Origin of the sequence: Streptomyces iconiensis (assembly GCF_028657195.3) — a bacterium.
In the GTDB taxonomy this organism is placed as follows: Bacteria; Actinomycetota; Actinomycetes; order Streptomycetales; family Streptomycetaceae; genus Streptomyces; species Streptomyces iconiensis.
In genome coordinates this window covers 1-55,458 of the sequence record NZ_JANCPR020000014.1, presented here as the reverse complement: position 1 = coordinate 55,458, position 55,458 = coordinate 1, and the positions used below count along the sequence as shown (strand labels likewise).

The 55,458-nt window shown below is 72.0% G+C and carries 55 protein-coding genes and 1 pseudogene (1 of these 56 only partly in view); 36 read left to right on the top strand and 20 right to left on the bottom strand.

Annotated elements, in window-relative coordinates; all coding sequences use genetic code 11:
* The 12 genes from NMN56_RS16065 to NMN56_RS16010 all read left to right on the top strand — a co-directional run.
* Nucleotides 1-460 carry the final stretch of a VOC family protein gene (locus tag NMN56_RS16065; RefSeq protein ID WP_274039594.1) on the top strand. Its footprint begins 485 nt before the window's first position, so the window shows 460 of its 945 coding nt (coding positions 486-945); its start codon lies off the left edge, out of view; it ends in the stop codon at nucleotides 458-460.
* A 59-nt stretch (nucleotides 461-519) separates the two neighbouring features.
* Nucleotides 520-1,362, top strand: coding sequence for an aspartate dehydrogenase domain-containing protein (locus tag NMN56_RS16060; RefSeq protein ID WP_274039969.1), 843 nt, complete (start codon nucleotides 520-522; stop codon nucleotides 1,360-1,362).
* 86 nt (nucleotides 1,363-1,448) lie between these two features.
* Complete coding sequence (locus tag NMN56_RS16055; RefSeq protein WP_274039595.1) at nucleotides 1,449-2,255, top strand: alpha/beta fold hydrolase; 807 nt, start codon at nucleotides 1,449-1,451, stop codon at nucleotides 2,253-2,255.
* A 12-nt stretch (nucleotides 2,256-2,267) separates the two neighbouring features.
* Entirely contained in the window at nucleotides 2,268-2,789 is a 522-nt protein-coding gene (locus tag NMN56_RS16050; RefSeq protein WP_274039596.1) for a cupin domain-containing protein, read from the top strand.
* Nucleotides 2,782-3,537 carry an SDR family oxidoreductase gene (locus tag NMN56_RS16045; protein ID WP_274039597.1) on the top strand — a complete coding sequence of 252 codons (756 nt, stop codon included), beginning with the start codon at nucleotides 2,782-2,784 and terminating at the stop codon, nucleotides 3,535-3,537. The genes NMN56_RS16050 and NMN56_RS16045 overlap by 8 nt, the downstream gene beginning before the upstream one ends.
* Before the next feature lie 19 nt (nucleotides 3,538-3,556).
* The gene (locus NMN56_RS16040) at nucleotides 3,557-4,345 is read left to right on the top strand and encodes an SDR family oxidoreductase (RefSeq protein ID WP_274039598.1); all 789 of its coding nucleotides are present in this window, start codon (nucleotides 3,557-3,559) and stop codon (nucleotides 4,343-4,345) included.
* A 14-nt stretch (nucleotides 4,346-4,359) separates the two neighbouring features.
* Nucleotides 4,360-5,985 carry a thiamine pyrophosphate-binding protein gene (locus tag NMN56_RS16035; RefSeq protein WP_274039599.1) on the top strand — a complete coding sequence of 542 codons (1,626 nt, stop codon included), beginning with the start codon at nucleotides 4,360-4,362 and terminating at the stop codon, nucleotides 5,983-5,985.
* A gap of 33 nt (nucleotides 5,986-6,018) precedes the next feature.
* Nucleotides 6,019-6,954, top strand: coding sequence for a PDR/VanB family oxidoreductase (locus NMN56_RS16030; protein WP_274039600.1), 936 nt, complete (start codon nucleotides 6,019-6,021; stop codon nucleotides 6,952-6,954).
* Between the two features lie 128 nt (nucleotides 6,955-7,082).
* On the top strand, nucleotides 7,083-7,307 hold the full coding sequence (locus NMN56_RS16025) for a recombinase-like helix-turn-helix domain-containing protein (protein ID WP_274039601.1): 225 nt from the start codon (nucleotides 7,083-7,085) through the stop codon (nucleotides 7,305-7,307).
* Nucleotides 7,308-7,309: 2 nt separating this feature from the next.
* Nucleotides 7,310-8,362 (top strand): Rieske 2Fe-2S domain-containing protein, encoded by a 1,053-nt coding sequence (locus tag NMN56_RS16020; protein ID WP_274039602.1) that lies wholly within the window; start codon nucleotides 7,310-7,312, stop codon nucleotides 8,360-8,362.
* A 318-nt stretch (nucleotides 8,363-8,680) separates the two neighbouring features.
* Complete coding sequence (locus NMN56_RS16015) at nucleotides 8,681-10,021, top strand: erythromycin esterase family protein (RefSeq protein WP_274039603.1); 1,341 nt, start codon at nucleotides 8,681-8,683, stop codon at nucleotides 10,019-10,021.
* Nucleotides 10,022-10,291: 270 nt separating this feature from the next.
* Nucleotides 10,292-11,914, top strand: a complete 1,623-nt coding sequence (locus NMN56_RS16010; protein ID WP_274039604.1) for an SDR family oxidoreductase — start codon at nucleotides 10,292-10,294, stop codon at nucleotides 11,912-11,914.
* Between the two features lie 84 nt (nucleotides 11,915-11,998).
* Here the strand turns inward: NMN56_RS16010 and NMN56_RS16005 are convergent, their stop codons facing one another.
* Complete coding sequence (locus tag NMN56_RS16005) at nucleotides 11,999-12,826, bottom strand: NAD(P)H-binding protein (RefSeq protein WP_274039605.1); 828 nt, start codon at nucleotides 12,824-12,826, stop codon at nucleotides 11,999-12,001.
* 130 nt (nucleotides 12,827-12,956) lie between these two features.
* Here NMN56_RS16005 and NMN56_RS16000 point away from each other — a divergent pair, with 130 nt between their 5' ends.
* The 8 genes from NMN56_RS16000 (at nucleotide 12,957) to NMN56_RS15965 (ending at nucleotide 19,474) form a co-directional block, all read left to right on the top strand.
* Nucleotides 12,957-13,175, top strand: a complete 219-nt coding sequence (locus NMN56_RS16000; protein ID WP_274039606.1) for a hypothetical protein — start codon at nucleotides 12,957-12,959, stop codon at nucleotides 13,173-13,175.
* Between the two features lie 748 nt (nucleotides 13,176-13,923).
* Nucleotides 13,924-14,796 carry a GNAT family N-acetyltransferase gene (locus NMN56_RS15995; RefSeq protein WP_274039970.1) on the top strand — a complete coding sequence of 291 codons (873 nt, stop codon included), beginning with the start codon at nucleotides 13,924-13,926 and terminating at the stop codon, nucleotides 14,794-14,796.
* 147 nt (nucleotides 14,797-14,943) lie between these two features.
* A complete protein-coding gene (locus NMN56_RS15990) occupies nucleotides 14,944-15,300 on the top strand; it encodes a peptidase inhibitor family I36 protein (RefSeq protein WP_274039607.1) in 357 nt (118 codons plus the stop codon).
* 253 nt (nucleotides 15,301-15,553) lie between these two features.
* Entirely contained in the window at nucleotides 15,554-15,841 is a 288-nt protein-coding gene (locus NMN56_RS15985; protein ID WP_274039608.1) for a hypothetical protein, read from the top strand.
* Between the two features lie 107 nt (nucleotides 15,842-15,948).
* Nucleotides 15,949-16,806: a maleylpyruvate isomerase family mycothiol-dependent enzyme gene (locus NMN56_RS15980; protein ID WP_274039609.1), complete on the top strand. Its 858-nt coding sequence runs from the start codon at nucleotides 15,949-15,951 to the stop codon at nucleotides 16,804-16,806.
* 136 nt (nucleotides 16,807-16,942) lie between these two features.
* Nucleotides 16,943-17,146 carry a hypothetical protein gene (locus NMN56_RS15975; protein WP_274039610.1) on the top strand — a complete coding sequence of 68 codons (204 nt, stop codon included), beginning with the start codon at nucleotides 16,943-16,945 and terminating at the stop codon, nucleotides 17,144-17,146.
* A gap of 274 nt (nucleotides 17,147-17,420) precedes the next feature.
* Entirely contained in the window at nucleotides 17,421-18,770 is a 1,350-nt protein-coding gene (locus tag NMN56_RS15970) for a radical SAM protein (RefSeq protein WP_274039971.1), read from the top strand.
* Nucleotides 18,771-18,856: 86 nt separating this feature from the next.
* Complete coding sequence (locus NMN56_RS15965) at nucleotides 18,857-19,474, top strand: dihydrofolate reductase family protein (RefSeq protein ID WP_274039611.1); 618 nt, start codon at nucleotides 18,857-18,859, stop codon at nucleotides 19,472-19,474.
* 72 nt (nucleotides 19,475-19,546) lie between these two features.
* Here NMN56_RS15965 and NMN56_RS15960 read toward each other — a convergent pair whose 3' ends face one another.
* The gene (locus NMN56_RS15960) at nucleotides 19,547-20,062 is read right to left on the bottom strand and encodes a DinB family protein (RefSeq protein WP_274039612.1); all 516 of its coding nucleotides are present in this window, start codon (nucleotides 20,060-20,062) and stop codon (nucleotides 19,547-19,549) included.
* Between the two features lie 188 nt (nucleotides 20,063-20,250).
* On the opposite strand from NMN56_RS15960, the gene NMN56_RS15955 reads away from it, so the two are divergent.
* Entirely contained in the window at nucleotides 20,251-21,093 is an 843-nt protein-coding gene (locus NMN56_RS15955) for a GNAT family N-acetyltransferase (RefSeq protein ID WP_274039613.1), read from the top strand.
* 20 nt (nucleotides 21,094-21,113) lie between these two features.
* On the opposite strand, the pseudogene NMN56_RS15950 reads toward NMN56_RS15955, so the two are convergent.
* A pseudogene (locus NMN56_RS15950) lies at nucleotides 21,114-21,677 on the bottom strand (Uma2 family endonuclease); the annotation flags it as partial.
* Nucleotides 21,678-21,919: 242 nt separating this feature from the next.
* Here NMN56_RS15950 and NMN56_RS15945 point away from each other — a divergent pair.
* From NMN56_RS15945 to eda, 3 genes are all read left to right on the top strand, one after another.
* Nucleotides 21,920-23,521 carry an FAD-binding oxidoreductase gene (locus NMN56_RS15945; protein WP_274039614.1) on the top strand — a complete coding sequence of 534 codons (1,602 nt, stop codon included), beginning with the start codon at nucleotides 21,920-21,922 and terminating at the stop codon, nucleotides 23,519-23,521.
* Nucleotides 23,522-23,588: 67 nt separating this feature from the next.
* On the top strand, nucleotides 23,589-24,413 hold the full coding sequence (gene yaaA, locus NMN56_RS15940; protein WP_274039615.1) for a peroxide stress protein YaaA: 825 nt from the start codon (nucleotides 23,589-23,591) through the stop codon (nucleotides 24,411-24,413).
* Nucleotides 24,414-24,569: 156 nt separating this feature from the next.
* The gene (eda, locus tag NMN56_RS15935) at nucleotides 24,570-25,247 is read left to right on the top strand and encodes a bifunctional 4-hydroxy-2-oxoglutarate aldolase/2-dehydro-3-deoxy-phosphogluconate aldolase (protein WP_274039616.1); all 678 of its coding nucleotides are present in this window, start codon (nucleotides 24,570-24,572) and stop codon (nucleotides 25,245-25,247) included.
* 85 nt (nucleotides 25,248-25,332) lie between these two features.
* On the opposite strand, the gene NMN56_RS15930 is transcribed toward eda, so the two are convergent.
* The 4 genes from NMN56_RS15930 to NMN56_RS15915 all read right to left on the bottom strand — a co-directional run bounded on the left by NMN56_RS15930 (nucleotide 25,333) and on the right by NMN56_RS15915 (nucleotide 29,359).
* Entirely contained in the window at nucleotides 25,333-26,529 is a 1,197-nt protein-coding gene (locus NMN56_RS15930; RefSeq protein ID WP_274039617.1) for a bifunctional RNase H/acid phosphatase, read from the bottom strand.
* The gene (locus tag NMN56_RS15925) at nucleotides 26,526-27,269 is read right to left on the bottom strand and encodes a zinc ribbon domain-containing protein (RefSeq protein ID WP_274039972.1); all 744 of its coding nucleotides are present in this window, start codon (nucleotides 27,267-27,269) and stop codon (nucleotides 26,526-26,528) included. Before NMN56_RS15925 ends, NMN56_RS15930 begins: the two co-directional genes overlap by 4 nt.
* Entirely contained in the window at nucleotides 27,266-28,177 is a 912-nt protein-coding gene (locus NMN56_RS15920; protein WP_274039618.1) for a Nif3-like dinuclear metal center hexameric protein, read from the bottom strand. The genes NMN56_RS15925 and NMN56_RS15920 overlap by 4 nt, the downstream gene beginning before the upstream one ends.
* A gap of 135 nt (nucleotides 28,178-28,312) precedes the next feature.
* Entirely contained in the window at nucleotides 28,313-29,359 is a 1,047-nt protein-coding gene (locus tag NMN56_RS15915; RefSeq protein ID WP_274039619.1) for an ABC transporter substrate-binding protein, read from the bottom strand.
* Nucleotides 29,360-29,703: 344 nt separating this feature from the next.
* On the opposite strand from NMN56_RS15915, the gene NMN56_RS15910 reads away from it, so the two are divergent.
* Together NMN56_RS15910 and NMN56_RS15905 are read left to right on the top strand one after the other, a co-directional pair.
* Nucleotides 29,704-31,323 (top strand): hypothetical protein, encoded by a 1,620-nt coding sequence (locus NMN56_RS15910; protein WP_274039620.1) that lies wholly within the window; start codon nucleotides 29,704-29,706, stop codon nucleotides 31,321-31,323.
* A gap of 94 nt (nucleotides 31,324-31,417) precedes the next feature.
* A complete protein-coding gene (locus tag NMN56_RS15905) occupies nucleotides 31,418-31,618 on the top strand; it encodes a hypothetical protein (RefSeq protein WP_274039621.1) in 201 nt (66 codons plus the stop codon).
* 40 nt (nucleotides 31,619-31,658) lie between these two features.
* Here the strand turns inward: NMN56_RS15905 and NMN56_RS15900 are convergent, their stop codons facing one another.
* From NMN56_RS15900 to NMN56_RS15890, 3 genes are all read right to left on the bottom strand, one after another.
* Nucleotides 31,659-32,591: a 3-oxoacyl-ACP reductase gene (locus NMN56_RS15900; protein ID WP_274039622.1), complete on the bottom strand. Its 933-nt coding sequence runs from the start codon at nucleotides 32,589-32,591 to the stop codon at nucleotides 31,659-31,661.
* 96 nt (nucleotides 32,592-32,687) lie between these two features.
* Entirely contained in the window at nucleotides 32,688-33,764 is a 1,077-nt protein-coding gene (locus NMN56_RS15895; RefSeq protein WP_274039623.1) for a Zn-dependent alcohol dehydrogenase, read from the bottom strand.
* A 159-nt stretch (nucleotides 33,765-33,923) separates the two neighbouring features.
* Entirely contained in the window at nucleotides 33,924-34,781 is an 858-nt protein-coding gene (locus tag NMN56_RS15890) for a MaoC/PaaZ C-terminal domain-containing protein (protein WP_274039624.1), read from the bottom strand.
* Nucleotides 34,782-35,150: 369 nt separating this feature from the next.
* On the opposite strand from NMN56_RS15890, the gene NMN56_RS15885 reads away from it, so the two are divergent.
* The gene (locus NMN56_RS15885; protein ID WP_430542595.1) at nucleotides 35,151-36,536 is read left to right on the top strand and encodes a sensor histidine kinase; all 1,386 of its coding nucleotides are present in this window, start codon (nucleotides 35,151-35,153) and stop codon (nucleotides 36,534-36,536) included.
* Nucleotides 36,533-37,138: a response regulator gene (locus NMN56_RS15880; protein WP_274039625.1), complete on the top strand. Its 606-nt coding sequence runs from the start codon at nucleotides 36,533-36,535 to the stop codon at nucleotides 37,136-37,138. The genes NMN56_RS15885 and NMN56_RS15880 overlap by 4 nt, the downstream gene beginning before the upstream one ends.
* Nucleotides 37,139-37,231: 93 nt before the next feature.
* On the opposite strand, the gene NMN56_RS15875 is transcribed toward NMN56_RS15880, so the two are convergent.
* On the bottom strand, nucleotides 37,232-38,680 hold the full coding sequence (locus NMN56_RS15875) for an MFS transporter (RefSeq protein ID WP_430542594.1): 1,449 nt from the start codon (nucleotides 38,678-38,680) through the stop codon (nucleotides 37,232-37,234).
* Between the two features lie 229 nt (nucleotides 38,681-38,909).
* Here NMN56_RS15875 and NMN56_RS15870 point away from each other — a divergent pair, with 229 nt between their 5' ends.
* Nucleotides 38,910-39,650 carry an FG-GAP repeat domain-containing protein gene (locus NMN56_RS15870; RefSeq protein ID WP_274039627.1) on the top strand — a complete coding sequence of 247 codons (741 nt, stop codon included), beginning with the start codon at nucleotides 38,910-38,912 and terminating at the stop codon, nucleotides 39,648-39,650.
* Nucleotides 39,651-39,829: 179 nt separating this feature from the next.
* The gene (locus tag NMN56_RS15865) at nucleotides 39,830-41,038 is read left to right on the top strand and encodes an acyltransferase family protein (protein WP_274039628.1); all 1,209 of its coding nucleotides are present in this window, start codon (nucleotides 39,830-39,832) and stop codon (nucleotides 41,036-41,038) included.
* Between the two features lie 23 nt (nucleotides 41,039-41,061).
* Here the strand turns inward: NMN56_RS15865 and NMN56_RS15860 are convergent, their stop codons facing one another.
* From NMN56_RS15860 to NMN56_RS15850, 3 genes are all read right to left on the bottom strand, one after another.
* Entirely contained in the window at nucleotides 41,062-41,463 is a 402-nt protein-coding gene (locus NMN56_RS15860; protein ID WP_274039629.1) for a hypothetical protein, read from the bottom strand.
* Between the two features lie 168 nt (nucleotides 41,464-41,631).
* Nucleotides 41,632-41,850 (bottom strand): DUF397 domain-containing protein, encoded by a 219-nt coding sequence (locus tag NMN56_RS15855; RefSeq protein WP_274039630.1) that lies wholly within the window; start codon nucleotides 41,848-41,850, stop codon nucleotides 41,632-41,634.
* Nucleotides 41,847-42,701, bottom strand: a complete 855-nt coding sequence (locus NMN56_RS15850; RefSeq protein ID WP_274039631.1) for a helix-turn-helix domain-containing protein — start codon at nucleotides 42,699-42,701, stop codon at nucleotides 41,847-41,849. The genes NMN56_RS15855 and NMN56_RS15850 overlap by 4 nt, the downstream gene beginning before the upstream one ends.
* 205 nt (nucleotides 42,702-42,906) lie before the next feature.
* Here NMN56_RS15850 and NMN56_RS15845 point away from each other — a divergent pair, with 205 nt between their 5' ends.
* From NMN56_RS15845 to NMN56_RS15825, 5 genes are all read left to right on the top strand, one after another.
* Entirely contained in the window at nucleotides 42,907-43,416 is a 510-nt protein-coding gene (locus NMN56_RS15845) for an ATP-binding protein (RefSeq protein ID WP_274039632.1), read from the top strand.
* Between the two features lie 140 nt (nucleotides 43,417-43,556).
* Entirely contained in the window at nucleotides 43,557-43,802 is a 246-nt protein-coding gene (locus tag NMN56_RS15840) for a hypothetical protein (RefSeq protein ID WP_274039633.1), read from the top strand.
* Complete coding sequence (locus tag NMN56_RS15835; protein ID WP_274039634.1) at nucleotides 43,771-44,298, top strand: DUF6879 family protein; 528 nt, start codon at nucleotides 43,771-43,773, stop codon at nucleotides 44,296-44,298. The genes NMN56_RS15840 and NMN56_RS15835 overlap by 32 nt, the downstream gene beginning before the upstream one ends.
* Nucleotides 44,299-44,312: 14 nt before the next feature.
* The gene (locus tag NMN56_RS15830) at nucleotides 44,313-45,161 is read left to right on the top strand and encodes a helix-turn-helix domain-containing protein (RefSeq protein WP_274039635.1); all 849 of its coding nucleotides are present in this window, start codon (nucleotides 44,313-44,315) and stop codon (nucleotides 45,159-45,161) included.
* 133 nt (nucleotides 45,162-45,294) lie between these two features.
* The gene (locus tag NMN56_RS15825) at nucleotides 45,295-45,528 is read left to right on the top strand and encodes a hypothetical protein (protein WP_274039636.1); all 234 of its coding nucleotides are present in this window, start codon (nucleotides 45,295-45,297) and stop codon (nucleotides 45,526-45,528) included.
* Between the two features lie 70 nt (nucleotides 45,529-45,598).
* On the opposite strand, the gene NMN56_RS15820 is transcribed toward NMN56_RS15825, so the two are convergent.
* From NMN56_RS15820 to NMN56_RS15795, 6 genes are all read right to left on the bottom strand, one after another.
* Nucleotides 45,599-46,810: a lipid-transfer protein gene (locus NMN56_RS15820; protein ID WP_274039637.1), complete on the bottom strand. Its 1,212-nt coding sequence runs from the start codon at nucleotides 46,808-46,810 to the stop codon at nucleotides 45,599-45,601.
* Between the two features lie 131 nt (nucleotides 46,811-46,941).
* Nucleotides 46,942-49,221, bottom strand: coding sequence for an acyl-CoA dehydrogenase family protein (locus NMN56_RS15815; protein WP_274039638.1), 2,280 nt, complete (start codon nucleotides 49,219-49,221; stop codon nucleotides 46,942-46,944).
* Nucleotides 49,222-49,246: 25 nt separating this feature from the next.
* Nucleotides 49,247-50,548 (bottom strand): hypothetical protein, encoded by a 1,302-nt coding sequence (locus NMN56_RS15810; protein WP_274039639.1) that lies wholly within the window; start codon nucleotides 50,546-50,548, stop codon nucleotides 49,247-49,249.
* 122 nt (nucleotides 50,549-50,670) lie between these two features.
* The gene (locus NMN56_RS15805) at nucleotides 50,671-51,951 is read right to left on the bottom strand and encodes a hypothetical protein (protein ID WP_274039640.1); all 1,281 of its coding nucleotides are present in this window, start codon (nucleotides 51,949-51,951) and stop codon (nucleotides 50,671-50,673) included.
* A gap of 176 nt (nucleotides 51,952-52,127) precedes the next feature.
* Entirely contained in the window at nucleotides 52,128-53,273 is a 1,146-nt protein-coding gene (locus tag NMN56_RS15800) for a hypothetical protein (RefSeq protein ID WP_280842612.1), read from the bottom strand.
* Between the two features lie 203 nt (nucleotides 53,274-53,476).
* Complete coding sequence (locus NMN56_RS15795; protein WP_274039642.1) at nucleotides 53,477-54,604, bottom strand: hypothetical protein; 1,128 nt, start codon at nucleotides 54,602-54,604, stop codon at nucleotides 53,477-53,479.
* Between the two features lie 129 nt (nucleotides 54,605-54,733).
* On the opposite strand from NMN56_RS15795, the gene NMN56_RS15790 reads away from it, so the two are divergent.
* Nucleotides 54,734-55,369: a class I SAM-dependent methyltransferase gene (locus tag NMN56_RS15790; protein ID WP_274039643.1), complete on the top strand. Its 636-nt coding sequence runs from the start codon at nucleotides 54,734-54,736 to the stop codon at nucleotides 55,367-55,369.
* The last annotated feature ends 89 nt before the right edge of the window (nucleotides 55,370-55,458 follow it).

Below are 55,458 nucleotides of genomic sequence, written 5' to 3'. Positions count from 1 at the left end.
CCGCGAGGTGCTCGGGCTGCGCGTCTCCGACTGGTCCGAGCACCAGATGGCGTTCCTGCGCTGCAACGCCGACCACCACTGCATCGCCTTCAACCGCGCCGAGTGGACCTCCCTCAACCACGTGGCCTACGAGATGACGTCGGTCGACCACTTCATGCGGGGCCTCGGGCGGCTGCGCCACCACGGCGTGACCCCCGGGTGGGGCCCGGGCCGGCACGGGCCGGGCAACAACACCTTCTCCTACTTCACCGACCCCTCGGGACTGGTCTGCGAGTACACGTCCGAGGTCGCACAGATCGTGGAGGACGCCTGGATAGCCCGGGTCTGGCGGCGGGTTCCCGAGCTGTCCGACCTGTGGGGGACGGCCGGGCCGCCGTCGAAGGAGATCCGCTGCCACATGGCCGGTACGCCCGACCCGGGCCCGCTCGCCCCCCTCGACGCGAAGGAGGGGACCGCATGAGTGCCGTGAGCGATGTGCATCCCGCCGGCGATGTGAATGCCGCGAGCGGCGTGAGCGACATGAGCGCTGCCCGTGCCGCGAGCGGCGTGAACGCATCCGGCCCCGTGCCCCGCGTGCGGCGTGTGGGCATCGTCGGGTGGGGCGCCATCGGCCGGGTCGTCGGCACCGCGCTCGCCGGGGGAGAGGTCGGCGGGGCCGAGCTGGTGTGCGTCGTGGACAACCGTCCGCTGGGGGAAGCGGCGCCGGCGCGGCAGCTCTCCTTCGAAGAGGCGCTGGAGCACTGCGATCTGATCGTGGAGGCGGCGGGTCAGGGCGCTGTACGGGAGTGGGGCGAGCGCGTGCTGGCCTCCGGCACCGATCTGCTGATCGCCTCCACCGGCGCGCTGACGGACGACGAGCTGGCCAAGCGGCTCCTGGCCGCCGGCCCGGGACGCGTGTACTTCACCGGCGGTGCGCTGGGCGGCCTCGACCTGCTCCAGGCGGCGCGGTCGCTCGGCCCGCTGGACCAGGTGCTGCTGACCACGACCAAGCTGCCCGCGACGCTCGAACAGCCGTGGATGGGCGAGGAGTTGCTGGCCCGGATGCGGACGGCGACAGGTCCCGTCGAGGTGATGTCGGGCACCGCGCGCGACGTTCCGGCGAAGTTCCCGCGCTCCACGAACGTGGCCGCCTCCCTGGCCCTGGCGGTCGGCGACCCGGACGCCGTCCGGGTCAGGGTCGTGGCCGACCCCGCGGCACGCCACACCCGGCACGTGGTCGAGGCGTCGGGCCCCTACGGCACGTACCGCTTCGACGCCGCACACCTGCCCGACCCGGGCAACCCCGCGACCAGCCAGGTCGTGCCGTACGCGGTGCTGCGCGGAGTCGCGGCGCTCGCCGGGCGGACGGGGCACATCTTGTGAAGGAAACACAGCTTGTGAAGGGAACACAGCCTGTGAACGGGACACCTTCTGCGCGGGAAACACCTTCTGTGGAGGCACCACAGCCCGTGAGTTCCCGGCAGACGGCCGGCGAGGGCACGGGTGTCCATGTGACCGAGGCCGGGGACCAGGGGCCGCTGCTGCTGTGCCTGCACGGCATCGGTTCCTCGTCGGCGGCGTTCGCCCCGCAGCTGGCCGAACTCTCCGCCCATGTCAGGGTCGTGGCCTGGGACGCGCCCGGTTACGCGCGGTCCGCCGACCCCCAACACCCGCTCACCCTGGACGACTTCGCCGACGCAGCCGCCGCGCTCGTCCGCGCACGCGGCACGGCGGCGCACATCTTCGGCGTCTCCTGGGGCGGGGTGATCGCGCTGCGGCTCGCCACCCGCCATCCGGAACTGGTCGCCTCGCTCATCGTCGCCGACTCCAGCCCGGGTTCGGGCACCGATGAGGCGAAGGCCGCGGCCATGCGCGCCCGCGCCGAGGAGCTGGCCGAGCAGGGACCGCGCGCGTTCGCCGAGCAGCGCGGGCCCCGGCTGGTCTCACCTGGCGCACCGGACGACCTGGTACGGCGCGTCGTGGAGACCATGGCGGCCTCGGTACGGCTGCCGGGCTACCGGTACGCCGCCGAGTCCATGGCCCGCACCGATCTGCGCGCCGAACTCGCCGCCGTCACAGCGCCGACGCTGGTGCTCTGCGGCGACCAGGACACCGTCACCGGCGTCGAGGCGAGCCAGACCCTCGCCGGCGCCGTCCACAAGAGTGCCTACGTGATCGTCAAGGACGCCGGTCACCTGGCCCATCAGGAGCAGCCGGGGCACGTCAACGCCTGGGTGCTCTCGCATCTCCGTATCACCGCTGCCATTCCCGAGTAGGAGCTGTTCCGCATGCCTCTGACCACGACCGCTTACGACAACAACGGCGACCTGGCCGCCTACACCGACTCCCTGATCGCCAGCAAGGACTCCCGCGTCGCCGACTTCGACACGCTCTCCTTCCAGGAGAAGGCGGGACCGCAGTACCGCCGGGGCCAGATCCGGTACGTCGGCTCCGGCGCCACGGGCAACCACGAGGGGGACAGCCGCATCCTGCCCTCGGGCGGCTTCACCTTCTCCAACATGCTGCTGCCGCCCGGCGCCGAGGGCCCTGCCCACACCCATCACGATGTGGAGGAGGCGTTCTTCGTCCTGGAGGGCGAGGTCAGGGTGGGCATACACCGTGGCCCCGACGAGGCCGAGTACCGCACGCTCGGCTACCGGGACATGATCGTCGTCCCGGCCGGTGTGACCCGCTCGCTCAAGAACGAGGGCGAGACCGACGCCCTGTTCTGTGTCGTGATCGGCACGCAGAAGCCGCAGGTGCCGTCCTACCCCGAGTACTCACCCATGCACGGGGTCACGCGTGACTGACAGCCCGTCGGACGGCGCGCGCACCGTCGTCGTCACCGGTGCGGGCCGTGGCCTGGGGCTGGTCGCGGCCCGCCGCGCGGGCGCCGACGGCTTCCGGGTCGTCGTCGCCGAGCTGGAGCGCGAGCGGGGCGAGCACGCCGCCGCCGAACTGCGCGCCGAGGGCCTGGACGCGCGCTTCGTACGCTGCGACGTCTCCGACCCCGCCTCGGTCGAAGGGCTGGCAGCCGCCGTGCGCGAGTCCGGGCGGCTGTACGGGCTCGTCAACAACGCGGCGCTCGCCAACGGCGTGGGCGGCAAGGAGTTCTGGGACCTCGGCATCGCGGAGTGGGACCGGCTGATGGCGGTCAACGCGCGCGGTCCCTGGCTGGTTTCGAAGGCGCTGTATCCCCTGTTCGCCGGTCAGGGCCGGATCGTCAACGTCGCCTCGGACGCCGCGCTGTACGGCTCGCCCCGGCTCGCCCACTACGTCGCCTCCAAGGGCGCCGTCATCGCGCTGACCCGGGCGATGGCCCGCGAGCTGGGCGACCAGGGGATCACCGTGAACGCGGTGGCGCCCGGGCTCACCGAGTGCGAGGCGACCGAGACCGTGCCGGCCGAACGGCACGAGCTGTACCGCGCCCGGCGTGCGATCTCCCGCCCGCAGCGGCCCGACGACCTCACGGGGGTCCTCTCCTTCCTGCTGGGCGAGGAGTCCCGCTATCTGACCGGCCAGGTGATCGCCGTCAACGGCGGCTTCACCATGAACTGACGTACAGGAGAACCGAGTTATGGACCTGGGTCTCGCCAACCGCACCTTCGTGGTCACCGGTGGCAGCTCGGGCGTCGGCCTCGCCACGGTCGGCGCACTGCTCGACGAGGGCGCCCGCGTCGCGACCTGCGGCCGTGACGCCGACCGGCTGGCCACGGCGGCCGAGCGGCTGGGAGCCGGCAGGGACCGGCTGCTGACCTCGGTCTGCGACGTACGGGACGCCGAGGCGGTGCACGGCTTCGTGGGCCGCGCGGCGGAAGAGTTCGGCGGCATCGACGGACTCGTCAACAACGCGGGCAGCTCCCGTATGAAACGCCTGCACGAGTGCACGGCCGAGGACTGGCGTGACGAGCTGGAGCTGAAGTTCGCCGGGGTGCTCAACCCGCTCCATGCGGCCCGCGCCCACCTCGCCGCTTCCGGCGCCGCGAGCCTCGTCAACATCAACGCGGTACTCGCCAAGCAGCCGGAGACCCGGCTGATCACGACGAGCGCGGCGCGCGCGGGCGTGCTCAACCTCACCAAGTCCCTGTCGGCGGAACTGGCCGCCGACGGCATCCGGGTCAACTCGGTCTCCCTCGGCCTCATCGACACCGGCCAGTGGACCCGCCGCCACCAGGCGGCGGACTCCGGGATGCCCTACGAGGAGTGGCAGACCGAACTCGCCGCCTCGCGCGGCATCGCGCTGGGACGCCTCGGGCGGGCCGAAGAGGTCGCCTACGCGGTCCTCACGCTGCTCTCGCCCCGCGCCTCGTACATCACAGGAACCAGCATCGACGTCTGCGGCGGAGTCGGCCGCTCCATCCTCTGAGGAGACCACCCACCATGCGTGATACGACCGGAGGCGATCTCCTCGTCACCGTCCTGCGCGAGTACGGCATCGACACGGTGTTCGGCATCGTCAGTGTGCACAACCTGCCGCTCGTCGAGGCCGTGGACCGCGAGCTGCGCTTCGTTCCCGTGCGGCACGAGGCGTCGGCCGTGAGCGCGGCCGACGCCTACGGGCGGGCCCGCGGCGGCCTGGGTTGCGCGCTGACCTCGACGGGGACCGGCGCTGGCAACGCGGCCGGTTCGCTGATCGAGTCGCTCAGCGCGGGCAGTTCGGTTCTGCACGTCACCGGGCAGGTGGAGAGCGCGTTCCTGGGCAGCGGGCGTGGCTTCATCCACGAGACCAAGGACCAGCTCGGCATGCTGCGCGCCGTGTCGGTACACGCCGAGACCGTGCCGGACGCGGAGCGCGCCGGGCGGGTCCTCCGCGCGGCGGCCCGCGCCGCGCTCGCAGCGCCCGGCGGTCCCGCGAGCGTGGAGTGGCCGGTCGACCTGCAGTACGCGGCGCAGACCGACGAGCCCGAGGAACGGCACGCGCCGCCGGCCCCCTCCCCCACGGCGGGCGAACTGGTCGCCGCAGGACGCCTGTTGGCCTCGGCACGCCGTCCGCTGGTGTGGGCGGGCGGCGGCGCCACGGGTGCGCGGGACGAGCTGGCGAGGCTGCTGGAGGCGACGGGCGCCGGGCTGCTCACCTCGAACTCGGGGCGCGGCAGCGTGCCGGAGGACCACGACCAGGTGATCGGCAACTTCGCCACCAGCCCGCCGGCACGCGCCCTGCTCACCGAGGCCGACCTCCTGCTCACCGTCGGCACCCACTTCCGCTCCAACGAGACCGCCGACTACGGGCTTGAGCTGCCCGCAGCGCACATCCAGATCGACGTGGACGCCGCCGCGCTCGGCCGTGCGTACCCGGCTGCCCACGCCCTGCACGGCGAGGCGGCGCCCGTGCTGGAAGCCCTGCTGCCGCACGCCAGGCACGCGGAGCCGGGCTGGAGCGACCGTGTCACCGCGGTACGCGCCGAGGTGCGCGCCGCACTGCGCGACAGCATCGGCCCGCAGGCGGCGGTCTGCGACGCGCTCCGCGCCGCACTGCCACGCGCCGCTGTCGTCGCACGGGATGTCACCATCCCCTCCAGCAGTTGGGGCAACCGGCTGCTGGAGATGTACGACCCGCGCGACAACGTCTTCCCGCGCGGCGGCGGCATCGGCCAGGGGCTCGGCATGGGCATCGGCGCCGCACTGGCGCGGCCGGAGGACCCGACCGTGGTGCTCGCCGGGGACGGCGGGCTCGCCGTGCACCTCGGCGAGCTGCTGACCCTGGCACAGGAGCGGCCCCGGCTGACCCTCGTCGTCTTCAACGACGGCGGCTACGGCGTGCTGCGCAACATGCAGGACCGCTACAGCGAACGCCGCAGCGGCGTCGACCTGGTGACCCCCGACTTCGCGCTCCTCGCGCACGCGTGCGGGCTGCCGTATCTGCGCATCGGCTCCGAGGAGGAGGCGGCGCCCGTGCTGAGCCGGGCCGTCGCCTCGGAAGGGCCGTCGCTGGTCGAGGTCGACCTGGCGGCGCTCGGCCCCATGAAGAACCCGTTCACCCCGCCCGTACGCATCCCGGGCCAGTAGCCCCGTCCCTGCTGCCGGAAGGAGGCAACAGCCATGAGCGAGAGCACCATGCGGCTGCTCGTCCGCCGTATGACGTGGGAGGCGGAGGACGTCCTGTCCGTCGAACTGGCCCACCCCGAGGGCAAACCGCTGCCCGCCTGGACGCCAGGCGCTCACGTCGATGTCGAGGTCGGCGGCCTGACCCGCCAGTACAGCCTGTGCGGGGACCCGCGCACACCCGACCTCTACCGCATCGCCGTGCTCAACGAGGCCGCCTCGCGCGGCGGTTCGCGGTACGTGCACACCCGGCTGCGGCCCGGCGGGCACGTCACCGTCGGCGAACCGCGCAACCACTTCGCGCTGGAGGACGCCCCGGCCTACCTGTTCATCGCCGGAGGCGTCGGCATCACCCCGCTGCTCGCCATGGCCAGGGAGGCGGCGCACAGGGGCGCCGACTGGCGGATGGTCTACGGCGGCAGGTGCCGCGCCTCGATGGCGTTCACCGGCGAACTGGCCGCACTCGGCGGCGCGTTGACGCTCGTGCCGCAGGACGAGCTGGGCCATGTCGACCTGGACACGGAGCTGGCGCACGTGCCCGACGGGACGCTCGTGTACGCCTGCGGCCCCGAACCGCTGCTCAAGGCCGTCGAGGAGCGCTGCCCCGGCGGGCGGCTGCGCCTGGAACGGTTCGCGGCGCCGAGCGTGGAAAGCGCCGGTGTCGACGGGGAGTTCGAGGTCGAGTGCCGCGCGTCCGGGGTGAAGCTCGGCGTCGGCGCCGGCACCTCGATCCTCGCGGCTGCGGAGAAGGCAGGGCTGGACGTGCCCCACTCGTGCCGCGAGGGCATCTGCGGATCCTGCGAGACGCGGGTGCTGGAGGGCGTGCCCGACCACCGCGACTTCCTGCTCAGCGAGACGGAGCACGCGGCGGGGACCTCGATGATGATCTGCGTCTCGCGGTGTGCCTCCGGCCGTCTCGTACTGGACCTGTGACCACGGCCCGGGGCCACGAGCTGCGACCGCTACCTGTGCCCACGACCTGCGACCACGACCTGTGACCACGGCCCGCGCCCACGAGCTGTGACCCAACCCGCCCCCTCACCCACGTATCAGGAGACCCCGTGACCGACACCTGGCCGTACCTGGCCGTCCACCAGTCCCGTACGCACGAACCCACCCCGTACGAGTACAAGCTCGCCGCCGCGCTCGAAGAGGTCTTCACCAGCGAGGGCCACGAACTGGCCGACGTCGTACGGGGGCTCAACGCCCGCACCGTCCACGCCGCCGACGGCAACCCGTGGACCGAGGAGTCCTTCCGCGCCGAGATGAACCGACTGGGAGCCTGACCATGACGCTGTCGTCCACCGCCACGGCCGACCACATCTACGCCACGGGACTGCGCAACCAGTGGCACGCCGTCGTTCCCTCGCACTTCGTCGCACCGGGTGCCATGCGCAAGGTGACGGCGCTCGGCGAGCAGTGGCTGCTCTTCCGCCGCGCCGACGGCGCCCTGTCCATGCTGGCCGACCGGTGTCCGCACCGGGGAGCGCCGCTGTCGCTCGGCAAACACCTCGGGGACCGCATCGCCTGCTGGTACCACGGTGTCGAGGTCGAGACCGACGGCACGGTCTCCTCGGTGCCCGCGCTGCCCGGCTGCAACCTGGAGGGGAAACGGCTGGTCACCTCCCTCCCCGTACGGGAGGTCCAGGGCGCCGTCCTGGCCTACTTCGGCGACGAGGAACACCCCGAGCCCTGCGAACTGACGCTGCCCGAACCGCTCACGGACCCCGAGGTGGACGCTTTCCTGTGCTACGCCGAGTGGAACGTGCCGTGGCGGTACGCCATGGAGAACCTGCTCGACCCGATGCACGGCGCGTTCCTCCACCACGACTCGCACACGATGTTCGACGGGGACACCACGGCGAAGTTCCGCATCCGCGAGACCGGGCGCGGCTACTTCTTCGAGAAGACCGACCAGCGGGGCGTCAACTTCGACTGGGTGGAGCTGTGCCGTACCGGCGTGGACTGGGTCGATCTGTCCATCCCGTACCCGCCGTCGGCAGGCCCCGGCGGCCCCTTCGGCATCGTGGGCATGGCCTGCCCCGTGGACGAGAGCCGCACCGGCGTCTTCTTCTGGCGCTACCGCCGCGTCCAGGACTGGCAGCGCGCGTCCTGGCGCTTTCTGTACCGGACGCTGATCGAGAAGCGCCACTGGGAGGTGCTGGAGCAGGACAGGGCGATGCTGGAGGCCATGCCCGCCGACGCCGACCAGCGGGAGAACCTGTACCAGCACGACCTGGGCGTGGTGCGCCTGCGCCGCCTGTACCGCGCGGCGGCCGAGGCACAGTCGTCGGGCACGGCGCAGCCCTCGGCCACGGCGCAGTCCCCCGCCGGGGTGTGAGGCGCTGACAGGGTGTGAGGCGCTGACGGGCACCGGCCCGGTGATGCCGTACGCGCCGCGCAGCGCGGGAGCGCGTACGGCAGGCCGCCTCCCGTACGACCGCTTCCCGTACGGCCGCTTCCCGTACAGGCGCTCCCGTACGGCTGGGTCGCCGGGCCCTCGTCCGCGGGGTGGGAGAGAGGCGCCGCGTTGTTGCGGTGAGGTCCCGGCCGGGATGAGGATCGCACCCGTCAGGTGGGTGCGGTCGGGGCGGCTGGTCGGCCGCCCGGCCCGTCGACACCGTTCCCCGGCAGGGGAGAGCGTGAGGGAGGGCGAGGCGTGACCACGGATGCGACGGGCGCTGCCGGGCTGAGCGGGAAGGCGGTGCTGCCGTTGCGCACGCTGAGTCCCGAGGCCGCGACGGACGACCTGGAATGGCTGGACCGCGCGGTGGGCGGCGCGCGGGTGGTGGCGATCGGCGAGAGCGCGCACTACAACGCCGAGTTCTACCAGTTGCGCCACCGCGTACTGCGGCACCTGGTCGAGCGGCACGGGTTCAGCGCCTACGCGATGGAATCCGGTTACGCCGAGGGGCAGTTGGCCGACGCCTGGGTCAGGGGCGGCGAGGAACGGCTCGGCCACGTCATGGCCCAGGGCACGACCTCGCTGATGGGGCTGTGGCAGCCGCTGGGCGCCCAGTTGGAGTGGATGCGCCGGCACAACAGGACGGCCGCGCGGCCCGTTGGCTTCCACGGGATCGACATGCCCGGCTCGATGGCGTCCCTGCTGCCCGGCCTCGACGCCGTGCTCGCGTATCTCGCGGACGCAGACCCCGGGTTCGGCGCCGACCCGCGCCTCCGGGAGACGGCCGCCGCCTTCGCCGGAACCTCGGCGTTCTCCGCGCCCGCCGCCATCGGCGCCTACGTGGACCTCGCACCCGAACGCAAGGACGCGCTGACCGCGGGGCTCGCCGACCTCACGGCGCGGATGACCGGCCGGCGCCTCGACCATCTGCGGCACTCGACAGCCGGGGCACACGCACGTGCCCTGCGCACGCTCCACCTCACGGTCACCCTCGACGCGATGCTCAGGGCGCTCTCGCGGGGCGAAGCGCACGCGATGATGCTCAGCCGCTCGGCTGCACTCGCCGACACGGTCGAGTGGGTGCTGCGCGGCGGGGACCGGATCGTCCTCGGCGCCCACAACCTCCACGTCCAGCGCTGGCCCGCCACCCTGACCGGCACCTCTCCGGCGACGACGATGGGCATGCACCTGGCCGACCGGCTGGGCGAGGAGTACGTGGTCATCGGTACGACCACGGCGACCGGCGAGACCCTCAACACCGGACCCGACTTCTACGAGGGCCGCCTCTTCACGGAACTGGCAGCCGACACGCGCCCCGACAGCCTGGACGCCGTCATGGCAGCGACGCACGACGGCCCCTTCGCGACGGACCTGCGCCGCCTCTCCCCGGCCGACGCCACAGCGCTGCGTGCCGTCTCCCGGCAGCGGTTCGGCGCCGCCTACTCCGGCCAGAGCCCGCTGGACGCCTACGACGCACTCGTCCACCTCCCGCACGTCACCGCTGCCGAACCCGACCGCGCGGCCCTGGCCCACGCGCCCCGTGACGTGCGGGAGGCGTTCGCCCGGTGGCGGCCTGCGGAGCCGGCGCGGGCGTAGCCGTACGTACGGGCGCACACGGAGGTGCCTGAACCGATGCCGGGGCCGGTGCCTGGACGTCGTTCGCGCTCCCGAGCGCGGGGCACGCGCATACGTCCCGCGCATACGTCCCGCGCATACGTCCGGCCCGCACGTCCCTCCCACACGTCCGGCCCTGACCGTCGGCCCACACGTCCGGCCCACCGGGCGCCGGGTCCTGCCGCCGTACGCGCGTGCCTGGCGGAAGAATCGGCGGAACACCCCTGGCGTCGGCGAGGCACGGAGACCCCCATGAACGCAGATGACCCGGCGAACGCGGACGGTCCGGAAGCCGGTGCGAGCCCGGGGGCCGGACAGCGGTCCGCGGCCGGAGCGGGCCCGGCGTCGGGGCCGGGGCCCGAGCGGGGGCTGCGGGTGCTGGTGACCGGTGCGACCGGGTACATCGGGGGGCGGCTGGTGCCCGAACTGCTCGCCGCGGGGCACACGGTGAGGTGCGTGGCGCGGTCGCCGCACAAGCTGCGCGACCACCCCTGGGCCGACCGTATCGAGGTCGTACGGGGCGATGTGACCGACGCGGAGTCGCTGGACGGCGCCATGCGGGACATCGATGTCGCGTACTACCTGGTGCACGCGCTGGGAACGGGCGCGGGGTTCGAGGAGACCGACCGCCGGGCCGCCCGTGTCTTCGGCGAGGCCGCACGCGCGGCCGGCGTCCGGCGGCTCGTGTACCTCGGGGGGCTCACCCCGGAGGAGGTGCCGGAAGCGGAGCTGTCCCCGCATCTGCGCTCCCGCGCCGAGGTGGGCCGCATCCTCCTCGGCTCGGGGGTCGAGACCGTCGTCCTGCGGGCAGCGGTCATCATCGGCTCCGGTTCCGCCTCCTTCGAGATGCTGCGGTACCTCACCGAGCGGCTGCCCGTCATGGTGACGCCGAGCTGGGTGCACAGCAGGATCCAGCCGATCGCGATCCGTGACGTGCTGCGCTACCTCGTCGGCAGCGCCCGTGTCCCGGGCGGCGTCAACCGGGCGTTCGACATCGGAGGCCCCGACGTCATGACGTACCGGGACATGATGCGGCAGTACGCCGAGGTCGCCGCTCTGCCCCACAGGTTCATCCTGCCCGTGCCCATGCTGTCGCCGAGCCTGTCCAGTTACTGGATCGGGCTCGTCACCCCAGTACCGCGGTCCATCGCCCGCCCCCTCGCCGAGTCCCTGCGCCACGAGGTCGTCTGCGCCGAACACGACATCGCGGAGTACGTGCCCGACACGCCGGAGCAGCCCGTCGGCTTCGCCACAGCGCTCGAACTCGCGCTGCGCAAAATCCACGAAGCGCAGGTCACCACCCGCTGGTCCTCAGCGGCGCTGCCCGGCGCACCGAGCGACCCGTTGCCCACCGACCCCGACTGGGCCGGCGGCAGCCTGTACACGGACCGCCGGCAGACCGTGGTGGACGCGCCGCCGCAGGTGCTGTGGCGCGTCGTCGAGGGGATCGGCGGGGACAACGGCTGGTACTCGTTCCCGCTGGCCTGGGCCGCACGCGGCTGGCTCGACCGGCTGCTCGGCGGCGTCGGGCTGCGCAGGGGCCGCCGCGACGCCGAACGGCTGCGCGCGGGTGACTCCCTCGACTTCTGGCGCGTCGAGGAGATCGAACCCGGCAGGCTGCTGCGGCTGCGCGCCGAGATGAGGCTGCCCGGCCTGGCCTGGCTGGAGATGTACGCGGAACGGGACGACGAGGGCCGCACCCTCTACCGGCAACGGGCCCTGTTCCACCCGCACGGACTCCTCGGCCACGCCTACTGGTGGAGCGTCGCGCCGTTCCACGCGCTCGTCTTCGGCGGCATGGCCCGGAACATCGCACGGGCCGCAGCCAAGGAGGCAAGGACCGGAGCGGGCCCGGCCGGAGCCGCGGCGACCTGAGCCCGAGCCGGGCCACCCACACCCGGGGCCCAGCCCACACCCTCACGGGCGCACCCACACCCGGGCCCGTGGCAACCCGCCTGCCTACTGGGCGAGCAGTTCCCGGTAGCCGTCACGGTAGGTCGGGTAGGCGAACGTGAAGCCGCTCTCGCGCAGCAACCGGTTCGCACACCGCTTGCCGTTCCCGCGCGGGTTCGGGCCGTCGGCGACGGGTGGGCGCGGCACGCCCAGTTCACCGGCGACGAAGTCCAGCAGCTCGGCGCGGTCGACGGGGTGGCCGTCCGCGCCCAGGTAGACGGGGTCGGGACGGGCCACGGCCGTGGTGAGGTGCACGAGGGCCGCCGCCGCGTCCTCGCGGTGTATGCGGTTGACGTACAGCGGCTCAGCCGGCGCCGTGGCGGTTCCCTCGCGCACCTGCCGCACCAGGTGCCCACGGCCGGGACCGTAGATTCCGGCCAGCCGCAGGATCGTGCCGTGCGGCGCGCGGCGCCTGAACACGCCCTCCGCCTCGACCAGCACCTCGGCCGTCGGGGTGCCGCCGTCGCTCGGGCTGGTCTCGTCCACCCAGCGTCCGTCGGAGGCCCCGATCACGGCGGTGGAGGACACCAGCAGTACACGGCTCGGCGACGCGCCTGAGCGTTCCACCGCGTCCAGCACCGTGTGCAGGCTGGTGACGTAGGCATCCCGGTACGCCTGTACGGAGCGGCCGTCCGCGCTGGTCGCGAAGACGACGATGTCGACGTCGGACGGCACAGCGGGAAGCTCGCGCGTCAGGTCGGCCGCGAGCGGCTCGATCGCGGCCGGCAGCCGCTCCGGCGAGCGCCGCACCCCGATCACGCGGTGCCCCGCCGCGCTGAACCGCAGCCCCGCCAGCGTCCCCACATCGCCGCATCCGGCAATAAGCACCGTCATCGCCGGCCGTCACTCCCCGCCCGTTCGTCCATGCGTCCGACCCTACGTGCCCCCGCTTCCCGCCTGCCCGGGGGACGGCGCTTCCCATGATCGGGATGCGCCCGGGCCGCTCCGCGCGCACGGTGGAACCATGGTCCCGATCATCGTGTACCCGCCCGACGCGGACGGCGGACGCCGCGTACGCGCGGACGGGACGATCCTCGGCCGCGCCCACAACGTGCAGGACGTGCTCGCGCTCCTGCGCGACGCCGGTTTCGACCCGGACGAGATCGACCTCGACGGCCCCCTGATCGACTGGCGGGGCGGCGGCGCGTACGCCTGGGAGCCGTCAGGGGACGACCCCGCGTAACGCCTGGCGGTGTCCCGGTGTCCCGGTGTGCCGATCAGGCTCAGGCCCGCGGGAGCCCGCCTCCCGGCCGACACATGAGCCGCGTTACGCCCATGCCCCCGGCACACCTGGTCCGGGACACGCGTGACCCCCGAGACGGCCGCGGTTCCCGTGCACGGGGACACGCACGCGGCACGTCTCGGGGGTGTGCCCGGCGTCGCCGTCCCAAGCGGCAACGACCGGTCGTGACCTGGACCGCAGCAAGGCTCCCCCCTTCGCGGACCAGATCACTCCATCCCTTCCCACCCCGAGGCGTGGCGTGGAAGGGGCGCCGGAACCGTCGTTCGCTGCGAAGAAGAACGGTTCCGGGGGTACGGATCATGGAGCTGGATGCGCCTTCCGCTCGGCGTGTGCGGCGGTGGCGCGGCCCACCGGGGACCGGGGCGAACCTTCACCCTCAGCTTACGAGTGACAACAGAGAGCGGCAAACACAGTTTCGGACAAGCCGAACACCGGTGTCCGGTCGTGGAGTTCATGTGACCCACACACGGAAACGGCCACCCCCGAGCGCCTCAGCAGGACGCTGAACAGGGGCAGTTGCGCGTCGCCCCGGAGCCGTACGGCTGGACACCGGCGCCGCACGGGAAAAACCGGGCGGCGCTGCCCCGCGGGCACATGGTGAAATCGCGCCATGCGCGAAACCCGCCCGTCCGCACCGCTCACCGGCTCCACGGCGCACCCCCCGGACGGGGGCAGGCTCCTGGCGGCCATGGAGGCGAACCTCGCGGAACACGCCTGCCACCTCCACCGCCACCTCCAGCGGCACGGGCCCGACGGCACCCGGGCGCGCGCCCGGGTCACGGAGACGGACGATCTGCTGGTCGCGGACAGCGGGCTGGACGACGACACGTTCAACATCGTCGCGAGGGCGAGGTTCGGCCCCGACGGCGCGGAATCGCGCATCGCGGAGACCGTGCGTGAGGTGGCGCATACGGGGCGTGCGTTCTCCTGGTGGGTCGGGCCCGCTTCCACGCCGTCCGACCTCTCCGCGCGCCTGACCGCCGCAGGACTGCCCGCCTCGGAGCGCGAGACCGCCATGTGGGCGGGACTGGACGACGTGACCGCGCACGGAAGGACGCCGGGCGAACGGTCAGGACAGCCGGACGCCGAGGCCGGACCGCGGCCCGTGACCGGCCCCGCCGCCGGGCCGGCAACCGGCCCCGTACTGGACATCCGCACGGCCACGGGGCCCGCCCAACTCGCCGACCACGCGGCTGTCCTGGCCGCGAACTGGGACCCGCCCGCCGCCACCGTCCGCACCTTCCTGCGCACGGCCGGGCCCTGGGCGCTCGCCCAGGACAGCCCCGCGCGGTATCTGGTGGGCTATGCGGCGGGGCAGGCGGTCTGCTCGGCCGAGGTGTTCTTCCACGCGGGAGTGGCGGGTATCTACAACATCTGCACCCTGGCAGCGCACCGCCGGAGAGGCCACGGCGGCGCGATCACCCTCGCCGCGCTGCGCGCCGCACGCGCCGAGGGCCACCATGTCGCCGTGCTCCAGGCCTCGGCCGACGGCGAACCGGTCTACCGCCGCCTGGGCTTCCACCCGTGCGGGCACTTCACCGAGCACGCGATGAGGGCTTGACCGCCCGTGTCGTGACGCGCGCCCAGGGTCCCCACCCGTCGGGCCTCTCGTGGGGGTGAAGCGCTGCACCTCACGGTTTTACGGCGGTTCGCGAAGGACAGCCACAAATGGGGCAGTTGGCCCCTGTGCGGCGGAAGGACCGGGTGCGTGAGGCGATTCGTGCGGAAGTCGACGGCGTACGCGGGGACCGTGCTCGCGGGGTTCAGCGTGACGGCGCTGCTGCCGGCAGGCGGCACGCCGGCTGTTGCGCCGCTCCCCTGTGCCCACGTCAACGCGCTCTGCGCCTGGACGGGGCCCGGGGGCAGCGGCGAACAGCGGGTCGTCCGCACGGAGACGAAGGCACTCACGCCTCCGGTCCGCAGCGTGCGGAACCTGACCAACGAGACGTGGTGCCTGTACGAGGGACGGGCGTTCAGCGGCACCCAGAAGTTCGAGCTGACGCCGTACGAGTCGCGGCACGACCTCGGCTTCGCCGCCCGGTCAGCCCGCCCGCACTCCTGCTGAGCCCCTGGAACAGCGGGCGTTGGGCCTGGGAACAGCGGGCGTCGCGCCCTGGGACAGCAAGCGGCGGGCCCTGGAACAGCGGACATCGGGCCCCGCAGTGGCGGGTGTTGAGCCCGGTGCGACGGGTGGGGCGGTGAGCACTACGTCGCGTCGCCACTCGTAAGGAGGAGGGCGGCGCCCCGTCGTGATGGGTACGGCATCGGGCGGGCCCCCAGACCAGGGCCCGCACGCTCATTGCGAGAAGAGGACCCGCATGTACCGCAAGACCATCGCAGCAGCCCTGCTGGCAGGAGCCATCGCCGTGGGTACGGCAGGAACGGCTGTCGCGTGTCCCCCCGGTCCCGGAGGCCGGGAGTCCAACCAGATCCACCCCCACGAGCACCACGGGGACTTGGGGCACCCGGCGCAGCAGGGGCACCCTGGTCAGCCAGGGCACCCCGGTCAGCCGGACCTGCCGGGCGACCCTGCCCAGCAGGGCAGCCAGGGCGCGGGAGCGCCGCAGCACCCGGGCTTGATCGACGGGGTGCCGCTGCGCGGCTGACTGCCGGGCAGCAGTCGCGACAGCACGCCTGAAGAGTGCGGCCAACAGCACGCGTTGGCCGCACTTTTCGCGTGTGCGGACACCGACGGCGCGGCTACCGTGACCGGATGACGGACTTCACCTGGCTCAGCGCACCGGTCGACGCACGCGCGCTGTTCGCACCCGAGCGGGCCGCGCTGCTCGATGTGCTGCGTGCGCTCGGGCCCGGCGACTGGGAGCGCGAGGCGGTTCCGGGCTGGAGCGTGCGGGATGTCGCCGCCCATGTGCTCGGTGACGACTACGGGCGCCTGGCCCGCGACAGGGACGGCGACAGCGCGGGGCCCGCGCCCCGTCCCGGCGAGTCCCTGGAGGCGTTCATCCACCGGGCCAACCAGGAGTGGGTGGACGCCGCACGCCGTATCAGCCCGAGCGCGCTGGTCGAGACGCTGGAGGTGACGGGCAGGGGCGTCGCCGAGCTGTGGCAGAGCGGCACGCCCGACGAGCCGGGACTCGGGGTGTCCTGGGCGGGCGCCGATCCGGCGCCGCGCTGGCTGGACTGCGCGCGTGACCTCAGCGAGTACTGGACGCACAGGCAGCAGATCCGGCACGCCACAGGTCAGCCGACCGACGCGGACCCGCGCCTGCTGGGGCCCGTACTGGACACGTTCCTGCGCGCGCTCCCTTTCACGCTGCGCACCGTCTCAGCCGAGCCGGGCACGCGTGCGCGTGTGGTCGTACGCGGTGCGGCGGGCGGCGCGTGGACGGCGACCGCCATGGAACGCGGCTGGGTCCTCACCACGGCGGACCAGGAGGCCCCCGGCGGCCCCGATCCCGCCGCCGTCGTGCGCCTCGATCCGGAGACCGCCTGGCTGCTGTGCACGCGCGGGATCACGCCGGAGGAAGCCCTCGGCCGCCCCGAGACGAAGGCCGAGGGCGACGAGCGGCTCGTCGCCGCGATGTCCCGCATCCTCTCGATCATCCGCTGAGTACGCGCGGGGGCCGGGACGCCGCACAGCACGGGGACGTATGTCGCGTCACGCGGTGTCCTGGTACGCGAGGTTTCCGCGGGACGGACGGGGGCCCGGGGATGCGGGGGCCGGGGGCGGGGAGCAGTCTGGAGGTATGACTCCTCCGATCGTCGTGCACCCGCCGTCCGAGACCGGTGGACGGAAAGTGACCGCGCACACCGAGAGCCTCGGGTTCGCGCACGGGCCGAACGATGTGATCGAGTTTCTGCGCCGCGCCGGTCTGGACCCCTCGGACATCCAGCTGGACGATCCCAACCTCATCGAGTGGCGCGGCGGCGGCCCCGACGTGTGGAGCTGAGCGGCGCCCGCCCTCCCCCTCAGCGGAGCGGCCAGGCCCCCAGAGGCACCCGCACCGGCCGGCTCACGGACCGGCAGCGCCCTCATCAGCCCCGCTCACACGGCGAGTTGCGGCTGCCGGGCCGCCGGGCACAGCGGCCGGCGGCGGTCCGCCGCACGGCGGCGAGGAGCCGGGTGTGCGGCACCGGTGAGCGCCGGAGTACCGTCGGGTGAGCCCCAAGGGCCGTGAAGTGAGGAGCTTGTCACCCATGCCGCCAATGCTGCCCATCCCGTCGATGCCTTCGAAATCTTCGGCGCAGGAGAACCGGACCGAGCTGGTCGAGGACCTGATGGAGCGCTTTCCGCATGTTCCACGCGAGGCCGTGATCAAGGAGGACCTGCTCAGGGGCGGGATGGCGTTCGACGAGTCGGCGCTCAGCGGCAGCGAGGACGGCTCCGGTGAGGTCAAGCCGAAGTCGTACTTCATCTTCTCCTTCGACCACCGCACGCTCCCCGAGCTGGGTGCCGCTGCCCTGAACCGGCCGCCCGAGGAGATCGTGCTGACGGGCGGCGCCTACGACCTGCGGCGCACCGTGGTCTCCGTGCGCGTGAACCCGGACTCGCCGTACCGCGTGAAGGCCGGTGAGGACGGCTCGCTCGGGCTGTACCTGGACGGGCGCCGGATCGCGGACGTCGGGCTGCCGCCGATGCCGGACTACTACCGGCACAAGCTCTCCAACGGCAAGTCGGTGATGGAGGTCGCGCCGACGATCCAGTGGGGCTACCTGATCTATCTGACGGTCTTCCGGGTGTGCCAGTACTTCGGCGCCAAGGAGGAGTGCCAGTACTGCGACATCAACCACAACTGGCGCCAGCACAAGGCCGCGGGCCGCCCGTACACGGGTGTCAAGCCGGTCGAGGAGGTGCTGGAGGCGCTCCAGATCATCTCCGACCACGACACCCTCGGCGCCTCCAGCGCCTACACCCTCACCGGCGGTTCGATCACCTCGCAGGTGCAGGGCAAGGACGAGGCGGACTTCTACGGGCAGTACGCGAAGGCCATCGAGGAGCGCTTCCCCGGCCGCTGGACGGGCAAGGTCGTCGCGCAGGCGCTGCCCAGGGAGGACGTGCAGCGCTTCCACGACTACGGCATCCGCATCTACCACCCCAACTTCGAGGTGTGGGACAAGCAGCTGTTCGAGAAGTACTGCCCCGGCAAGGAGCGGTACGTCGGCCGTGAGGAGTGGCACCGCCGCATCCTCGACTCGGCCGAGGTCTTCGGGCCCCGCAACGTGATCCCGAACTTCGTCGCCGGTGTCGAGATGGCGGCGCCCTTCGGCTTCCACTCCGTGGACGAGGCCATCGCCTCCACCACCGAGGGCCTCGACTTCTTCATGGGCAACGGCATCATGCCCCGCTTCACCACCTGGTGCCCCGAGCCGACGACGCCGCTGGGCAGGAGCAACCCGCAGGGTGCGCCGCTGGAGTACCACATCCGCCTGCTGGACGCCTACCGCTCGGCGATGGAGCGGCACGGGCTGTCCTCGCCCCCCGGATACGGTCCCGCCGGCGCGGGGCGCGCGGTCTTCTCCGTCAGCTCGTTCATGGACACGCTGCCCGCCGAGGAGGGCACGCCGGTCGCCTGACAGTCGATGAGTTTCCCCGCCCGGCCTGGTCTCTTGTGTGCGTACGTTCGGCACGAGGCCGGGCCGGTGACGAGGAGACGAGTGACATGGCGAAGGTGACCCTGACGACCTTCCTGACGGTCGACGGCGTGATGCAGGGGCCCGGCGGCCCCGACGAGGACACGAGCGACGGCTTCGACCTCGGCGGCTGGGTCACGCCCTACGTCGGTGACGACATGATGCGCCACGTGCAGGGCATCTTCGACCGTGCCGACGCCTTCCTGCTGGGCCGTACGACGTACGGGCTGTTCGCCGGCCACTGGCCGCAGGTCAGCGACGAGGAGGACCCGCACGTCGCCAAGCGGCTCAACACCCTGCCCAAGTACGTCGCTTCCCGCACGCTGGACCATCTGGAGTGGCAGCGCTCCACCCTTCTGGGCGGCGATGTCATCGACGCGGTGCGCAAGCTCAAGGAGCAGCCAGGCCGGGAGATCCAGGTGCACGGCAGCCGCCTGCTCGCCCAGTCCCTCATGGCCCACGACCTGATCGACGAGTACAACTTGTTCGTCTTCCCGGTCCTGCTGGGCAAAGGGAAGCGCCTGTTCGCCGACGGCACCCTCCCCACCGGGCTCCGCCTCACCGAGTCCTCCGTCACGCCCGAGAGCATCACGGTCCAGACCTACGTGCCCACCGGCCGCCCGACGTTCGCGGAGTACGGCGCATGAGCCGTGCACCGGGCGGCGGCGCGTGAGCGGGCCCTCCGGGGCCCGGCAGGCACGGCTCGTGCGGTCAGGGTTCTAGCGGCCGATCGCGCCGTCCGTCTGTTCGCGGAGGATGTCGGCGTGGCCCGCGTGCCGCGCCGTCTCCTCGATCATGTGGACGAGCACCCAGCGCATCGAGGGCGGCGCCTTCGGCCGGGGCGAGCGCGCGCCGGGGCGAGTGAGATCGTCGCAGGCGAGGACGATCTCGTTGGACTCGCGGATCGCCTCCCTGTAGGCGGCGACCACATCGGCGGTGGTCTCGTTCTCGGCGACGGGGCCGGGACGGGAGTCGGGCTTCTCCTCGCCCCGCCCCGCGTAACCCCACACGAACCACATGCGTTCGACGGCCGTCAGATGCTTGACCAGTCCCAACAGGCTGGTGCCCGAAGGGACACCAGGGGTACGCCCCACCTCGTCGGTGACCCCGACCGCCTTCGCCGCCAACGCGTCCCGCACGTAGTCGAGAAACGCCAGCAGTGTCGCCTTCTCACCCTCGGCCTCGTCCGGCGCCGGCACGTCACCGCGCGCCGTTGCTCCCGTCACATCAGTCATGCCGCCGACTGTAACCGGACGGGGGCGGCGTTGCGCGGTACGGCAGGTCACGTCCCGCGGGGCCGGGCAGGCGGCGGGCTCCAGCAGGCGCCCGTACGCAGCGGGAACACCAAGTGCCGCCCGAGCCGGGAGCCTTGGTGCGGGGAATTCGCTGGCGGTGCGGCACGGGGGCTGGTTGGGTGCGGGTGGTGACCACCCCCGCCCCTCCACTGGCCCGTATCGAGGCGTATCTGGACGCCGTGCCCCGGGTTTCGGGGCGCGCGGAGGACTTCGGGCCGCTGACGCTGTTCGTCGCCGAAGCGGGCTCACCGTTCCCGTACTACGCACGGCCCACCCCCGGCTGGGCCGGTACGGGTGCGGGCGCGGGCGACGTGCGCCGCGTACGCGAGCGGCAGCGCGAACTGGGGCTGCCCGAGAGCTTCGAGTGGATCGGCGAGAACGCGCCCGCGCTGCGCGGTGCGGCCGAGGACGCCGGGCTCGCGGTGCGGGAACGGCCGTTGATGCTCCTCGACCCGGGACGCGCACCCGTCCCTGCGGCGGGCCCGCCATGTGCCCGCGTACTCGCCCCCGGCGACCCCGCGCTCCCCAGCGCCCTCGCCGTACCGCACCTCGCCTTCGCCGAACCGGGCACCCGGGCGCGAGAGGGCCTCCCGACGCTCGCGGACGCCGTGCGCCTGCACGCGCCTCCGCAGGCCGTCATCCGCGCCGCCGACCGGATACGTGCAGGTCACACGGTGGTCGCCGCCGCGCTCGACGAGGGCGGACAGGCTCTGTGCGCGGGCCAGTTGCTGCCCCTGGGCCCCACGACGGAACTGGTCGCCATCGGCACCCTCCCTGGCGCCCGGCGCCGCGGCCTGGGCGCCGCGGTCACCGGAACGCTGGTCGCCGAGGCCCACAGACGCGGGCTGACGACCGTCTTCCTCATGGCCACCGACGACAGGGTGGCCCGCCTCTACGCCCGCCACGGCTTCCGCGTCACCGGCACGGCCACCTTCGCCGAACCAGCACCGGCTCCCTCACCGCCGGCGTGACGGACGCACCGGATTCGGGCGAACTCTGTGGTGTCCAGCGTCATCGAGAACGGCGCCGGCAACTCGATCTCCTTGCCGAAGGGCACGGTGGTGACCTGCCGGTAGTCGTCCTGTTCCGGTTCGCTGAACAGCGTCAGAGAGGACTTCTCCCGGTCCACCAGGAGGTAGAGGGGGATACCGCCCAGCGCGTAGCAGTGCCGCTTCGCCGTACGGTCCCGCTCGGCCTTGGTCGAGGTCACCTCGGCGACCATCGCCACACCGTCACAGGGCATCCAGGGCTCGGCACCCCAGAACAAGCCACGGTCGGCGGAAGCCCATGTGCCGTCGGGGATCGCGAAGTTCTTTGTGCACAGTCCTCCTCGGGGCAGTCTGAGCCCCTTGTTCCCGGAGAAGTCCATGTCCGTGGCCGACTTACGAACAACCTGCCGCAGCAGCATGCTGCTGTAGGCCTCGTGGTCCCCATCCGGTGGCGGCGTCACGACGATGTCGCCCTTGATGAACTCGGCCCGGTAGCCCTCGGGCGTACCCAGGGCCAAGAAGCCCTCCAGCAGGAGTTCTTCCTGCGAAAGCGACGCGTGTGCCATGGCTGTCATGTCGCACCCTTTCCTTGGTCGGCACAACTGTCGGCCGCCAAGAGGATCGGTGCCGGGGGACGGATCGTCGTTCACCTGAACGTGGCACACACTCGTCACACGGCCGGAGTCGTGCGCGGAACCGGTGTGTTCGCACACCCGTCCCCGTACGGCGGGAAGGATCACCGTCCGTACGGCGGAAGGGGACGCCGGCCTCTGTCGGCACGGGCAGCGAGAGCGGAGGGGCATCGGGGATGGCGAAGACGCGGCGGGGGTTGTTGCGGGTGGCGGCGGGAGCGGGGCTCGCGCTGGCGGGCGGGGGCGCGGCGATGACGGCGTTCCGCGCGCACGGCGACGGCGGTGGCGGTGGCGGTGGCGGTGGCGGTGGCGGTGGCGGTGGCGGTGACAAGGGTGGGCGCAGGGGCGGGGGCCCTGCGTGGGATGCGCTCGGTGCGGGGATGGACGGGACGCTGCTGCGGCCCGGTGACCGTCACTTCACGGCGGCGCGCAAGCTGTTCAACCCCCGCTACGACACGGTGCGGCCCGCCGCTGTCGCCTACTGCGCCGGTCCCGGTGACGTGAGCGAATGCCTCGCGTTCGCGCGGCGGCACGGGGTGGAGGTCGCGGTGCGCAGCGGCGGCCACTCGTACGCGGGCTGGTCCAGCGGCACGGGCAGGCTCGTGATCGACGTGCAGAAGATGGCGCGGGTGTCCGCTTCGGGGCGTACGGCGAAGGTGGGGGCCGGAGCCAAACTCATCGATGTGTACGAGGAGTTGGCGGCGCACAAGCGGACGATACCGGGAGGTACGTGTCCCACGGTCGGGGTCTCCGGCCTCGCGCTGGGCGGCGGTATCGGCGTGGTGGCCCGCGCGTACGGGCTGACCTCGGACAGCGTGACGGGCGCCCGTGTCGTCACGGCCGACGGTGAGCTGCGTGAGGCGACCGAGGACAGCGACGCCGATCTGCTCTGGGCGCTGCGCGGTGCGGGGAACGGGAACTTCGGCGTGGTCACCTCGCTCGACTTCCGTACGCATGTGGCGCCGCCCTGCGTGACCTTCTTCCTCTCCTGGCCGTGGGCCGGCGCGGCTGCCGTGGTGCGGGAGTGGCAGCGCTGGGCGCCCATGGCCCCCGAGGAGATATGGGCCAACCTGCATCTGTCGGCGCCCGTCGGCGGGCGGCCGGGCACGGTGCGCATGGGCGGCCTCTCGCTCGGTGCGCGCTCCGAGGTGGAGAACCATCTGGACCGGCTCGCTGACCGCGTGGGTGTGCCCGCCTCCTCCGTCTCCGTGACTCCGCACGGCTTCATGGACGCGATGAAGGTCATGGCAGGTGTCTCGGGCTGGACCCTGGCGCAGGCGCACCAGCGCGGCACGCTGCCTGGACGTACGAAGCGGGGCAAGGTCGCGCGCCAGTCGTACGCGGCGCGCTCGGACTTCTACACCCGTAGCCTCCCCGACGGCGGCATCGGCGCGCTGCTCGCCCGTATCGAGCGGCTGGCGCTGCTGGGCGGGGGCGGCAGCGGGACCGTGGCGCTGGACGCGCTGGGCGGGGCCGTCAACCGCGTGCGGCCCGACGCGACCGCTTTCGTGCACCGGGACGCGCGTTTCCTGGCGCAGTACCTCATCCAATGGCCGGACTCGGCGCGTGCCACGACGGTCGCGGCGCACCGTGCCTGGCTGGACGCCACGCACACCGCGATGCGCCCGTGGGCCAGCGGCTTCGCGTACCAGAACTACGCCGATCCGGCCCTGCCCGGCTGGCGTCACGCCTACTACGGCGCCAACGCGGAGCGGCTGGCGAAGGTCAAGTCCGTCTACGACCCCGAGCGGGTCTTCACCCACCCCCAGGCGATCTGAGGGCGCCGCACACGCTCCCCGTACCCTGGCGGTCGCACCGTCGTCGTACGTACCGAGGAGAAGCGCCGTGCTCGTGCTGTTGCCGCCGTCCGAGGGGAAGGCCGAGGGCGGAAAGGGCCGCCCGCTGGACCTGGAGTCGCTCTCGCTGCCCGGGCTGACAGAGGCGCGCGCGACGGTGCTGGACGAGCTGGTGGAGCTGTGCGGCGGTTCCCTGGACGACACAGACGACACCGAGAAGGCGCGCGCGGTACTCGGGCTGAGCGAGGGGCTGCGAGGCGAGATCGCCAAGAACGCGGCGCTGCGTACGGCGCCCGCACTGCCCGCTGGTGAGATCTACACGGGCGTCCTGTACGACGCGCTGGGCCTGGCGACGCTGGACGCAGCGGCCAAGCGCAGGGCGGGGCGCTCGCTCCTGGTGTTCTCCGCGCTGTGGGGCGCGGTCGGTGTGCGGGACCGTATCCCCTCCTACCGCCTCTCGGGCGGCGTGAAGCTGCCGGGTGCCGGGCCGCTGGGCGCCTACTGGCGCCGCCCGCTGGAAGCGGTGCTGCCCGAGGCCGCCGGCGGCGGGCTGGTGCTGGACCTGCGCTCCTCCGCCTACGCGAACATGTGGAAGCCGCGGGGAGAGCAGGCCCGGCGGACGGCGACGGTGCGGGTGCTGCAGTCGAAGACGGTCGGCGGGGTCGAAAAGCGTTCCGTGGTCAGCCACTTCAACAAGGCGACGAAGGGCCGCATCGTCCGCACCCTGCTGACCGAGGGCGCCGCACCGAAGACACCCGCCGCGCTGGCGGAGACCCTGCGGGAGCTGGGCTACACCGTGGAGAGCGCCGCGGGCCCGAGCAGCGGCAAGCAGCAGGGCCCGACCGGACTCGATGTGATCGTCACCGAGCTGTAGCCGGCACGGGCGGTGCGCGTCGCGGGCCGTACGGGCGGTGCGCGTCGCGGCCGTACCGGCGGTGCGCGTCGCGGCCGTACGGGCGAGCCGGGCACGCGGTTGCACTGTGCGCAACGCGCATTGCGCACAGTGTCGCGCGGGGGCAGGATGAACGGCATGACCCCCTCCGTGCCCGCCGCCCCCTCCGGCTCCGCTTCCGCCGGCTCGACCCCCGCCCGTTCGGTGCTCGATCTGGCCCCCGTCATCCCGGTCGTCGTGCTCGACGATCCCCAGGACGCCGTGCCGCTCGCGCGGGCCCTGGTCGCCGGCGGGCTGCCCGCCATCGAGGTCACCCTGCGCACCCCGGCGGCCCCCGGTGCGATACGGGCCATCGCGGACGCCGTACCCGAGGCGGTCGTGGGCGCGGGCACGGTGATCAACGCCGACGGTGTCCGTACGGCGGTCGAGGCGGGGGCACGCTTCCTGGTCAGCCCGGGGTGGACGGATCAACTCCTGGGCGCCATGCGGGAGTCGGGGCTGCCGATCCTGCCGGGGGTCTCCACCACGTCGGAGGTCGTGGCGCTGCTGGAGCGCGGCGTGACGGAGATGAAGTTCTTCCCCGCCGAGGCGGCGGGCGGCACCGCGTACCTCAAGTCCCTCGCCTCGCCGCTCCCCCAGGCCCGCTTCTGTCCGACGGGCGGCGTGTCCGAGGCCAACGCTCCCGCCTATCTCGCGCTGCCCAACGTCGCCTGCGTGGGCGGCACGTGGATGCTGCCGCAGGACGCGCTCGCGCAGAAGGACTGGGACCGCGTGCGCCGTCTGGCGGCCCACGCCTCCGGGATCTCCGCCGGCTAGACGGACCCGGACGGCCCGCCACCGCCGCCGCCTCGCGAGAGGGAGGCAGGCGGCGGGGAGCGGCAGGCGGCGGCGAGTACCGCGCCTAACGCAGGTGGCCCGTGTCGTTGAGGAGCCGCAGCGACGCGTTGCCGTCGCCGTAGTAGGCCACCGACGACAGGGAAGCCGCCGACAGTTCCATGCGGAACAGCGACTCAGGAGGGGCGCCGAGGGCGAGACGTACGAGTGTCTTCACGGGCGTCACGTGGGTGACCAGCAGGACCGTACGGTTCGCGTAACGGGCCAGCAGCTTGTCGCGGGAGAGCGCGACGCGGCGGGCCACGGCCTCGAACGACTCACCGCCGCCCGTCGGCTGGGCCGCCGGTGAGCCCAGCCATGCCTGGAGATCGTCGGGGTGGCGCTCGCGCACCTCGGCGAAGGTCAGCCCCTCCCAGTCGCCGAAGTCGGTCTCGCGCAGCCCCTCGTCCGTGCGGACGGGGAGGCCGAGACGGGCGGCGACGGTCTCCGCCGTCTGCCGGCAGCGGCGCAGCGGCGAGGTGACGATCGCCTGGACCGTGCCCTGCGCGGCGAGCGCCTGGGCAGCGGCCTCGGCCTGCTTGCGGCCGGCGGCCGAGAGTTCGGGGTCGGTGCCGCCGCTGCCGGAGAAGCGCTTCTCGGGGGTCATCACCGTCTCGCCGTGCCGGAGCAGGACGAAGGTGGTCGGGGTGCCCATGTCGGCCCAGCCGACGGTGGCAGGCGCGGCCGAGGGGCCTGGCGCGGGCGCCTCGGGTGCGGGGGGCACGGGCGCGAGGTCCACCGTGCCGGCGGGAGCCGCGTCCAGTTCGGCCGTCGAGGCGCCCGCCTCCCACTGCTCGCCGCGCTTGCCCGCGTCCATCGCCTCGTTGGCGAGGCGGTCGGCGTGCTTGTTCTTCTCGCGCGGAATCCACTCGTAGGTGACGGCCTCGCGCGGATATATGCCGCCGGCCTCGGCCGCCAGCGGGCGCATGTCGGGGTGCTTGATCTTCCAGCGCCCCGACATCTGCTCGACGACGAGCTTGGAGTCCATCCGGACGACGACGGCCGCTTCCGGGTCGAGTTCCCGTGCGGCGCGCAGCCCGGCGACCAGGCCCCGGTACTCGGCGACGTTGTTGGTGGCGCGGCCGATGAACTCGGCCGTCTCGCGCAGGGTTTCACCCGACTCCGCGTCCTTGACGACGGCGCCGTACCCGGCGGGACCCGGGTTGCCCCGGGAGCCGCCGTCGGCCTCGACGACGAAGGTACGGCGGGCCTGCGCACCCGTCACAGGCCGGACTCCGGGGTACGCACGAGGATGCGGCGGCAGTTCTCGCAGCGCAGCACCTCGTCGGGTGCGGCGGCGCGTACGTCGTTGACCTCGGTGATGTTCAGCTCCAGGCGGCAGCCCTCGCAGCGGCGCTGATAGAGCTTCGCCGCACCGACGCCGCCCTCGCGCGCGCGGATCTTGTCGTAGAGCTTGAGCAGGTCGTCGGGTACGACGGCTGCGATGGTGTCCCGCTCCGCACCCGCCCTGGTGATCTCGGCGTCGATCTCGGCGACGGCGGCGTCCCTGCGGCCCATGGCGTCCTGGACCCTGGCGCCCACCGACTCGACGCGCTCGGTGAGTTCGGCGGCACGCTCCTGCACCGACTCGCGGCGCTCCATGACCTCCAGGACGACGTCCTCCAGGTCACCCTGGCGCTTGGCCAGCGAGACGATCTCGCTCTGGAGGCTCTCCAGGTCCTTGGGGTTGGTGACGGCTCCCGAGTCCAGTCGCTTCTGGTCACGGGTGGCGCGCTGGCGCACCTGGTCGACGTCCTGTTCCGCCTTGGTCTGTTCGCGGGCGGTGTCGCTCTCCTCGGTCTGCGCGGCGACGAGCAGGTCGCGCAGCTGGGCGAGGTCGGCGTCGAGCCGCTGGATCTCCTCGTGCTCCGGCAGATTGTTGCGCTTGTACGCGAGCTGCGTCAGGCGCGTGTCGAGGGCCTGGACGTCGAGCAGGCGGATCTGGTCGGCGGGCGCGGCGTTCAGTTGGGGGCTCCCGGTGTGTGGTCGTGTACGGGTGACGTCGAGGACGCGGGGGAAGTCGGGGAGGCGACGCTTGCTGCGTGCGCCGTCCACGGGTCGGTGACGGTGCGCGAGACATAGGTGCGCAGGTCCCAGCCCTTGCGGTCGGCGAGGGCGTCGAGCTGCGCTGCCGCCTGCTCGCACCAGGGCCACTCGGTGGCGAAGTGCGCGGCGTCGACGAGCGCGAGCGGGGAGTGCTCCCGGGCCTCCGATGCGGGGTGGTGGCGCAGGTCGGCGGTGAGGTAGGCGTCGACGCCGGCGGCGCGTACGGCGTCGAAGAGGCCGTCGCCCGAGCCGCCGCACACGGCGACGGTACGGATCAGCCGGTCACGGTCCCCCGCGGCGCGGATGCCCTGCGCCGTGACGGGCAGCCGCGCGGCTGCCAGCTCGGCGAACTCGGCCAGCGGCAGCGGCCGGTCCAGCTCGCAGATCCGGCCGAGGCCGCGGCGCCCGGCGGGGTCGGTGGTGTCAGGGACGAGCGGGCCGACGACGCGCACACCGAGCGCGCCGGCGAGGGCGTCGGAGACGCCGGGGTCGGCCGTGTCCGCGTTGGTGTGCGCGGCGAGCAGCGCGACACCGTTCTTGACCAGGGTGTGCACGACCCGGCCCTTGAAGGTGTCGGCCGCGACCGTGGTGGTGCCGCGCAGATACAACGGGTGGTGGGTGACGAGCAGTTCGGCACCGAGCCTGACGGCCTCGTCGGCGATCTCCTGTACGGGGTCGACGGCGAACAGGACGCGCGTGACCCGCGCTTCGGGGTTCGCGACGTCGCCGCACACCGCTCCGACGGCGTCCCACTGCTCCGCGCGTTCGCGCGGCCACAGAGCGTCGAGCGCTGCGATGACATCCGGGAGTGAGGGCTGTGCTGGCACGTGCGCAAGGCTACCTGTCGGTGCCGGAGTGGGGGCTCGCCCGGTCGGTACGGATCGGACGGCCCCCGGCACCGGCTCCCGCACCGGCCGGAAGCGCACGCCGCTTCGCACGTGACCCGGCGCGTGACGCGCGCGTTACGTGAGGTGACCGCGCAGGTCGGCGAGGACCTTGTCGGCCGCTGTGACGCCGAGGCCGAGGTACCAGGTCTCGTCGGCCACGTCCTCCGCCTGTCCCTTCCTGACCGCGCCGAGCTTCTTCCACAGGGGGCTGTCCTGCGCCTTGGCACGGTCGGTCTTCTTGGGGTCGCCGTAGGCGGCCGTGAAGATCCAGTCGGCGTCGGCCTCGTCCATACGCTCCGGGCTGATCTCCGTGGCAAGGTCGTTGACCTGCTGGTTCTTGGGGCGCGGAAGGCCGACGTCGTGCAGGACGGTGCCGATGAACGAGGCCCTCGCGTAGAGGCGGATCATGCCCGGCATGTAGCGGACCATCGAGACCGTCGGCTTCTTCTCGCCGAGGTCGTCACCGAGCTTCTTCGCCTTCTTCTCGTACGCGCCGAGCTTGGCCTGTGCCTGCTTGGTGCGGTCGAGGGCCGCGGCGTTCAGAAGGTAGTTCTCCTTCCAGGTGAAGCCGGGGCGGATGGAGAAGACGGTGGGCGCGATGGCGGAGAGCTGCTTGTACTTGTCGGCGGCGCGCAGCTGGCTGCCGAGGATGAGGTCGGGCTTCAGCGCGGCGATGGCCTCAAGGTTGAGGTTGTTGATGGTGCCGACGTTCTTGGGGCTGCCCGCTTCCTTCTTGAGGTAGCTCGGGATGGCGTTGCCGCCCTCGGTGGGCGCGAGGCCGACCGGCTTGAAGCCGAGCGAGACGGCGTTGTCGAACTCGCCGACGTCCAGCACGACGACCCGCTCGGGCTGCTTCTTGATCTCGGTCTTGCCCATGGCGTGCTTGATGGTGCGCGGGAACTGGCCCGCCTTGGCCCGGGTACCGAAGGAGGCGGTCTTCTTGGCCGCGCTCGCGAACTCGTCGCCGCCCTGCGCCACCTTCTCCTTGGACGTGCCCTTGCCGCCCGAGGCGCCGCTGTCGCCGTCCCCTGAGGAACCGCAGGCGGTGAGCGCCAGCGCGGCGGCGAGGGAAAGGGCGACGGCGGCGGTGGCGCGCTTGCCGCCGCTCGGACGTATGGACATGTGGCACTCCGTGCTTCTTCGGGCAAGCCGGGCGCACCCGGCATCACTTAGGCGGACCTTACTCAAGCCGAAACGGGCAGCGACATCAACCCGCGCCCCTGTGTCCTCCACCACCGCGCGGCGCCCCGGGCGAGGCCGTTCCGCCGCCTTCCCGGTGACTCTTCGTGACGGCGGTACGCGACTCTTCGTGACGTCGCGGCAGGGCTTTCCGTACCGCCAGCACAGCCGGGCCTGCCCTCTCAGGCGAACCCCGTACCTCGTCACCCTTACGTGTGAAGCGCTTCAGCTCGCGCTGTTCGAGCCCGAGCCCGGCACCTAGCTTCGTCACTGGAGGTGATCGCAACATGGCTGCGAGTGACCCGAGAGTCATGGCCGAGAGCTTCACGGTCGCGGCGGACGGCTCCTACGCCGCCCGGCTCAGCGCGAGTCCGGGCTCCGAACTCTGGTACCCGGAGCGCTGGACGCTGGGTGGCCCGGAGCCCTACGCGGTACCGCTGCCCGTGGAGCAGCCCGAGGAGGCGGACAGTTCGGTGCTGCCGCTCTCGGACGGGCGGGTGCTCATCACGCGCCGGGCCGGCGCACGGTACGCGTTCGCGCTGCTGTACCCCTCGGGGCCCGACACGGGAGAGCGGCGCCTGGGAACCGTGGAGGCCGACCGGCTCTCCCTGCTGCCGCCGGCGCCGTGCGGCACCCGCGCCTACGCGCTGACTCCCGAGGAGGACGAACGTTCCACCACCGTCTGGCTCGTGGCGGGCGGCGCCTCCCGAACCCCGGAGCCCGTGGCACGCGTGCGGGGCCTCTGCACGGGCGGGGCCTGGCTGGACCGCGAGGGACAACTGCTGGCCGTCGACCGTACGGAGGGCGAGCGCGCGCCCACCAAGACCGTGGCCGTCGACCTCGGCAGGGGCGGCGAGGTCTCCCCGCTGCTCCAGATCACCGAGGACAGCAACGACCGGCTGCTGCTCGCCGACCCGTACAGCGGGCTGCTGCTCGTACGCTCCGACGCCCCCGGTGAGGACCGGTTGGCCTGGGGTGTGCTGGGCAGCCACCGGCCGGTGCGCTTCCCCGAGGCGCTGCATCCGGCGAACACACGGCTGACGCCGTTCGCCGTTCAGCCGGGACAGGCGCTGCTGCCCGAGCGGTGCGGGGTGGCGCTGCGCGTGGACGCGGCGACCGGGACGTGGCTGGCCGTATGGCGGCCAGGGCTCAAGGAGTTGCGGCACATCGCGGGCCCGCCCGGGTGGCTGACGGGCAACGGGCTGTGGACGGCCGACGGCGAACTGCACGTCCCCTACTCCACGACCCATGTGCCCTGCGGCCTCGCCCGGCTGCGCACTCCGCTCCCCGATCCCACCGCGCCGACCACGCGGCACACACCGGAGAGCACGGTGGCACCTGTCCCGAACGCACGGGAGGCGGCGGCGTCCGAGCACACGGGCGAGGGCAGGACCGGAACCGGGGCCGGAACCGGGGCCGGAACCGGGGCGGGAGCGGGGACCGCGCCCGGGACCGCGCCCGGAGTCGGAGCGGGACCCGCGCCAGGGACCGGGCCCACGCCCGGGTCCGTGCCCGGGTCCGGGTCCGTGCCCGGGTCCGGCGGTGCGCCTGGGTCCGAGCCCCCGGGAGAGCCGGGCAGCGGCGGCGTGCCGGGGCCGGCGCCCGCACCCGAGGCCCCGCCGCCGGGGTCACCGGGATCACCTGGGCCGCCGTCGCCGCAGCCGCCCGCGCCGCGGATCGCGCCGCAGGCGCCCCCTGATCCGGGCCCGGGACACCGTGCCGCGCCACCGGAGGACGTCACGGGTCTGCAACATCACGATCACGGAGTACGGCACTCCGGACTGCTCGGTTCCGGTGGCTTCGGAGCCGTCTCCGCAGGCGGCACAGGGGCGTTCGGGGCCTTGGGGGAACCGGCCTCGAAACCCGTGCCGTTGCAGCAGGCCCCGCTGACGACCGGGATGTCGTGATCCGAGGGGCGAAACCGTGTGAGCGATGATCGCGCGCGTCGTTAAACTCCGCCGGGTACGACGGAAGCAACAGATTCACGGAGTTACGTTCGCGATGTCCGACACCCAGACCGAGACGCCCAGCCACGAGCAGACGGCCGGCGAGGGGACGCACGGGGGAAAGCACAGGGGCCAGGCCGCCGGTTCCGAGGAACAGCGGAACCTTCCCGCGCAGGGCCGCCACCGCCGCCCCGCGCAGTCCCAGTCCTGTGACCCGTCGGCCCAGCCCGGCCAGTCCACTTCGTCCGCCGCCTGACCAGCGCCCGACGACACAACCGTTCCGGGGCCGCTCGGCCTCAGTCCTTCTTGAGGCCGAGCACCTCCCCCGCTGCGAACGTCTCGTGCGGGGAAAGCTCGGCGAAGTACGGGGTCAGCTGCTCGTCCAGTTCCTGGAAGGTGAAGACCTCCTTGGACGTGTCGAACTTCGCCGCCACCTTGGGGCGTTCCAGCAGCGCGACCATCCCGCCGTGCACGACCAGCAGCTGCCCGTTGACCTTCGCTGCGGCAGGGGAGGCGAGATAGCCGACCAGCGGTGAGACATGCTCGGGTGCCAGCGGGTCAAGACCCTCCACCGGAACCTCGAAGCCCTGGAAGACGTCCTCGGTCATCCGGGTACGCGCGCGGGGACAGATGACGTTCGCCGTCACCCCGTACTTCGCGAGCGCACCGGCCGTCGAGGTCGTGAGCCCGACGATCCCGCCCTTGGCCGCCGCGTAGTTGGGCTGCCCCGGCGAACCGGCGACGAACGCCTCGGACGAGGTGTTGATGATCCGCCCGTAGACCGGGCCGCCCGCCGCCTTCGACCTCTCCCGCCAGTGCGCCGCGGCGAAGTGGGTGGTGTTGAAGTGGCCCTTGAGGTGGACGCGGATGACAGAGTCCCACTCGTCCTCGGTCATGGAGAACACCATGCGGTCGCGCAGGATGCCCGCGTTGTTGACCACGATCTCCAGCGAGCCGTACGTGTCGAGCGCGAGCTCCACCAGCTCGCCGGCCTGCGTGAAGTCGGCCACATCGCCCTGGTGCGCGACGGCCTGGCCGCCGGCCGCGCGGATCTCGGCTGCGACCTGCTCGGCCGGCGCAGCGGAAGCCTGACCACTGCCATCCCGTCCACTCTGCCCGAAGTCGTTGATGACGACATTCGCGCCCAGCCTGGCCAGTTCCAGCGCCTCGGCGCGACCGAGACCGCGCCCCGCACCGGTGACGACGGCGGTCTTCCCCTGAAGTGACATACGGGTCCTCTCTCCCTAACCCATGAGTGGTGGCACCGGCCCCGGGCGGTGGTCACCAGCCCATGAAGGGTGACCACCTGGCCCGGGGGCGGTGGCTCAGAGCGAGACGCTGGTGCGGAGCGCCTCGCCCGAGCGCATCTGGCCGATCGCCTCGTTGATGTCGGCGAGCGGCACCCGGTGGGTGATGAGCGCTTCGAGGTCGATGCGGCCCGCACGCCACAGCTCCACAGCGCGGTCGTACGAGCGGAGCACGTCCCCGCCGCCGTAGAGGGAGGGGAGGATGCGCTTCTCGTCGAAGAACAGCTCGAACATGTTGAACTGCACCTGGTCGTCCATCGCACCGGCGCCGACCACGCACAGGGTGCCGCCGCGCCGCGTCGTCTCGTAGGCGGTGCGCGTGGTCGCCGACTTGCCCACGACCTCGAAGACGTAGTCGAAGCCCTCGTCGCCGGTCAACCGGCGCTTGGCGTCGGCCAGTTCGTCCGGGGCCACGCCCTCGGTCGCGCCGAAGTTCAGGGCCGCCTCGCGGCGGGAAGCCACCGGGTCGACGGCGACGATCTGCGCGGCGCCGCACGCGCGGGCGCCCTGGATCGCGCTGATCCCGACGCCGCCGCAGCCGATGACGGCGACCGAGGAACCTGCCTCCACCTTCGCGGTGTTGAAGGCCGCGCCGAGTCCCGTGGTGACACCGCAGCCGATCAGCGCGGCGATCTCGAACGGCACATCGTCGGGGATGGGCACGGCGCACGGCGCGTCGAGCACCGCCTCCTCCGCGAACGTACCGGTACCGGCGAAGCCGAAGACCTCACCGGTGGCGCGCTTGAAGTTGGGGGTGCCCGCGTTCATGAACCCGGTGAGGCACAGATGGTTCTGGCCCCTGCGGCACGCGGGACAGTTGTTGCAGGCCGGCAGCCAGCACACCAGCACCCGGTCGCCGGCCTTGACGTGGGTGACGCCCTCCCCCACCTCCAGGACCTCGCCCGCGCCCTCGTGGCCCGGTACGAACGGCGCGGGCTGCGGCAGCACGCCGCTCATCGCGGACAGGTCCGAGTGGCACAGCCCGGTGGCCCGTATCCGCACCCGCACCTTCCCGGGGCCGAACCCGACGGCCTCCACATCGTCGAGCACCTCAAGCTTGTCCTGCCCGGTCTCGTGCAACACGGCTGCGCGCATTGCGGCTCCTTCCAAGAGTTCCGCTGTGCAGGGGAGTTCGCTGTGTACGGGGGTCGCTGTGCGGGGAGTCCCGGCTGCGGCCACTGCTATGTGCGGCTGTGGCTGCGGCGGTTCGGCTGTGTACGACTGCGGCGGTACGGCTGGGGCTGAGGGCTGGGGCTACGTATGGCTGAGGACGCAGTCACCGAGCACCGGCGCCTCGTCCCGTTCGACGGCGTACGCGGCGAACTGGAGCCGCCCGTCCGCCACCCGCCACGCCCGCACCCGCAGCGTCTCCCCGGGGTACACGACTCCGGCGAACCGCGCCGAGTAGGAGGTGACCCCGGTGACCTCGCCGCCGAGCACCTCGTCGACGACGGCCTTCAGCCCCATCCCGTACGAGCACAGGCCGTGCAGGATGGGCCGGTCGAACCCTGCCAGCGCGGCGAATTCGGGGTCGGCGTGCAGCGGGTTCCAGTCGCCGGACAGGCGGTAGAGCAGCGCCTGTTCCGGGCGGATGCGCCGCTCGATGGTGAAGTCGGGTGCGCGGTCCGGGAGTTCGAGGCGCCCCGAGGGGCCGCGCTTGCCGCCGAAACCCCCTTCCCCGCGTACGAAGATCTGGGCCTCGCTGGTCCACAGGGGCCCGTCGCCGTCGGCGACATCGGTGCGCAGGACGAGGACAGCGGCCTTGCCCTTGTCGTAGATGTCGGCGACCCGCGAGGTGGAGGTGGCGCTGCCCTTGACGGGGAGCGCGCGGTGGCTGGTGACGGACTGCGTGCCGTGCAGTACGGCCGCGAGGTCGATGTCGATGCCGGGTGCCGAGAGCCCGCCGACGACACCCATGCCGCCGCCCGCGACGGTGGCGAAGCTGGGCAGGACGTGCAGCTTGCTCTCCAGTACGTAGCGCAGTTCGGCCGGGTCGGTCGGCGGGACTCCGGCGCCGAGCCCCAGGTGGTAGAGCTGGACGTCCTTGTGGTCCCAGGCGATCTCGGCGCTGCGGGGCTCGGCCGCGAGGGCCTTTTCGGGGTCGATGGGCATCGGGGCAGTGCTCCTTGGGTCCTCGGTTCCTCGGGCCTGCGAAGACCCCGGTCCGGCCGTCCGCACCGTCGGTCGGACCGGGGCCGCTCTCGACCGGCCAGGCATCCCGCGAGCGGAAGGACCGACCCCGGAATGAGAACACGTTCTAACCGATCGGGTACCTGTATAACGCAGACCCCCGCACATGGGAACCCCTGACGGCGCGTCAGGCGGGGCGTCGGACGGCGCACCCGTGACATTTGTCAACGCCGACCGACCACATTCACATCTGCCGAGGTCACAGCCCCTCTCCGTAGTGTCGGAAGGCAATGGCGGGCCACGCCGGCGGTGCACACGTACCGTCGCGCTGACGAGGGAGGAGCGGCCAGGATGGCGACGAGGACGACGACGCGGGCGGCAAGGACGGCACGGGAAGCCGAGGAGAGCGCCGTGTGCGGGCACGGCAGCGACGACGAGCCGCAGGTGTGGGAGGTGCGGGACAGGGGACCCGGCAGATTCACCTTTCTGCCCTGGCTGCTCATGGGCATCGGCGCCATCTCCCACCTCATCCAGGGCAGGACCGGCAATCCGTGGATCGGCGGCGCGGCCCTCCTCGCCTTCAACTCCCTCTACATCGGTGTCGTCTTCGCCTCCTTCGACCCCCGCCGCCGGGACTCCCGCGTCCCTCTGTACGAGCTGGCCGCGCTCACCGCCGTGACCTACGCCGTCGCCATCGGCTACGGCGACGCCTGGACGATGTTCTTCCCGCTGCTCTCGCTCGCCTCCGGCACGGTGCGCAAGCTCAAGGGCAAGGCGCTCGTCGCCTGGCTGGTCGTCCTCAGCGTGTCGGCCGGCCTGGTCACGGGCATGCGCGGGGACGGCCTGGACCCGTGGAGCCTCGCCTATGGAACGTTCATCTCCGGCATGGTCACCGCAACGGTGCTCAGCCTCTTCGACACCGTGCGCAAGCTGGACGCCACCCGCCAGGAGCTGGCCCGCACGGCGGTGGAGCGGGAGCGGCTGCGCTTCTCCCGTGACCTGCACGACCTTCTCGGGCACACCCTGTCGGTCATCGTCGTCAAGGCCGAAGCCGTGCGGCGGCTCGCCGAGCGTGACCAGCGGGAGGCGGCGCTCGCGCAGGCCGCCGACATCGAGGCCGTCGGCCGCCAGGCGCTCACCGAGATCCGCGAGGCCGTCACCGGATACCGCGAGGGAAGCCTGAGTACCGAACTCGACCGCGCGTGCTCCGTGCTGGAGGCCGCCGGAATCCTGCCGGTCGTACGGCAGTCGGGGCCGCCGCTGCCCCCGCAGGCAGAGGCGCTGCTCGGCTGGGTCGTCCGCGAGAGCGTCACGAACACGGTCCGGCACAGCGGCGCCGCACGCTGCGACATCGAGGTGCGGGGCGCCGAGGACCGCGTACGGCTGACCGTCACGGATGACGGCCACGGGCCCGGTACGGCCCCTGCCGTGGGGTCGGACACGGGGTCGGACACGGGGTCGGTCGCCGGGCCGGATACCCGGCCGGACGCTGGGCTGGACACCCGGCCGGACGGGAGCGGGCCTGACGGGAGTGGGCCTGAGAGCATGCGTGGGCGGGCCCGGGCCGGGACAGGACTCAAGGGGCTGGCCGAGCGGTTGAGTGCGGCGGGTGGCGCGCTGGACCACGGGCCCGACGGGCGGCGCGGGTTCCGTGTCGTGGCCGAACTCCCCGTGGACACGGGGGACTCGATGCGGACCGACCAGGAGAGGGCCGACCAGGAGAGGGCCGAGCGGTGATCAAGCTCCTGTTGGCGGAGGACCAGGGCATGATGCGCGGGGCGCTGGCCCTCCTGCTCGGCCTGGAGGAGGACATGGAGGTCGTCGCGCAGGTCGCGACCGGCGACGCGATCGTCCCCTCCGCGCTGGAAACGGGCCCCGACATCGCGCTCCTGGACATCGAACTGCCGGGCCGCAGCGGCCTGGACGCCGCGGCCGAACTGCGCGAACGGCTCCCCTCGTGCGCCGTTCTCATCCTCACCACCTTCGGCCGCCCCGGCTATCTGCGCCGCGCCATGGAGGCGGGCGCCTCCGGTTTCCTCGTCAAGGACGGCCCCGTGGAGGAACTGGCAGCCGCCGTACGGCGCGTGCTCGCGGGCGAGCGCGTCATCGACCCGGCACTGGCGGCTGCCGCGCTCAGCGCGGGGCCCAACCCGCTGACGGCGCGCGAACGCGACGTGCTGTCGGCCGCCGCCGACGGCTCGACCGTCGCGGACATCGCCGGCAGGCTCCACCTCTCCCCCGCCACCGTGCGCAACTACTTGTCGGCCGCCATCGGCAAGACCGGCACCCGTAACCGCATGGAGGCCGTCGGCGCAGCCCGCCGGAACGGCTGGCTGTAACGGCGGCCGGACGTACGTGAGAGGTTGCACGAGGCGGGTCGTACGCGAGGGCCCGTACGCCTTGTCAGGCGACCGGCGACCGACGGCCCCGGGTCAGGTGGGGCCCTGGCGGGATGTGCGCGGCAGGACGAAGAACATGAAGACCACGCAGGCCGCGAGGATCACGGCGCCGGTGGAGAACGCCAGCCCGTAGCCGGAGGCCAGCGACTCCGGCGTCTCCTCGCCGCCGATGCGGGCAGCGGCGACGGTGGAGAGCACGGCGAGGCCCAGGGCGCCGCCCATCGTGCGCCCGGTGCCGAACAGGCCCGACAGCAGCCCCGCTTCGCTGGGGTCCTTCGTCGCCGTCGCGATCGTCGCGAGCGGCGTCGCTGCCAGCCCGGCGCCGAGCGCCATCAGGATGCCGGGGCCCAGGATCGTCGTCACATAGCCGCCCTCACCGTGCATTCCCGAGCCCTGCCACACATAGCCGATCGCGGCGAGGGCCGAGCCCGCCACCGCGATGTGTCTGTCGCCGATCCGCGCCATCAGATACGGGGCGATCTTGGAACCGACGACGATGCTGAGCGACTGCGGTACGAGCGCGATGCCCGCCTGGAGCGGCGTGTAGTCGAGCACGTTCTGGGTGTAGAGCGACAGGAAGTACCACATGGAGAACATCGCCAGCCCGTTGATGAAGATGGCGACGTTCGCGGCCGAGACCGCGCGGCTGCGGAAGAGCCGCAGCGGCACCAGCGGTTCGCTCGCACGTGCCTCCACCGCGACGAACAGCCCCAGCAGCACGAGCCCGGCGGCCAGCGGGCCCAGCGCGCCCGGTGCCGTCCAGCCCGCTGCCTCCGTCTGCCCGATCCCGTACGCCACCGCGACCAGCCCGGTCGTCACCAGGAGCGCGCCCGGGGTGTCCAGCCTGCGCGCCTTCGCCGAACGGCTCTCGACCAGCCACATCGCGGCGGCGACCAGCACCAGGGCCCCCACGGGAACGTTGATGAGCAGCACCCAGCGCCACGACAGCGTGTCCGTCAGCACGCCGCCCACAAGGCCACCGGCCGCGCCGCCGCCCGCGCCGACCGCCGACCATGTCGCGACCGCCCTCGTACGCGCCGCGCCCTCCGGGACCGACGTCGTCAGGATCGTCAGCGTCGCGGGCGCGAGTATCGCGGCGCCGACCCCTTGCAGCGCCCGCGCCGCCAGCAGCTGCCACGGCTCCTGCGCGAGACCGCCCACGAGGCTCGCCGCCGTGAACAGCGCGAGCCCCAGCAGGAACACGCGCTTGCGCCCGAACAGGTCCGCTGCCCGGCCGCCCAGCAGCATCAGCCCGGCGAACGTCAGCGTGTACGCGTTCACCACCCACTGGAGCCCCGAACCGCTCAGCGCGAGATCGGCGCGCATCGACGGCAGCGCGACGTTCACCACGGACACATCGAGCACGACGAGGAACTGCCCGGCACACGCCGCGAGGACTACCGCCCACAGGCGCGGAGGGGGCGAAGCTGTGTCATCGCTCGATATGCCGGTGTCGGCGGAAGTCTGTGCCATACCGCCCATGTTCGCACCGGCGCACCACAGGACCCGTCGATTTTCCCGCCACCGGGCTCTGGGCCCCCTGGCCTGCGTGCCTCTGGTCTGCGGGCCCTTGGTCTGCGGGCCCCTGGCCTCCCACCGCTCCTGGCCTCCGGCCCGTATGTCACGGCCCCGTAACACGGTGCTCCGGCCGTGAACTCCCTTGGCCACAACGGCATCTCACCTCCCAGCGACAACGAAAGGGAGTTCGTAGATGCTTCGTACACGTTCGCGTCTGATCGCCGCACCGCTCGCGGCTGCCGCACTGACACTGACCGTCGCCGGTTACGCAGGCGCAGCCGACTCGTCGTCCTCGGGCAGCACGGGGAAGTCCTCCGCCTCCACGGCGTCGGCTCCGTGCCTGGCCGACGCGACGACGCTGATCGGTGACCTCGACGGCGACGGCAACCCGGACAAGATCAGCAATCCCGGGCACACCGGCACCAAGATGACGGTCCAGTGGGGCACGGCCGACGGTACGTTCGGCAAGAAGAACGCCGTCAGGGACCTCATCGGCGCGAAGAAGGGTGAGGACGCGTCCGCGGCGGTCGCCGACTTCCAGAACGACGGCACCCTGGACATCGTCGTCAACATCGTCAAGCAGGCCGACGGTGACGACCCCTCGTCGGCGCGCCTCTCGGAGTACCGTCCCGGCCCGGTCAGCCGTAAGGACCTCACCTCCCCCGACGGCGTGCACTCCGACATCGGCGACCGCGGCGAGGTACGGGAACTCTCGATCGCCCAGTACAACGGCGACGAGTACCCCGACCTCGCGGTACTCAACAACTCCGGTGACGGACAGATGGACCGGGACCCGCGCCTGTCGAAGCCGGGCGGCGGCCTGGAGGGCTACGACTACGACGCGTACCTGAAGTACGGCGAGTTCGGGACCTGGTCCGAGCCGCCGGCCATGCCCAAGGACGGCTGGAGCCAGTTCTACAAGTCCTGCTCCTGAGCTGAACCCGCCGGGCGCCACCCGTGTTCCCCGTGACACGGGCGGCGCCCGGTGACGGTCCTCCCACCGGGCCGGGCCCGGCAGGAGGGCCGGTGGGAGGGGCCCGGCCCAGGCCGCGTACCCGGGTTTGTGGCTGGAATCTGTGTTCGTATCCGGGAAAGGCGGTTACGGTGCCGGGGATGCTGAGTCCTGGTTATGAGCGCGCGCCGCTCCCCCCGCTTCGTGAAACACCCGTCGAGACGGTGCACGACACCCGTGCGGAGGCGGAGAAGAAGCCGAGCGGAAAGAACGATCGCGATCCGTTCCTGGACAACGCGAAGTACCTGACGATCGTGCTCGTCGCGATCGGGCACGCCTGGGCGCCGTTCGCGGGCAACTCGCGTACGACGGGCGCGCTCTACATGCTGGTCTACGCCTTCCACATGCCCGCGTTCATCGTCATCTCCGGCTATCTCTCCCGGAGCTTCGACGGCAGGCCGCGCCAGATCTCCCGCCTGGTCACGGGCGTACTCGTGCCGTACGTGATCTTCCAGACGGCCTATACGCTCTTCATGCGGGCCGTCGACAACCCGGACCGCGAGTTCTACTACCAGAAACCAGGGTTCGCCCTGTGGTTCCTCGTCGCCCTGTTCCTCTGGCGGCTGACGACGCCGATGTGGAAGAACCTGCGGTGGCCGGTCTCCGTCTCGCTGGTCATCGCCATCGCCGCCAGCGTCACGCCGAGCATCGGTGGCGACCTGGGGCTGATGCGGGTGGTGCAGTTCCTGCCGTTCTTCGTGCTGGGGCTCCAACTGCGCCCCGAACACTTCCGGTTCCTCCAGAGCCGGCCCTCCCGCCGCGTCGCCCTGCCGGTCGCCGCCTGCGCCGCGCTGCTCGCGTACTGGGCGGTGCCCAGAATGTCCTCCGCGTGGTTCGGGCACGCCGCTTCTGTGCAGCAGATGGGAGTTCCGGCGTGGAAGGGCGCGGTGGTGAACCTCGCGCTGTTCGGCTGCTCGCTGGTACTGACAGCCTGTTTCCTCGCCTGGGTGCCCCGGCGCCGTCTGTGGTTCACCGCGCTCGGAGCCGGCACGCTCTACGCGTACCTGCTGCACGTCTACCCGATCCGGCTCGCCCGGGTGAACGAGTGGTACGACATGAGCTGGGTCGGCCATCCCCTCGGCCGCGTCACCGTCACGATCCTCGCGGCGGTCATGATGACCCTGCTGTGCACCGCGCCCGTGCGCCGGGTCTTCCGTGGCCTCATGGAACCGAAGATGGCGTGGTTCTTCCGCCCCGACCCCGCCGCCGCGGCCCGCGCCCGCGAGCACACCCCGACGCCGGACCGCGACCCCTCGGCGCAGCGGCGCGACTCCTCAGCACAGCCGCGCGACTCCTCCGCGCACCGCTAGGCGGACCGGCCGTGACGGCCGGCTTACGTGCCGGGAACCCGGTGCGGGTGCGGTGCCCCCGCTGTGCCGACAGGAACGCCGGGATCACGGAGCCAGACCCGTTGACCCCGCGCCGTGACGCTCAGGCCGAATGCAGACGCTTCTGGGGCGCCGGCCTCGCGGTACAGGCCCCAGAGCTTCTCCAGCTCTTCCCAGAGTGCGCGCGGGCCGTACTCCCATACGTGGCCACTGCCGTCGGCCTGAGCGGCAGAACCCCGCCCGTCGTCCACCCACGCGTGGTAGGAGCCACCCCGGCGTTTCCCCGCCAGGCGCACGCCAGGCAGGTGCGCGTAGGCGTAAAGCGCGAAGCCGAGGTTCGCCACGTGCCCTTGTGCTGTCAGCCGATCCAGCAGAGCGGCATGACGCGTACGCCAATCCCGCGTCATCCGTCGTCCCCGTTGTCGGGCTGCTGAGGACCGCTGCCGTCCGGCGTGGGCTCCGGCGGCTCGTACGGCTTGTCGGACGGCTCTCCCCGGTGCTTCGTCCCCCATGCTCCACAGAGCCATCGGCTACCTCCTCGCGGTCCTTATACCCGGCGAGGAGAGCGAACCGGCCTACGCGCCCAGGTCCCCCGCCCGCGCCCCACCGAGGAACGCCCGCCACGCGGGCCCCGCCACCACAAGTGCGGGCCCACCCAGCGCTTTGGAGTCCCGCACGGCGGTGCCCCCACCGGGGAGTTGCGCGACCTCCACGCAGTTGTTGTTGCCGCCGCTGAAGCTCGACCGGGTCCATGTCGCGGCCGACAAGGAGGCAGCAGGGATGTGCGTGCTCACTGGAGTTCATCCTTCAGTTGGCGGATCAGATGGAGGGACGCATCGAGAGACAGGGCGTCGGCGACAATGCGCTGAAATGCCGCCGCATACCGGTCTACCTCGTGCTGCTCCTCCATGTACAGAGCGTTGGTCAGGTTCTCGACCAGCACAACGTCCATGTCATGCCGTTCCGGAAACCCCAAGATCGCGAAAGCGCCGCTGCGTCCGGGATGCGGACCGGCCGCCTGCGGCATCACCTGGATCGTGACGTTGGGCAGAGCGGAAAGATCCAGCATCCGTCGCAGTTGATCGGACATCACACGTGCGCCGCCGGTGGTCCTTGTCCGCAGGGCTCCTTCATCCACGACGGCCCAGACCTCCAGAGGCTTCGGGCGGGTCAGCACCGCTTGGCGTGCTTGCCGCACTTCCGCAAGCCTGTCGACCTCCGCCGAGGTCTCCGTCATGTTGATCCCGGCGATGATGTCGCGTGCGTACGCGGCTGTCTGGAACAAGCCTGGGACCAGACCGCATTCATAGGTCCGCATCACTGTGGCATCGGACTCCAGGCTGATGAAATCCGTGTACGCGGAGGTCAGCACGTCTGAGTACGTCTGCCACCAGCCGCGCCGATTCCCGTTGCGCGCGAGCGCGACCAGCGCACGCCGCTTTGGCTCATCGTGCATCCCGTACAGGTCGAGCAGAGACTGCACGTCGCCGGGCCGCGCCGCTGAACGACCGGTCTCGATCCTGGACACCTTGGCGTTGTGCCACCCAAACTGCTTCGCCACGTGGTCTGTGGTGAGTCTCTGCTGTTCGCGCAGCCTTCGAAGCTCGGCCCCAAGTCGCCGTCGACGAACCGTTGGCGCTCCCATTGATGCCACCTCTTTCTCGTGAAACCTAGCTTGCCGATTGCGCCGCCTGTCGGGGCTCGATCGTGGCTATGCACACCCCGCAGGAGCGAACGATAGCGATGTGATGCAGAACTGCGCAGGGAACTTGCAGATCTGCACAACTCATCGGCATGCTGGGCGTTGTCACGCAGTGCGATCACGCACTCGCAGAGCGATTGGTGATGCCATGGGGAACGCAGAAGCGACCTCCAGCTCTCAACCCCCCTCGCCTGACCACGAGTTCACGATGCATTTCCCCGCATCCCCCCAAGGCGCAAGCCTGGCCCGGCGGCTCGCCGCTTCGCGGCTGAGGGAGTGGGGGTACAGCACCGACGTACCCGCGCTGCTCATCGGGGAGCTGGTCGCCAACGCGGTCGAGCACTGTCACTCCCCGGAGGGGCAGTTCAGGTTGCGGGTGACCGCGACCGCCGCGCTGCTCATCGAGGTGTCGGACGTGTGCGGCACGCACCTCCCCGCGCTCCAACAGCCGTCCGAGGACGCCGAGTCGGGGCGCGGGATACTGCTCGTGGACGTGCTGGCCGGCGAGTGGGGCACGCGAGTCGACGCGGCTCCCCGCGAGGGGAAGGACGCGGCTCCTCGCGAGGGAAAGACGGTGTGGTGCACCTGTGCGCTCTCGGCTGCGCCGTACGGCACGGCGCCGGAACGACGCGTCAGGGACGGCAATCAAGGAGGATGACCGCAGGCGATCCCGGGACTGGGGAACGCCATCCCCCAGTGCGGGGCAGGGCCTCATCGCCAGCGCTCTGTTGACGCCGACCCCCCAGGGGGCGACGGTCGACGCAATGACTCGCAACTGGCTGGACGGAAGGAAGGAACATGTCCCTAGTCTTCTTCGGCAAGGACCCGGACACCGACGGTGATGAGTGCCCCACGGTGTGGGTCGACGACAAAAACGCCGACTTGGTGTTCCAAGGGTGGAAGGCCGACGGCGCGACAGAGGCGGACTGCCTACGGGTCGGGCACATCCCTGAGTCGGAGGCAGTGATCAGGTTCCCGGCGCGCATGGTGCCGCTTGTGAGGAAGGCATGCGATGCCGCAGAAGCACGTTCCGAGCTTCGCTGAGATGATGGCCGACTGCCAACGGTCGGCCGTACACCTGGAGTTGCGCGACGCGTACGGGATCGCGTCGGAGGCGGCGGAGTTCGCGGCGTGGCAGCAAGGCGACGACAGGAGTCGCTACGACCGGCACGGGCGGCGTAAGGCGTGGCTGGACCAGGTCCGCGAAGCCACCGGGCGCGGAGTCGGCATGCGCCGCGTACGTGTCGTGTCCGAGCCTCTGTCCGAGTACATGCGCTTCTCACACGCGGGTACTGCCCTGAACATCGAGGCCGGAGAGCACATCCGCTGGCTGCCCCGTCGGCTGGCCTCTGACATCCCGTTCCCCGGGAACTGCTTCTGGGTCTTTGACGACCGGGTGGTGCGCTTCAACCACTTCACCGGCGAGGGGGCGTCCGCCGGGCCGGAGGTCCGCACCGAACCGCACGTCGTCAAACTGTGCACGACGGCGTTCGAGGAGGCATGGGGCCGTGCGGTGCCCCACGAGAACTACGAGGTCTGAGCGCAAGAACGAGCATGCCGGATTCCCCCTCGTCCAGCGCGCAAGCGGCCCGCGAAGCACTCGCCGCCCGCCTGCGGGAATTGCGTCTGGACGCGGGCCTGGCCGGCCGGGACGTCGCGGCTGCGTGCGGCTGGCATCCCGCCAAGGTCTCCCGCATCGAGCACGCGAAATCGACGCCGTCGGACGACGACCTGCGGGCCTGGTGTGGCGCCTGCGGCGCCGGAGAGCAGTCGGACGACCTCATTGCTGAAAGTCGCACAGCGGAGTCCATGTATGTCCAGTGGCGCAGGCTCCAGCGCACGGGCCTGCGTCGGCTCCAGGAGTCTTACGTACCGCTGTACGAGCGCACCAGGCACTTCCGCGTGTACTCCTCGCGCGTGGTGCCTGGCGTGCTCCAGACGGAGGACTACGCGCGAGCGCTCCTGTCCACGATCGCACAGTTCCGGCACGTACCGGACGATGCCGACAGGGCGGCGACTGCGCGCGTGGCCCGATCACAAATCGTTTACGAAGGTCGGCACACCTTCGGCCTGCTGCTCGAAGAGGACGTCCTGTACTACCAGTACGGCGACACTGCGGCCATGTATGCCCAACTGGGCCACCTCCTGGCCGTGATGCAACTGGCTTCTGTCTCCGTCGGCGTCATCCCCCGCACAGCACGACGCAGCATGTGGGGCCAGGAGACCTTCACGATGTTCGACGATGCGCGGGTACACGTGGAGCTGCTGACCGCCAAGGTGACAGTGACTCAACCGAGCGAGGTTGCGGCCTACGCACGGGCGTTCCGGGCCCTGTCCGAGATGGCGGTATACGGGGCGGCGGCTCGGGCCCTCATCACCGAGGCGATCAACTCCTTGGAGTGACTGCCGCGCGCTGCTCGCCAAGACGCGTGCCTCCCTCGTGTGGTTCGCGCGCAATCGCGCGCAACGGCCTGCGAGTTCGTGAACCGACGTTCCTAGCGTGGTCCTCATCCGGACTCAGGAGGAGGAGTGGGCCGTGAAGACGTATGGGCAATCGCCGTTGGAAACCCCGTCGTTGTTCACCCGCGAACCGGTGGGCCACCCCGGGTGCGACGTGTGCGGGGCGCTGGTCGAGCAGCGCGAGAACGCGCGGGGTCGGGACGACATGTCGCGGGTGAGCGACTGTAACGTCGAGATCCGGCGGCACCCGCACCAGGAAAGGCCCGGCGGGCCGGTCCCGCCCGGTGCCGCGCACCGTACGGCCCCTTGAACTCCGCCCCGTGGGGTCGGCCTCCCCGCCCATGCGTCTACCCCGAGGCGCGTGGGCGGGAGCCCCCCGTTCAGCGCCGCAGCATCGTCACCACCGCCGCGCCGCCCAGCCCGATGTTGTGGGCGAGAGCGACGCGGGCGCCCTCGACCTGGCGCGGGCCCGCGTCACCCCGGAGCTGCCAGGTGAGTTCGGCGCACTGGGCCAGGCCCGTCGCGCCGAGGGGGTGGCCCTTGGAGATGAGGCCGCCGGAGGGGTTGACGACCCAGTCGCCGCCGTAGGTGGTGGCGCCGGACTCCACGAGCTTGCCCGAGGCGCCCTCCGCGCACATGCCGAGGGCCTCGTAGGTGAGGAGTTCGTTGATGGAGAAGCAGTCGTGCAGTTCGATGACGTCGACGTCCTCGATGCCGAGCCCGGACTGCTCGTAGACCTGGGTGGCGGCTGCGCGGGACATCGGCTGTCCTACGACGTCGATGCACGAGCCGGAGTCGAAGGACGCCGCGGTGTCGGTGGTCATGGCCTGGCCGGCGATCTCGACAGCCTTGTCCTGGAGGCCGTGTTCGCGGACGAAGCGTTCGGAGGCGATGACGGCGGCGGCCGAACCGTCGGAGGTCGGGGAGCACTGGAGCTTGGTGAGCGGGTCGTGGATGGTCTTGGCCGCGAGGATCTCCTCGCGGGTGTAGACGTCCTGGAACTGCGCGTAGGGGTTGTTCGCCGAGTGCCGGTGGTTCTTCTCGCCGACGGTGGCGAGCTGTACCGGCGTGGTGTCGTAACGCTCCATGTGTTCGCGCGCCGCGTTGCCGAAGATCTGCGCCGTGGGCGGCGTCATCTCGAAGCCGTGCCGTTCCGCCATGATCCCGTAGTGGCGGGCCACCGGCGAGGTCTTGAAGTCACCGCCGTCCGAACCCGCGCCCAGCGCCCCTTTCTTCATCTTCTCGAAACCGAGCGCGAGCACGCAGTCGTTGAGCCCCGACGCGACGAACTGACGGGCCATCATGAGGGCGGTGGAGGCGGTGGCGCAGTTGTTGTTGACGTTGTAGACGGGGATGCCGGTGAGGCCGAGTTCGTAGACGGCACGCTGGGCCGCCGTCGACGCCTGGTAGCAGTAGCCGACGGGCGCCTGTTCGACGAGGTCGTAGGGGATTCCGGCGTCGGCGAGCGCGTTGCCGCCCGCTTCCCTGGCCATGTCCCAGTACTGCCAGTCGCGGGACTCGGGCTTCTCGAACTTCGTCATCCCGACACCGACGATGTACGCCTTGCCGGGGCCGGATGCGTTGCCGTCCATGGTCTCTCCCGTGAGGGGGTGGGGTCCGTCGGATGAGGGGCCGCCTCGGACGAGTTGGCCACTTCGGATGAGGGGACGCGTCGGATGGAGGGACGCGTCGGATGGGGGGCCGCTTCAGATGAGGGGGCGCTTCAGATGAGGGGGCGGGGTTCCGGGTCGCGGGGCAGGCCGAGGAGGCGTTCCGCGACGACGTTGAGCTGGACCTGCGTGGTGCCGCCCGCGATGGTCAGGCAGCGGGACATGAGGAAGCCGTGCACGGCACGCTCTCCTGGCCCCTCGCGCAACGCTCCGCGCGTACCGAGGAGTTCGAGCGCGAGTTCGGCCAACTTCTGCTGGTGCGGGGTCTGTACGAGCTTGCGCACGCTGGCGCCGGCGCCCGGGTCCAGGCCCTCGACACGCTGGAGGGTGGTACGCAGCCCGATGCAGGCGAGGGCGTGCGCCTCGGCCGCGAGCGCGCCGATCCGTTCCTGGACCGTGCCGTCCACCGCGTCGAGGCGTTCGATGAGCGCCTGGAGCCCCGTACTGAAGGTGACCTGGTCGGCCATGTGGACACGCTCGTTGCCGAGGGTGTGCCTGGCGACCTTCCAGCCGTCGTTCACCTCGCCCACGACGGCGTCGGCAGGGAGCAGGACGTCGTCGAAGTAGACCTCGTTGAACAGGGAGTCGCCGGTGATCTCCTTGAGGGGGCGCACCTCGACGCCGGGGGTGTTCTTCATGTCGACCAGGAAGAAGGTGAGCCCCTGGTGCTTGGGCGCTCCGGGGTCGGTACGGGCGAGGAGGATGCCCCAGTCCGACCACTGCGCCGCCGAGGTCCACACCTTCTGCCCGTTGACGCGCCAGCCGCCGTCGTCGGTACGTTCGGCCCGGGTACGGAGGGAGGCCAGGTCGGAGCCCGCCTCGGGCTCCGAGAAGAGCTGGCACCACATGACCTCACCGCGCAGGGTCGGCCCGAGATGGCGGTCGCGCTGCGCCTCGGTACCGTAGGCGATGAGTGAGGGTACGACCCAGGTGGCGATGCCCAGGTCGCTCACCGTCACCCCGGCGTCCTTCAACTCCTGCTGGACGGCGAGCTGTTGCACGGGCCCTGCGCCCAGCCCGTACGGCTCCGGCAGGTGCGGCGCCGCGTACCCGGTCGGTGCGAGGGCACGGCGTACGGCACCGGGGTCCAAGCCGCGTACGCCCGCGATCACCTCGCGTGCCGCCGTACGGTACGGCTCCGCCTCGGCCGGCAGCTCCATGCGCAGCTCACGGCGGGCCCCTCCGGCGGCGAGCCGCGCCGCGCGCAGGCGGTGTGCGGCCCCGGTACCGAGGAGCTGGCGTGCGACCAGGGCGCGGCGCAGATACAGGTGCGCGTCGTGCTCCCAGGTGAAGCCGATGCCGCCGAGGATCTGCACACAGTCCTTGGCACAGGTGTACGCGGCCTCCAGCGCCACCGACGCCGCGAGCGCCGCGGTGAGCCCCCGCGCCGTGCCGACGCCCTCGCCCGGGGTGTCCGGCGCCCCCGCGCCTTCCTCCGCCGCCCCCGCATCCGCGGCCGGCGTTCCCGCGCCTTCCTCCGCCGCGCGGGCCGCGTCCCAGGTGAGGGCGCGGGCCTGTTCGAGGCGTACGAGCATGTCGGCGCACAGGTGCTTGATCGCCTGGAACTGGCCGATGGGGCGCCCGAACTGCTCGCGCGTCTTGGCGTGTTCGGTCGCGGTCTCCAGCGCCCACGCGGCCACGCCGCACGCCTCGGCGGAGTACAGGACGCGCGCGAGGTCGCGGACGAGGAGCGCCTCGATGTCCAGCAGCCGTCCGCCGGGCACGGTCACACCGTCGGCGGTGACCTCGGCCGTCGGCCGCAACGGGTCCGCGCTCTCGTGCGCGCGCACAGCGAGGGTCGCGGCGTCGACGGCCAGCCACACGGTGCCCGTCGCCGTCTCGGCCGCGAGCACGAGCAGATCGGCCTGCGCGCCGCCGAGTACGGGCGGAGCCGCGCCGTCCAGTACGTGTCCGCCGCCCTCGACCTCGACAGCGGTGAGGGTCCCCGCGTCCAGCGCGACGGCGCCCACGCGTTCACCGGTGGCGAGCGCACGCGTCAGTCCGGGGTCGCCCGTACCCGCGTGCAGCAGCGCGGCGGCGAGGGTGTGCGGCAGGTAGGGGCCGGGGAGCGCCGCCCTGCCCGTCTCCTCCAGCACGACGGCGAGGTCGGGCAGCGAACCGCCGCCCCCGCCGGCCGCCTCGGGCATGTGCAGCCCGCACAGACCCAGCTCGGCCAGCCCGGCCCAGTACGCGGGCCGCCCCTCGCCGGGACCGCCGTCCCCGGAGGACGCCTCCAGGTGTTTGCGCAACTCGTCGGGCGGCACGGCACGCGCCGCCCATCCTCGTACGGACTCGGCCAACTCCCGCTGTTCCTGCGTGATCCCGATCCCCATGCGGGGCAGAGTAGAACACGTTCCACTACGAAGGAAGGCGTGGCACCTTCACGTCGACCTCACCGCAACCGATGCGCTTCGCCTCGGACTTGACGTACGAGGGCAGTACGGCGAGCGCCGCCGACTCGTCGCCGAAGCCCTCCTCCTGCGCCACGAAGGCGACCTGGCCCGTCTGGCAGGTGGCCGTATACACGGTGAGGTCTCCGGAGAAGCCGCCCGAACCCGTCCCCTTGAGGCGCACGGCCGGGTGCCTGAGCATCTCGGAGAAGACCCACGCGAGGCCCTGGTCCTCCACGGTCATCAGCCGTAGCTCGCCCAGCTCGTCATCCTTCCGCCCCACGTCGCACGAACGCACTCCGGCGGACGCGGGGGCACCCGCCTTCGCACCGGGGCCGTTCGCCTGCGCACCGGACTCCTCCGCCTCCGCACCGGGCGTGACCCGCGTGGACAACGCGTGCCGGTCGGCGCCGAAGCCCCGCCGTGTCGCCCGTACGCCCTTCACTCCGCACAGCTCTTCGGGGCCCGCCTCATCCTTGACTTCCGGCAGCGAGGAAGCGGGCATCTTGTCGGGCTCCGGGTACCGTCCCTCGCACCCGTACTTGTCCAGCACACCGTTGGCGAGGTGAACGAGAGCGCGGGCCAACGCGTCGCGGTACCGCCGGGCCTCGGCCCGCTCCTCCCCGCGCGGCTCGGCGGGGCCGGAGGAGAGGGTGACCACCGTGGGCGGGTCACCCTCGCGTGGCATTCCTTGACAGCTCGCGGGCAGCACCGCCCAGGCGCGGGACGAGGACACCATTCCGGTGATCTCGCCTCGCAGCGGTGCCATACGCGAGGAGAGGAACTCCCTGGACCACTGGCGCGCGTCCCAGCCGTCGGTCGTGGACAACTTCCTTACGTTCGCGGTGACTTCCCACTCAAGGTTGTCGTTCTTGAACCGCTGAATCCTGCACTGGGGGCTGCCGTTGTGCGCGCTGCCCGAAAGAGCGCGCAAGGGCAGCTCCTGGTCGCGGATCTCGCCGTCCGAGACCAGTCCGCTCACCACATCGGGCGAGAGGCTGCCCCAGCACATGTCCTTCGCCGTGGACGACAGTTCGCCCGAGCGCCACACCATGACGCCCGTACCGAGCAGCGCACCGACCAGCACGCCGACCACGGCGACGGCCGGCTTCCCCCGGACCATCCGACGCCAGCGGCCAGGAGGCGCGGGCTCCGGCACGGCGGCCTCCCCGTCCCCCGCCTCCGGCTCCTCGGGGGCGGCCGGCTCCTTCGGCCCGGTGGACACGTCAGGGCCCTGGGGCTCTCCGTCAGCTCCCGTTCCCTGCGGCATGTCGCCACTCCCCCTGGATGTCTCGCTGGATGTCTCGCTTGATGTGCTGCTGGATGTGCGGCCGGGCCCGTCACTGGGCGGAACGCTGGGCGTTTCACCGGAGCTGTCGCTGGACGTATCGCTCATGTGCTGGGTGCCACCGCCGGGCAATCGACGCGCTCCGCAACGGAGTTGACGGCGCGGGCGAACACGCGTCGGCTGTCCGGAGTCGCCTTCTTCTCCAGGCGGTCGTCGAGTTGCAGGAAGAAGACGGTGGGCCGGCCCCGGCACTCGGCGGTGACCAGGCCGTTCCCGCCATCGATCCGCCCCTTGCCACGCCACCCCTTGCCGGGCGCCGCCTCACCCGACAAGCCGGTGAAGAGCGCGGTGAACCGAGGCCGCGAGGTCATCACGAACTGCCCGGCAGGCACGGGGGCCCGTACGCTTTCCTGGTCTTCGATCGAGCACGTCTGAAGGTCCTTCTCGACCGCGCCCACGGTCACGTTGTAGTGGTCCTCCCGGCCTGCGGCGAGGCGCAGGCCGGGAACGCGGCAGGTCGAATCGCCCATGTAGAACGTGTCGTCACGCTCCGAACCCCGCAGGGGGACCGTGACCCGGGACGGTTTCCCCGCGTCGCAGCCCGCCTTCGCCCGTGCCGTGTTCGCCAGGGACAGCAGCAGGTCGGCAACGTCCTGTTCACCTCCGATGGACGGCATGTCCCCTGCCCCTCGTACGGTGACGACGCTCGGCAGACCCCCGCTGTCGCACTCCCGTGGCAGCACGAGCATCCCCCGGTCCTTCCCCACCACGCCTGGCAGGCCCTCGGGCAGCGGCGCAGCCCGCGCGTCGAGGAACTCCATGAGCCAGGCCCGCCGTTGGGCTGCCCCACGCGGCACAGGCCCGAACTCGGCGTTCACCCTCTTGTATTCCGCGGTCTCCTCGGTGCTTCCCGAGGACTCTCCGTCACTCCGGGAGTCACCCTCGTCCAAGCCCTCATCGGAGCCGTCGTCAGAGCCGTCACCTGAGCCAACGTCGGAGCCGTCGTCCAAACCGCCGTCGGAGCCACCGGGGTCGGAACCACCGGGCTCGTCGTCGGAGCCGTCGCGCTCCACCGTGGTGGTGAGCCGTACCGAACACGTGGCCCGTTCACCGTGCGCCGGGGGCGCCGACTCCTTGCCGGAGCGCGCGAAGGTGTCGCCGTCGGTGATCGCGTCGCCGAGCACTTCGGGATCGCTGCCCTCCTGCCAGGCGCCCCAGCAGAAGCTGCGCTTCGTGGACGACCAGGCGCCGCTCGACACCTTCGTCACCAGCGTCGCGGCACCCAGCACGACGAGGGCCAACAGCAGAACGAGCGCCGTGCGGTGCCGTGTCGTCCGCGCGATGTCCTTCTCGGGCTCCCCGTCCGGCCCCACACTCTCCGCCACTACACTCCCTCTCCCCCTGTCCCCGCCCGGCGTCATGAGCAGGAGCCAAGGAGGTTACCTGCCGCGTACGGGCGTTCGGACAGCAAGGGAGCACACGGCCCGGAACGCGGGGAAGACGCGGGAATACGCAGGAAGACGCAGTACATGAGGCCGGACAGCGCGCCACAGGCCGCCCGCTACGAAGGAAGGCGTGGCACCTTCACGTCGACCTCACCGCAACCGATGCGCTTCGCCTCGGACTTGACGTACGAGGGCAGTACGGCGAGGCCCAGCGAGCGGTGGTCCCGTGCCGCCGCTCCCGTCTTCCCGCCGGTACCCTCCTCGGCGTCCTTCTCGTACGCCACGAACGTGACCTGCCCGGTCTGGCACTTCGCCGAGTAGACGCTCAGGCCACCGGCGTGAGCGCCCTCGCCGTCACCGCCGAGGGGTTCGGCGTGGTCTCCGAGCGCCGAGGAGACGACGCGGGCCAGTTCGGGGTCGGCCACGGTGGTGAGCCGGAGCCTTTGCAGGCCGATGGGCCGCCCGACGTCGCACGAGCGGATGCCGCCCGGTGTCGGCCCGGCGGAACTCGTGCCCGGCGTGGTGCGGACCGCCGTCGTGTCGTCGTCGCGGGCCCACTCCGGCAGCCGTACGCCCGGGAGGCCGCACAGCCGGTCGGCGTCCAGGTCCTTCGCCGCCTGGCCCTCCGGGGGCCTGGGAAGCTTCGGCGGGTCGGCGTACCGGCCCTCGCAGCCGTACCGCTCCATGACCCCGTCGGCCAGCCGCACGACCGCGCGGGACATCGCGTCGAGGCCGCGCCGCGCGTCGACGTCGTTCTGGAAGTCGGGATCGGCCTTGTCCGAGGCGAGGCTGACCACCCGCAACGGCGGCTTCTCGCCCGGCTCGTACGACCGCTCCTGGCAGCTCGCGGGGAGCGCGGCCCAGGCGCGGGTGGAGGATGCCATCCCTGGTGTCCCGCCACCGAGCGGCGTCATACGGGAGGAGAGGTACTCCCTCGTCCAGTTCCACGCCTGCGCGCCCTTCAGCTCGCCCAGCGTCCGCACCGAGGCCGTGACCTCGGACTCCAACTCGTCGGCCCCGAACGCCTGGATGCTGCACTCGGTGTGCATCGGGTCCTCCGTCGCCCGGCGCAGCGGCAGCTCGGTGCTGCGGACGTCCGTGTTCGTGAACAGCGCGCCCGCGACATCGGGTGAGAGGGAGCTCCAGCACACGTCCCTCTGCACGAACGGCAGTTCGCCGGAACGCCAGGCCATGAGGCCCGTACCGAGCAGCGCGCCCACCAGCACGCCGACGACCGCCGTGCCCCGCCTGCCCCGGACCATCCGGCGCAACCGACCTGGCGCCCCGGGCCCGGCGGCCCCCACACCGGGGGGCTCCACGCCGGGGGCTTCTGCCCCGGTGACCTCTGCCCCGGTGGCATCCCGTCCGGTGGCATTCCGTCCGGTGGCATTCGGTCCGGTGGCCTCGGACTCCTCCGGCATCCCGGCTGCTCCCTTCCTCGGTCCGTCGTCCGACTCCCGCGCGCTCATGCGCGCGGTCTCACGTTCTGGCAGTCGAGGCGTTCGGCGACGGAGTCGACGGTGCGTGCGAACACGCGTCGGCTGTCCGGAGTCGCCTTCTTCTCCAGGCGGTCGTCGAGTTGCAGGAAGAAGACGGTGCGCCTGCCACCGCACTCGCCCTCGACCAGCCCGTCCCGGCCCCGCATGCCGGCGAAGAGTGCCGCCAGCCGCGGCCGGGACGTCATCACGAACTGCCCCGAGGACACCAGGTCACCGTGCTTGTCGGTACGGCCCTCGACCGAGCACGTCTGCAACCGGCCGTCCACCGCGCCCACATGGGCGCCGTACCGGCCCTCCGGGACGGCGGCGAACCGCATCCCCGGGATGCGGCACAACCCCGCGTCCCCTTCTTCCCGCCCCATGCCGCTCTGCCCTTCCGGGCCTGAAGCACGCACGGGAGCCGTGATCCGCGACGGCTTGCCCTGCGCACAGCCCGCCTTCTCGCGGGCCGTGCGCACCAGGGACATCAGCAGTCCGGCGACCTCCGGCTCGCTGCCGAGTTCGTCGTCCTCGCCGGCGGGGCGCACCGTGGCAACGGTCGGCAGGCCGCCGCTGTCGCACTCCCGTGGCAGCACGAACATGCCCCGGTCCCTGCCCACCACGCCGGGAAGCCCCTCCGGCAGCGGCGCCGCGCTCCCGTGCAGGAATGCGGCCAGCCACGCGCTGCGCCGCTCCCCCGCCGCCCGAGGCGGTGGCCCGACATGGGCAACCACCCGCTTGTACTCCAGCGGCGGCGTCTTCCCGCCGTCCGCCGGCATGTCGGCCGCGTCCGTACTGTCGCTCCCGGGGTCGACCAGCGCCAGGACGCATGTGGCCTGCCGGCCGCGTTCCGGCGGCGCCGACTCCCGTTTGCTCACTCGCCGGTAGTCGTCTCCGAGCGCATCGGGACCGCTGCCCTCCTGCCACGCGCCCCAGCAGTAACGCCGCGGTTCGAAGGGCCAGTTTTCCGTCACCCTGGCCCCCAGGAGCGCGCCCCCGAGAACCGCCAGGACCAGCAGTACGAGGCACACCGTGCGGCGCCGCCTCGGCCTGGGCGCGCGGCTCTCACCACAGGACGGCTCGTTCGCCCCCACACCCTCCGGTACTGCGGTCATTCCGGCCTCTCCCCTTGCCTGCTCCGTCACCTTCACGGAGGTCCGAGGAGGGTACCTGCCGGGTACGCGTGTTCGGAGAGTAGGGCAGCATGGCGGAGCCCCGTACCCGTGTGAGGACAGAGGAACCCGATGAGCAGCCAGGACCCCCGGCCCGAGATACGCGCCGCCTTCGAGGCGGCGAAGGGGTTCATGCCCCTGGAGGAGGGCCTCGCGCTGTACGCGGCGGCCACCGAGGCCGCCACGCTGGGGCTGCCGCTGCTGGAGGTCGGCACGTACTGCGGCCGGTCCACGATCCTGCTCGCCGACGCCGCACGCCGTGCCGGGGTGACCGCGCTCACCCTCGACCACCACCGCGGCAGCGAGGAGCAGCAGCCCGGCTGGGAGTACCACGACGCGTCCCTCGTCGACCCCGGAACGGGCCGCATGGACACGCTGCCCACCTTCCGCCGTACGCTCCACGCGGCCGGACTGGAGGAGTACGTCGTCGCCCTGGTCGGCCGCTCGCCCCAGGTCGCCGCGCTCTGGAACACCCCGTTGTCCCTCGTCTTCATCGACGGCGGCCACACGGAGGAGCACGCGGCGGCGGACTACGAGGGCTGGACCCCGCACCTCGCGCCCGGCGGCCTCCTCCTCATCCACGACGTCTTCCCCGACCCCGCCGACGGAGGCCAGGCCCCCCACCACATCCACCAACGCGCCCTGGCCTCCGGCACGTTCACCGAACTCCCCCCAACGAAGTCCCTCCGGATCCTCCGCCACCACTGACACCGTTGACCGGCACCAGTACGCCCCCCTCACCCCATCGCAGCAACGCCCAACCACACCCCCGCCCACACCCCCCCCCACTCCAGGGC

Excerpts from the sequence above, each read along its gene's own strand:
- NMN56_RS15850 (WP_274039631.1), bottom strand. The coding sequence starts at position 42,701 with ATGGGAGCGCCAACGGTTCGTCGACGGCGACTTGGGGCCGAGCTTCGA.
- NMN56_RS15985 (WP_274039608.1), top strand. The coding sequence starts at position 15,554 with ATGTACCGCAAGACCATCGCAGCAGCCCTGCTGGCAGGAGCCATCGCC.
- NMN56_RS15865 (WP_274039628.1), top strand. The coding sequence starts at position 39,830 with ATGCTGAGTCCTGGTTATGAGCGCGCGCCGCTCCCCCCGCTTCGTGAA.
- NMN56_RS15870 (WP_274039627.1), top strand. The coding sequence starts at position 38,910 with ATGCTTCGTACACGTTCGCGTCTGATCGCCGCACCGCTCGCGGCTGCC.
- eda (WP_274039616.1), top strand. The coding sequence starts at position 24,570 with ATGACCCCCTCCGTGCCCGCCGCCCCCTCCGGCTCCGCTTCCGCCGGC.
- NMN56_RS15815 (WP_274039638.1), bottom strand. The coding sequence starts at position 49,221 with ATGGGGATCGGGATCACGCAGGAACAGCGGGAGTTGGCCGAGTCCGTA.
- NMN56_RS16010 (WP_274039604.1), top strand. The coding sequence starts at position 10,292 with ATGAACGCAGATGACCCGGCGAACGCGGACGGTCCGGAAGCCGGTGCG.
- NMN56_RS15890 (WP_274039624.1), bottom strand. The coding sequence starts at position 34,781 with ATGCCCATCGACCCCGAAAAGGCCCTCGCGGCCGAGCCCCGCAGCGCC.
- NMN56_RS15965 (WP_274039611.1), top strand. The coding sequence starts at position 18,857 with ATGGCGAAGGTGACCCTGACGACCTTCCTGACGGTCGACGGCGTGATG.
- NMN56_RS15980 (WP_274039609.1), top strand. The coding sequence starts at position 15,949 with ATGACGGACTTCACCTGGCTCAGCGCACCGGTCGACGCACGCGCGCTG.
- NMN56_RS16005 (WP_274039605.1), bottom strand. The coding sequence starts at position 12,826 with ATGACGGTGCTTATTGCCGGATGCGGCGATGTGGGGACGCTGGCGGGG.
- NMN56_RS15960 (WP_274039612.1), bottom strand. The coding sequence starts at position 20,062 with ATGACTGATGTGACGGGAGCAACGGCGCGCGGTGACGTGCCGGCGCCG.
- NMN56_RS15905 (WP_274039621.1), top strand. The coding sequence starts at position 31,418 with ATGTCCGACACCCAGACCGAGACGCCCAGCCACGAGCAGACGGCCGGC.
- NMN56_RS15975 (WP_274039610.1), top strand. The coding sequence starts at position 16,943 with ATGACTCCTCCGATCGTCGTGCACCCGCCGTCCGAGACCGGTGGACGG.
- NMN56_RS15790 (WP_274039643.1), top strand. The coding sequence starts at position 54,734 with ATGAGCAGCCAGGACCCCCGGCCCGAGATACGCGCCGCCTTCGAGGCG.
- NMN56_RS15895 (WP_274039623.1), bottom strand. The coding sequence starts at position 33,764 with ATGCGCGCAGCCGTGTTGCACGAGACCGGGCAGGACAAGCTTGAGGTG.
- NMN56_RS15970 (WP_274039971.1), top strand. The coding sequence starts at position 17,421 with ATGCCTTCGAAATCTTCGGCGCAGGAGAACCGGACCGAGCTGGTCGAG.
- NMN56_RS15910 (WP_274039620.1), top strand. The coding sequence starts at position 29,704 with ATGGCTGCGAGTGACCCGAGAGTCATGGCCGAGAGCTTCACGGTCGCG.
- NMN56_RS16040 (WP_274039598.1), top strand. The coding sequence starts at position 3,557 with ATGGACCTGGGTCTCGCCAACCGCACCTTCGTGGTCACCGGTGGCAGC.
- NMN56_RS16050 (WP_274039596.1), top strand. The coding sequence starts at position 2,268 with ATGCCTCTGACCACGACCGCTTACGACAACAACGGCGACCTGGCCGCC.
- NMN56_RS15830 (WP_274039635.1), top strand. The coding sequence starts at position 44,313 with ATGCCGGATTCCCCCTCGTCCAGCGCGCAAGCGGCCCGCGAAGCACTC.
- NMN56_RS15945 (WP_274039614.1), top strand. The coding sequence starts at position 21,920 with ATGGCGAAGACGCGGCGGGGGTTGTTGCGGGTGGCGGCGGGAGCGGGG.
- NMN56_RS15915 (WP_274039619.1), bottom strand. The coding sequence starts at position 29,359 with ATGTCCATACGTCCGAGCGGCGGCAAGCGCGCCACCGCCGCCGTCGCC.
- NMN56_RS15875 (WP_430542594.1), bottom strand. The coding sequence starts at position 38,680 with ATGGGCGGTATGGCACAGACTTCCGCCGACACCGGCATATCGAGCGAT.
- NMN56_RS15820 (WP_274039637.1), bottom strand. The coding sequence starts at position 46,810 with ATGGACGGCAACGCATCCGGCCCCGGCAAGGCGTACATCGTCGGTGTC.
- NMN56_RS15800 (WP_280842612.1), bottom strand. The coding sequence starts at position 53,273 with ATGGTCCGGGGCAGGCGGGGCACGGCGGTCGTCGGCGTGCTGGTGGGC.
- NMN56_RS15840 (WP_274039633.1), top strand. The coding sequence starts at position 43,557 with ATGTCCCTAGTCTTCTTCGGCAAGGACCCGGACACCGACGGTGATGAG.
- NMN56_RS15810 (WP_274039639.1), bottom strand. The coding sequence starts at position 50,548 with ATGCCGCAGGGAACGGGAGCTGACGGAGAGCCCCAGGGCCCTGACGTG.
- NMN56_RS16030 (WP_274039600.1), top strand. The coding sequence starts at position 6,019 with ATGAGCGAGAGCACCATGCGGCTGCTCGTCCGCCGTATGACGTGGGAG.
- NMN56_RS15795 (WP_274039642.1), bottom strand. The coding sequence starts at position 54,604 with ATGACCGCAGTACCGGAGGGTGTGGGGGCGAACGAGCCGTCCTGTGGT.
- NMN56_RS15860 (WP_274039629.1), bottom strand. The coding sequence starts at position 41,463 with ATGACGCGGGATTGGCGTACGCGTCATGCCGCTCTGCTGGATCGGCTG.
- NMN56_RS16000 (WP_274039606.1), top strand. The coding sequence starts at position 12,957 with ATGGTCCCGATCATCGTGTACCCGCCCGACGCGGACGGCGGACGCCGC.
- NMN56_RS16035 (WP_274039599.1), top strand. The coding sequence starts at position 4,360 with ATGCGTGATACGACCGGAGGCGATCTCCTCGTCACCGTCCTGCGCGAG.
- NMN56_RS15845 (WP_274039632.1), top strand. The coding sequence starts at position 42,907 with ATGGGGAACGCAGAAGCGACCTCCAGCTCTCAACCCCCCTCGCCTGAC.
- NMN56_RS16060 (WP_274039969.1), top strand. The coding sequence starts at position 520 with ATGAGCGCTGCCCGTGCCGCGAGCGGCGTGAACGCATCCGGCCCCGTG.
- NMN56_RS16020 (WP_274039602.1), top strand. The coding sequence starts at position 7,310 with ATGACGCTGTCGTCCACCGCCACGGCCGACCACATCTACGCCACGGGA.
- NMN56_RS15995 (WP_274039970.1), top strand. The coding sequence starts at position 13,924 with ATGGAGGCGAACCTCGCGGAACACGCCTGCCACCTCCACCGCCACCTC.
- NMN56_RS15835 (WP_274039634.1), top strand. The coding sequence starts at position 43,771 with ATGCCGCAGAAGCACGTTCCGAGCTTCGCTGAGATGATGGCCGACTGC.
- NMN56_RS15885 (WP_430542595.1), top strand. The coding sequence starts at position 35,151 with ATGGCGACGAGGACGACGACGCGGGCGGCAAGGACGGCACGGGAAGCC.
- NMN56_RS15900 (WP_274039622.1), bottom strand. The coding sequence starts at position 32,591 with ATGTCACTTCAGGGGAAGACCGCCGTCGTCACCGGTGCGGGGCGCGGT.